The 55,307-nt window shown below is 69.7% G+C and carries 57 protein-coding genes, 1 tRNA gene and 1 pseudogene (2 of these 59 only partly in view); 21 read left to right on the plus strand and 38 right to left on the minus strand.

From position 1 onward, the window contains the following. Window positions 1-850: the 5' portion of a hypothetical protein gene (locus tag AB0P29_RS11910; protein ID WP_363379990.1), read on the minus strand. Its footprint begins 278 nt before the window's first position; only the first 850 of its 1,128 coding nucleotides appear in the window; its start codon is at window positions 848-850; its stop codon lies beyond the left edge, outside the window. Window positions 851-894: 44 nt separating this feature from the next. Here AB0P29_RS11910 and AB0P29_RS11915 point away from each other — a divergent pair, with 44 nt between their 5' ends. After that, window positions 895-2,277, plus strand: a complete 1,383-nt coding sequence (locus tag AB0P29_RS11915; protein ID WP_363379993.1) for an AAA family ATPase — start codon at window positions 895-897, stop codon at window positions 2,275-2,277. A gap of 22 nt (window positions 2,278-2,299) precedes the next feature. Here AB0P29_RS11915 and AB0P29_RS11920 read toward each other — a convergent pair whose 3' ends face one another. Continuing rightward, the gene (locus AB0P29_RS11920; RefSeq protein ID WP_363379996.1) at window positions 2,300-2,953 is read right to left on the minus strand and encodes a biliverdin-producing heme oxygenase; all 654 of its coding nucleotides are present in this window, start codon (window positions 2,951-2,953) and stop codon (window positions 2,300-2,302) included. A gap of 46 nt (window positions 2,954-2,999) precedes the next feature. Continuing rightward, a complete protein-coding gene (locus AB0P29_RS11925; RefSeq protein WP_253035960.1) occupies window positions 3,000-3,311 on the minus strand; it encodes a DUF2470 domain-containing protein in 312 nt (103 codons plus the stop codon). A gap of 93 nt (window positions 3,312-3,404) precedes the next feature. Between AB0P29_RS11925 and AB0P29_RS11930 the strand changes: the two genes are divergently transcribed. Together AB0P29_RS11930 and AB0P29_RS11935 are read left to right on the plus strand one after the other, a co-directional pair. Beyond that, complete coding sequence (locus AB0P29_RS11930) at window positions 3,405-4,658, plus strand: serine hydrolase domain-containing protein (RefSeq protein ID WP_311286383.1); 1,254 nt, start codon at window positions 3,405-3,407, stop codon at window positions 4,656-4,658. Beyond that, window positions 4,655-5,530, plus strand: coding sequence for an EamA family transporter (locus tag AB0P29_RS11935; protein WP_253035958.1), 876 nt, complete (start codon window positions 4,655-4,657; stop codon window positions 5,528-5,530). Before AB0P29_RS11930 ends, AB0P29_RS11935 begins: the two co-directional genes overlap by 4 nt. Window positions 5,531-5,588: 58 nt before the next feature. Here AB0P29_RS11935 and AB0P29_RS11940 read toward each other — a convergent pair whose 3' ends face one another. From AB0P29_RS11940 to AB0P29_RS11965, 6 genes are all read right to left on the minus strand, one after another. Continuing rightward, window positions 5,589-6,284 (minus strand): CbiX/SirB N-terminal domain-containing protein, encoded by a 696-nt coding sequence (locus AB0P29_RS11940; RefSeq protein WP_363380001.1) that lies wholly within the window; start codon window positions 6,282-6,284, stop codon window positions 5,589-5,591. Continuing rightward, window positions 6,281-7,426: a uroporphyrinogen-III synthase gene (locus AB0P29_RS11945; protein WP_363380003.1), complete on the minus strand. Its 1,146-nt coding sequence runs from the start codon at window positions 7,424-7,426 to the stop codon at window positions 6,281-6,283. The genes AB0P29_RS11940 and AB0P29_RS11945 overlap by 4 nt, the downstream gene beginning before the upstream one ends. Further along, window positions 7,423-8,664, minus strand: coding sequence for a uroporphyrinogen-III C-methyltransferase (gene cobA, locus AB0P29_RS11950; RefSeq protein ID WP_363380005.1), 1,242 nt, complete (start codon window positions 8,662-8,664; stop codon window positions 7,423-7,425). The genes AB0P29_RS11945 and cobA overlap by 4 nt, the downstream gene beginning before the upstream one ends. Beyond that, window positions 8,661-9,038 carry a nitrite reductase small subunit NirD gene (gene nirD, locus AB0P29_RS11955; protein WP_311286379.1) on the minus strand — a complete coding sequence of 126 codons (378 nt, stop codon included), beginning with the start codon at window positions 9,036-9,038 and terminating at the stop codon, window positions 8,661-8,663. Before nirD ends, cobA begins: the two co-directional genes overlap by 4 nt. Continuing rightward, window positions 9,035-11,614 carry a nitrite reductase large subunit NirB gene (nirB, locus tag AB0P29_RS11960; RefSeq protein ID WP_363380007.1) on the minus strand — a complete coding sequence of 860 codons (2,580 nt, stop codon included), beginning with the start codon at window positions 11,612-11,614 and terminating at the stop codon, window positions 9,035-9,037. Before nirB ends, nirD begins: the two co-directional genes overlap by 4 nt. 77 nt (window positions 11,615-11,691) lie before the next feature. Further along, window positions 11,692-12,567 (minus strand): formate/nitrite transporter family protein, encoded by an 876-nt coding sequence (locus AB0P29_RS11965; RefSeq protein WP_363380010.1) that lies wholly within the window; start codon window positions 12,565-12,567, stop codon window positions 11,692-11,694. 185 nt (window positions 12,568-12,752) lie between these two features. Between AB0P29_RS11965 and AB0P29_RS11970 the strand changes: the two genes are divergently transcribed. Beyond that, complete coding sequence (locus AB0P29_RS11970; RefSeq protein WP_363380012.1) at window positions 12,753-13,613, plus strand: PfkB family carbohydrate kinase; 861 nt, start codon at window positions 12,753-12,755, stop codon at window positions 13,611-13,613. A gap of 16 nt (window positions 13,614-13,629) precedes the next feature. On the opposite strand, the gene AB0P29_RS11975 is transcribed toward AB0P29_RS11970, so the two are convergent. Continuing rightward, window positions 13,630-13,971: a hypothetical protein gene (locus tag AB0P29_RS11975; RefSeq protein WP_311286375.1), complete on the minus strand. Its 342-nt coding sequence runs from the start codon at window positions 13,969-13,971 to the stop codon at window positions 13,630-13,632. 132 nt (window positions 13,972-14,103) lie between these two features. Here AB0P29_RS11975 and AB0P29_RS11980 point away from each other — a divergent pair, with 132 nt between their 5' ends. From AB0P29_RS11980 to AB0P29_RS11990, 3 genes are all read left to right on the plus strand, one after another. Next, window positions 14,104-14,610, plus strand: a complete 507-nt coding sequence (locus AB0P29_RS11980; RefSeq protein WP_311286374.1) for a MarR family transcriptional regulator — start codon at window positions 14,104-14,106, stop codon at window positions 14,608-14,610. A 79-nt stretch (window positions 14,611-14,689) separates the two neighbouring features. Next, the gene (locus AB0P29_RS11985) at window positions 14,690-15,049 is read left to right on the plus strand and encodes a hypothetical protein (protein WP_311286373.1); all 360 of its coding nucleotides are present in this window, start codon (window positions 14,690-14,692) and stop codon (window positions 15,047-15,049) included. Between the two features lie 120 nt (window positions 15,050-15,169). Continuing rightward, window positions 15,170-15,475: an alpha-L-rhamnosidase N-terminal domain-containing protein gene (locus tag AB0P29_RS11990; protein ID WP_363380016.1), complete on the plus strand. Its 306-nt coding sequence runs from the start codon at window positions 15,170-15,172 to the stop codon at window positions 15,473-15,475. Window positions 15,476-15,636: 161 nt separating this feature from the next. Here AB0P29_RS11990 and AB0P29_RS11995 read toward each other — a convergent pair whose 3' ends face one another. The 16 genes from AB0P29_RS11995 to AB0P29_RS12070 all read right to left on the minus strand — a co-directional run bounded on the left by AB0P29_RS11995 (window position 15,637) and on the right by AB0P29_RS12070 (window position 30,465). Then, a complete protein-coding gene (locus tag AB0P29_RS11995) occupies window positions 15,637-16,605 on the minus strand; it encodes a cytochrome c oxidase assembly protein (protein ID WP_253036125.1) in 969 nt (322 codons plus the stop codon). Between the two features lie 79 nt (window positions 16,606-16,684). Beyond that, window positions 16,685-17,020 carry a DUF6804 family protein gene (locus AB0P29_RS12000; RefSeq protein WP_253036124.1) on the minus strand — a complete coding sequence of 112 codons (336 nt, stop codon included), beginning with the start codon at window positions 17,018-17,020 and terminating at the stop codon, window positions 16,685-16,687. Further along, a complete protein-coding gene (locus tag AB0P29_RS12005; RefSeq protein WP_311286337.1) occupies window positions 17,017-17,553 on the minus strand; it encodes a signal peptidase II in 537 nt (178 codons plus the stop codon). Before AB0P29_RS12005 ends, AB0P29_RS12000 begins: the two co-directional genes overlap by 4 nt. 338 nt (window positions 17,554-17,891) lie before the next feature. Beyond that, window positions 17,892-18,803 carry a cation diffusion facilitator family transporter gene (locus AB0P29_RS12010; protein WP_253036122.1) on the minus strand — a complete coding sequence of 304 codons (912 nt, stop codon included), beginning with the start codon at window positions 18,801-18,803 and terminating at the stop codon, window positions 17,892-17,894. An 873-nt stretch (window positions 18,804-19,676) separates the two neighbouring features. Then, window positions 19,677-21,215, minus strand: a complete 1,539-nt coding sequence (lnt, locus tag AB0P29_RS12015) for an apolipoprotein N-acyltransferase (RefSeq protein WP_363380019.1) — start codon at window positions 21,213-21,215, stop codon at window positions 19,677-19,679. A 56-nt stretch (window positions 21,216-21,271) separates the two neighbouring features. Then, window positions 21,272-21,517, minus strand: a complete 246-nt coding sequence (locus AB0P29_RS12020; protein ID WP_363380021.1) for a hypothetical protein — start codon at window positions 21,515-21,517, stop codon at window positions 21,272-21,274. Window positions 21,518-21,580: 63 nt separating this feature from the next. Then, window positions 21,581-22,609: an NAD(P)/FAD-dependent oxidoreductase gene (locus AB0P29_RS12025; RefSeq protein ID WP_363380023.1), complete on the minus strand. Its 1,029-nt coding sequence runs from the start codon at window positions 22,607-22,609 to the stop codon at window positions 21,581-21,583. A gap of 277 nt (window positions 22,610-22,886) precedes the next feature. Further along, complete coding sequence (locus AB0P29_RS12030) at window positions 22,887-23,270, minus strand: hypothetical protein (RefSeq protein WP_363380025.1); 384 nt, start codon at window positions 23,268-23,270, stop codon at window positions 22,887-22,889. Between the two features lie 533 nt (window positions 23,271-23,803). Next, entirely contained in the window at window positions 23,804-25,237 is a 1,434-nt protein-coding gene (locus AB0P29_RS12035) for a M23 family metallopeptidase (RefSeq protein ID WP_363380027.1), read from the minus strand. Next, window positions 25,234-25,965: a hypothetical protein gene (locus AB0P29_RS12040; protein WP_363380029.1), complete on the minus strand. Its 732-nt coding sequence runs from the start codon at window positions 25,963-25,965 to the stop codon at window positions 25,234-25,236. Before AB0P29_RS12040 ends, AB0P29_RS12035 begins: the two co-directional genes overlap by 4 nt. A gap of 231 nt (window positions 25,966-26,196) precedes the next feature. Further along, entirely contained in the window at window positions 26,197-26,802 is a 606-nt protein-coding gene (locus AB0P29_RS12045; RefSeq protein ID WP_253035829.1) for a DUF305 domain-containing protein, read from the minus strand. Between the two features lie 91 nt (window positions 26,803-26,893). Then, entirely contained in the window at window positions 26,894-27,328 is a 435-nt protein-coding gene (locus AB0P29_RS12050) for a DUF6153 family protein (RefSeq protein WP_363380166.1), read from the minus strand. Between the two features lie 52 nt (window positions 27,329-27,380). Continuing rightward, a complete protein-coding gene (locus AB0P29_RS12055) occupies window positions 27,381-29,390 on the minus strand; it encodes a heavy metal translocating P-type ATPase (protein ID WP_363380169.1) in 2,010 nt (669 codons plus the stop codon). 211 nt (window positions 29,391-29,601) lie between these two features. After that, window positions 29,602-29,775, minus strand: coding sequence for a hypothetical protein (locus tag AB0P29_RS12060; protein ID WP_363380032.1), 174 nt, complete (start codon window positions 29,773-29,775; stop codon window positions 29,602-29,604). A 46-nt stretch (window positions 29,776-29,821) separates the two neighbouring features. Further along, entirely contained in the window at window positions 29,822-30,151 is a 330-nt protein-coding gene (locus AB0P29_RS12065) for a cation transporter (protein WP_253035843.1), read from the minus strand. Window positions 30,152-30,183: 32 nt separating this feature from the next. Continuing rightward, window positions 30,184-30,465 (minus strand): metal-sensitive transcriptional regulator, encoded by a 282-nt coding sequence (locus tag AB0P29_RS12070; RefSeq protein WP_253035831.1) that lies wholly within the window; start codon window positions 30,463-30,465, stop codon window positions 30,184-30,186. Window positions 30,466-30,631: 166 nt separating this feature from the next. Here AB0P29_RS12070 and AB0P29_RS12075 point away from each other — a divergent pair, with 166 nt between their 5' ends. Beyond that, complete coding sequence (locus AB0P29_RS12075; protein WP_363380036.1) at window positions 30,632-30,916, plus strand: metalloregulator ArsR/SmtB family transcription factor; 285 nt, start codon at window positions 30,632-30,634, stop codon at window positions 30,914-30,916. Continuing rightward, on the plus strand, window positions 30,913-32,142 hold the full coding sequence (locus AB0P29_RS12080) for an MFS transporter (protein WP_363380039.1): 1,230 nt from the start codon (window positions 30,913-30,915) through the stop codon (window positions 32,140-32,142). The genes AB0P29_RS12075 and AB0P29_RS12080 overlap by 4 nt, the downstream gene beginning before the upstream one ends. Window positions 32,143-32,331: 189 nt before the next feature. Here the strand turns inward: AB0P29_RS12080 and AB0P29_RS12085 are convergent, their stop codons facing one another. Both AB0P29_RS12085 and AB0P29_RS12090 read right to left on the minus strand, forming a co-directional pair. Then, complete coding sequence (locus AB0P29_RS12085; RefSeq protein ID WP_363380042.1) at window positions 32,332-32,625, minus strand: DUF4913 domain-containing protein; 294 nt, start codon at window positions 32,623-32,625, stop codon at window positions 32,332-32,334. Next, window positions 32,618-33,472 carry a TraG/TraD/VirD4 family protein gene (locus tag AB0P29_RS12090; RefSeq protein WP_363380044.1) on the minus strand — a complete coding sequence of 285 codons (855 nt, stop codon included), beginning with the start codon at window positions 33,470-33,472 and terminating at the stop codon, window positions 32,618-32,620. Before AB0P29_RS12090 ends, AB0P29_RS12085 begins: the two co-directional genes overlap by 8 nt. Window positions 33,473-33,577: 105 nt before the next feature. Between AB0P29_RS12090 and AB0P29_RS12095 the strand changes: the two are divergent. Further along, window positions 33,578-34,230, plus strand: a pseudogene (locus AB0P29_RS12095) (alpha-L-rhamnosidase C-terminal domain-containing protein); the annotation flags it as partial. Here the strand turns inward: AB0P29_RS12095 and AB0P29_RS12100 are convergent. Continuing rightward, entirely contained in the window at window positions 34,151-35,029 is an 879-nt protein-coding gene (locus tag AB0P29_RS12100) for an aldo/keto reductase (RefSeq protein ID WP_363380046.1), read from the minus strand. The pseudogene AB0P29_RS12095 and the gene AB0P29_RS12100 sit on opposite strands and share 80 nt — an antisense overlap. A 121-nt stretch (window positions 35,030-35,150) precedes the next feature. Here AB0P29_RS12100 and AB0P29_RS12105 point away from each other — a divergent pair, with 121 nt between their 5' ends. Next, window positions 35,151-36,197, plus strand: coding sequence for an NAD(P)-dependent alcohol dehydrogenase (locus tag AB0P29_RS12105; RefSeq protein WP_253035835.1), 1,047 nt, complete (start codon window positions 35,151-35,153; stop codon window positions 36,195-36,197). Window positions 36,198-36,544: 347 nt separating this feature from the next. Here the strand turns inward: AB0P29_RS12105 and AB0P29_RS12110 are convergent, their stop codons facing one another. Further along, a complete protein-coding gene (locus AB0P29_RS12110; protein WP_253035836.1) occupies window positions 36,545-37,027 on the minus strand; it encodes a hypothetical protein in 483 nt (160 codons plus the stop codon). A gap of 60 nt (window positions 37,028-37,087) precedes the next feature. Here AB0P29_RS12110 and rraA point away from each other — a divergent pair, with 60 nt between their 5' ends. Both rraA and AB0P29_RS12120 read left to right on the plus strand, forming a co-directional pair. Then, complete coding sequence (gene rraA, locus AB0P29_RS12115) at window positions 37,088-37,555, plus strand: ribonuclease E activity regulator RraA (protein ID WP_253035837.1); 468 nt, start codon at window positions 37,088-37,090, stop codon at window positions 37,553-37,555. Then, window positions 37,527-38,339, plus strand: coding sequence for a FadR/GntR family transcriptional regulator (locus AB0P29_RS12120; RefSeq protein WP_253035838.1), 813 nt, complete (start codon window positions 37,527-37,529; stop codon window positions 38,337-38,339). The genes rraA and AB0P29_RS12120 overlap by 29 nt, the downstream gene beginning before the upstream one ends. A 442-nt stretch (window positions 38,340-38,781) precedes the next feature. Here the strand turns inward: AB0P29_RS12120 and AB0P29_RS12125 are convergent. The 3 genes from AB0P29_RS12125 to AB0P29_RS12135 all read right to left on the minus strand — a co-directional run bounded on the left by AB0P29_RS12125 (window position 38,782) and on the right by AB0P29_RS12135 (window position 40,425). Beyond that, window positions 38,782-38,855, minus strand: a tRNA-Gly gene (locus AB0P29_RS12125). 73 nt (window positions 38,856-38,928) lie between these two features. Continuing rightward, complete coding sequence (locus tag AB0P29_RS12130) at window positions 38,929-39,225, minus strand: hypothetical protein (protein WP_064002639.1); 297 nt, start codon at window positions 39,223-39,225, stop codon at window positions 38,929-38,931. A 27-nt stretch (window positions 39,226-39,252) separates the two neighbouring features. Next, window positions 39,253-40,425, minus strand: coding sequence for an MFS transporter (locus tag AB0P29_RS12135; protein WP_363380051.1), 1,173 nt, complete (start codon window positions 40,423-40,425; stop codon window positions 39,253-39,255). Between the two features lie 69 nt (window positions 40,426-40,494). Between AB0P29_RS12135 and AB0P29_RS12140 the strand changes: the two genes are divergently transcribed. Continuing rightward, entirely contained in the window at window positions 40,495-41,367 is an 873-nt protein-coding gene (locus AB0P29_RS12140) for a LysR family transcriptional regulator (RefSeq protein ID WP_363380053.1), read from the plus strand. Between the two features lie 53 nt (window positions 41,368-41,420). Beyond that, window positions 41,421-42,458 carry a zinc-dependent alcohol dehydrogenase family protein gene (locus tag AB0P29_RS12145; protein WP_253036167.1) on the plus strand — a complete coding sequence of 346 codons (1,038 nt, stop codon included), beginning with the start codon at window positions 41,421-41,423 and terminating at the stop codon, window positions 42,456-42,458. Here the strand turns inward: AB0P29_RS12145 and AB0P29_RS12150 are convergent. After that, entirely contained in the window at window positions 42,439-43,047 is a 609-nt protein-coding gene (locus AB0P29_RS12150) for a TetR/AcrR family transcriptional regulator (RefSeq protein ID WP_363380055.1), read from the minus strand. The genes AB0P29_RS12145 and AB0P29_RS12150 overlap by 20 nt on opposite strands. Window positions 43,048-43,108: 61 nt before the next feature. On the opposite strand from AB0P29_RS12150, the gene AB0P29_RS12155 reads away from it, so the two are divergent. Continuing rightward, the gene (locus tag AB0P29_RS12155; protein WP_363380058.1) at window positions 43,109-45,130 is read left to right on the plus strand and encodes a beta-galactosidase; all 2,022 of its coding nucleotides are present in this window, start codon (window positions 43,109-43,111) and stop codon (window positions 45,128-45,130) included. Between the two features lie 28 nt (window positions 45,131-45,158). Continuing rightward, window positions 45,159-45,764, plus strand: coding sequence for a dCTP deaminase (dcd, locus tag AB0P29_RS12160; protein ID WP_363380061.1), 606 nt, complete (start codon window positions 45,159-45,161; stop codon window positions 45,762-45,764). Between the two features lie 6 nt (window positions 45,765-45,770). On the opposite strand, the gene AB0P29_RS12165 is transcribed toward dcd, so the two are convergent. Next, window positions 45,771-46,295 carry a hypothetical protein gene (locus AB0P29_RS12165; RefSeq protein WP_363380063.1) on the minus strand — a complete coding sequence of 175 codons (525 nt, stop codon included), beginning with the start codon at window positions 46,293-46,295 and terminating at the stop codon, window positions 45,771-45,773. A 144-nt stretch (window positions 46,296-46,439) separates the two neighbouring features. Here AB0P29_RS12165 and AB0P29_RS12170 point away from each other — a divergent pair, with 144 nt between their 5' ends. Beyond that, entirely contained in the window at window positions 46,440-46,952 is a 513-nt protein-coding gene (locus tag AB0P29_RS12170; protein WP_363380065.1) for a MarR family winged helix-turn-helix transcriptional regulator, read from the plus strand. 160 nt (window positions 46,953-47,112) lie between these two features. Next, complete coding sequence (locus AB0P29_RS12175; protein ID WP_363380172.1) at window positions 47,113-48,741, plus strand: BCCT family transporter; 1,629 nt, start codon at window positions 47,113-47,115, stop codon at window positions 48,739-48,741. 126 nt (window positions 48,742-48,867) lie between these two features. On the opposite strand, the gene AB0P29_RS12180 is transcribed toward AB0P29_RS12175, so the two are convergent. Next, entirely contained in the window at window positions 48,868-49,626 is a 759-nt protein-coding gene (locus AB0P29_RS12180) for a glucosamine-6-phosphate deaminase (protein ID WP_363380067.1), read from the minus strand. 87 nt (window positions 49,627-49,713) lie between these two features. After that, a complete protein-coding gene (locus AB0P29_RS12185) occupies window positions 49,714-50,871 on the minus strand; it encodes an ROK family transcriptional regulator (protein ID WP_363380069.1) in 1,158 nt (385 codons plus the stop codon). A gap of 199 nt (window positions 50,872-51,070) precedes the next feature. Between AB0P29_RS12185 and AB0P29_RS12190 the strand changes: the two genes are divergently transcribed. After that, complete coding sequence (locus AB0P29_RS12190) at window positions 51,071-53,419, plus strand: glycoside hydrolase N-terminal domain-containing protein (RefSeq protein ID WP_363380072.1); 2,349 nt, start codon at window positions 51,071-51,073, stop codon at window positions 53,417-53,419. 59 nt (window positions 53,420-53,478) lie between these two features. Further along, window positions 53,479-54,114 carry an NAD(P)-binding domain-containing protein gene (locus tag AB0P29_RS12195; protein WP_363380073.1) on the plus strand — a complete coding sequence of 212 codons (636 nt, stop codon included), beginning with the start codon at window positions 53,479-53,481 and terminating at the stop codon, window positions 54,112-54,114. A gap of 81 nt (window positions 54,115-54,195) precedes the next feature. On the opposite strand, the gene AB0P29_RS12200 is transcribed toward AB0P29_RS12195, so the two are convergent. Then, on the minus strand, window positions 54,196-55,307 hold the 3' portion of the coding sequence (locus tag AB0P29_RS12200; RefSeq protein ID WP_363380075.1) for an MFS transporter. It continues 295 nt past the right edge of the window; 1,112 of the gene's 1,407 nt are visible here — the last part of the coding sequence; its start codon lies off the right edge, out of view; it ends in the stop codon at window positions 54,196-54,198.

Below are 55,307 nucleotides of genomic sequence, written 5' to 3' on the forward strand. Positions count from 1 at the left end.
GCAGTACCTTCTGCGTCGCGCACTCCGCGAGGAACGCGTCGACCTCGCGCTGGACCACGCCGACGAACTCGTCGGTCGGCTCCGCCTGGAACGAGACCGGGATCTCGGCGAGCGGGGTGTCCGACAGCACGGCGACCCCGGGGCTCGTCGTCGCCGCGGTGTCGACGGTGATCGAGTAGAGCCCCGGCGAGAAGGCGAGCATCGGGATCGGCTCGAGCGGGTCGGCCTCCTCCGCCTCGGGCGAGACCTGACGCTTGTCGATCTCGAAGCCGTTCACCTCGAACTGCATCGACCCGCGCACGCCCAGCTCGATCACCGCGAGAGGGCTCTGCGCGAACCGCCAGCGGGGGAGGATGCCGCCCTCGTCGTCGTCGCGCTCGACCTCGAACGTCGTCTCGCCGGCGTGACCGCCCACGCGGTAGGTGACGGTGACGGCCGTCGTGCCGTCGGCATCCGTCTCCTCCGACACCGGCTCGACGTCGGACAGCGGCGTGAGGGTGCTGCCGCGCAGCAGCGCCGCGCTGGCATCGGCCGGCAGACCCGCGGCGGCGAGGTCCTTCGACGTGGCCGAGACGCCGGGCACGAGCAGGGCGTCGGTCGCGCGCCCGTCGGCGAGCAGGTGCAGGTAGTCGAGCACGAACGCGGTCGGGCTGTAGAGCTGGCGGTACAGGACGGCTGACGTCGCGCCGACGGCACCGAGGAAGAGGATGCCGACCACCCCCAGCACCGTCAGGTCGAACGCGAGCTTGCGGCGCCGACGGGGTCCGGCGACGGTGGCCGTGCGGGTGCGGGCCGCGGGGGCGTCGGGCGCGGCGGCATCCGTCACCGCCTCTTCCCCCTCGCGTTCCACACGCTCAGTCTAGGAAAGCCCGGCAAATAGCTAGCATTGTTCCGGTGAGCACGCCGCCCCTGTCTCCCGAACAGGACGCGCTTTTCCGTCTCATCGAGGACACCCGCGAACACGTGTTCGTCACGGGTCGTGCCGGCACCGGCAAGTCGACGCTGCTGCAGCACCTCGCGTGGAACACGAACAAGCAGATCGCCGTCTGCGCACCCACCGGCGTCGCCGCGCTCAACGTCGAGGGTCAGACGATCCACTCGCTGTTCAAACTGCCGATCGGCCTCATCGCCGACAGCGAGATCGAGCAGACCGACGCGACGCGCAAGATCCTCAACGCCATCGACACGCTCATCATCGACGAGGTGTCGATGGTCAACGCCGACGTCATGGACGCGATCGACCGGTCGCTGCGCCAGGCCCGCCGCCGACGCGCCGAGGCGTTCGGCGGGGTGCAGGTCGTCATGTTCGGCGACCCGTACCAGCTCTCCCCGGTGCCGACCCGCGGCGACGAGCTGCGCTACATCCAGGACCACTACCGCTCGTTCTGGTTCTTCGACGCGCAGGTGTGGGCAGGACCCCGAGCGGATGCCGGGGCGATCCGCTCGGACGGGCTGCTCGACCTCGGCCGGGTCGGCGCTCCGCTGCACATCGCCGAGCTGCGCGACATCCACCGCCAGTCCGACGACGCGTTCAAGGCGATGCTCAACGCCGTGCGCCACGGGATCGTGACGGCCGACATCGCGGGGGCCCTCAACGCGGCGGGAGCCCGCAAGCCCCCCGAGCCCGCCGCCGGCGAGGTGCCGATCATCACCCTCGCGACCCGCAACGACATCGTCTCGCGCATCAACCAGCGCCACCTCGACGCGCTGCCCGGTCCTGCCCAGACCGCCCGTGCCGAGATCAGCGGCGACTTCGGGCGCGGCGACGCCTACCCCGCCGACCAGGAGCTGCAGCTGAAGGTCGGGGCGCAGGTGATGTTCCTGCGCAACGACATCGGCGGGTTCGGCGGCGACGGTCCGCGCTGGGTCAACGGGTCGATCGGCACCGTCACGCGGATCGCGGGCGGCACCGTCCGCGTCGAGCTCGACGGCGAGGAGCACGACGTCGAACCGACGGTGTGGGAGAAGTTCCGCTACGCGTACGACCCCGGCACCCGCAAGCTCACCCGCGAGATCGTCGCCGAGTACACGCAGTTCCCGCTGCGTCTCGCGTGGGCGGTCACGATCCACAAGTCGCAGGGCAAGACGTACGACCGCGCGATCGTCGACCTCGGCAACGGGGCCTTCGCGCCAGGGCAGACCTACGTCGCGCTCTCGCGGCTGACCTCGCTCGAGGGGCTCTACCTGTCGCGCCCGCTGCGCCCCGCCGACATCCTCGTCGACCGCGACGTGCGGCGCTTCATGGCCGGGGTGCGGGCGGCGCAGAACGCGGGGTGAGCCGCGGCATCCGCTCGTCAGGTCAGGCGGCCGAGGTGCGTTTCGCGGCCGCGAGGTCGGCGAACAGCTCGGTGTTGAAGCGGTAGGCGAGCAGCACCTCGTCGATCACGCGCTCGCGCTCGGCGGCATCCCACGGCACCGCGTCGAGCTGCTCGCGGTAGACGTCCTTGAACGCGGCGGGATCGGCGATGTCGTCGAAGACGTAGAAGCCGATGCCGTTGGTCTCGAAGCCGAAGCGGCGCGACATGACCCGCGCGATGAACTGACCGCCCGACAGATCGCCGAGGTAGCGCGTGTAGTGATGGGCGACGAAGCCGCCCGGCCAGGTCGCACCGACCTCGGCGATGCGTGCGACGTAGCGGGCGGTCGTCGGCAGCGGCGCGATGCGCTCGCGCCAGTCGGTGCCGATGAGGAACTCCAGATCGGCCTCGAGAGCGGGCAGACGGGTCAGCTTGTCGCTGAGGAACCGGGATGCCACGGGGTCGCCGCTCATGCGGGCGGCCGCTGTCTCGAGCGCCTCGTAGATGAACCAGTGCTGCGCCACGAGGGCGACGTAGTCCTCGCGGGAACCCTCGCCGCGCATGAGGTCCGACATGAAGTCGGCGCCCTCGCTCGACGAGTGGGCGTCGGCGGAGCGGGCGCGGACGGCGGCGGAGAAGGGGACGGGCTCGGACATGGCCCCGAGCGTACAGTAAGGCTCAGCTAACCTGAAGGTCGGATATCTACGAATGCGGGCGGGGCTCCACGCCGAGCCGGGCGCAGGCCGCGTCGTAGAGCGCGACGATCTCGCGCCGGACCTCGGCGCGCTCGGTGATCGCGCCGCCGGGCCAGGGGATGCGGATGACGTCCTCAGCCCCGTCCGCGGTGATCACGTGCCACTCGCCCGCGTCGCCGTCGAAGGTCGTCATCGTCGCCGCGATGACGTCGGGGAGTGGCGAGAACGCGCGCGCGATGAGCACGTTGTCGTCGGTGTGGTCGGCGTTCATGTGGTGGAGCACGGCGCGCTGCACGGAGTCGTCGAAGACGGCGGTCATGCGCACAGCCTAGGAGGGTGCGGTCGTGCGAACGGGAGGTGGCCGACGGGTGTGCTGTAATCATGGGACGGGAAAGACGGGGGTGATCTGCGCGTGGCAGGACGAGTGTCGAGGCGAGTGGTCGCAGCGGTGACGGCGCTCGGTCTCGCGATCGGTCTCGGAGCGTGCTCACCCGGACCCGCGCGGATCGACATCGGCGTCGACCAGGTCGACGGGGCGCTCCCGTCGGATCTGACCGACCAGATGCAGACCTTGACCGAGACGGCGATGACCGCCGTCGGCGCGAGCGGGGCCATCGTCTCGGTGTCGGTGCCCTGGTCGGGCCAGTGGGTCGCCGGTGTCGGCACCTCGGGTGAGGGCGGCCCGAAGGTCGACCCCGCGATGACCTTCAAAGCTGTCAACGTCACCCGCGCGATGACCTGCGACGTCCTGTACGCCCTCGTCGAGAAGGGCACCGTCGCCCTCGACGACAGCATCGCGGAGTACGTCGACTCCTACCCGGCCGAGAGCGACATCACCCTCGGCGAGCTGTGCGACAGCACGAGCGGACTGCACGGGTACCTCGGCGCGATCTTCGAACGGGTCCTCGCGACGCCCGAGCGCACCTGGAACCCGCGCGAGCTCGTCGCCTACGGCCTCGGCCAGCCGCGCGCCTTCGAGCCCGGCGCGCGCTTCGCGGAGTCCGACACCGGGTACGTGCTGCTCGGCATCGTGCTCGAGCGTGCCGCGAACACGCCTCTGAACGAGCTCTTCGACGAGTACGTCTTCCAGCCGCTCGGGATGACCTCCAGCTCCTTGCCCGCCGGGGTCGGCGGCGGCGACCGGCTGAAGGGCTCGTACCTCGCGTCCGGTGAGGACGGCAAGGCCGACTGCAGCGCCCCGACGGACATGACGGACCTCACCTCCAGCGTCGGCGCAGCGGCGGCCGGCGCCGTGTCGAGCGTCGCGGACCTCTCGACCTACGTCCGCGCCCTCGCCGTCGGCGCCCGCCCCTACGACGTCGAACAGCGCCTCGCCGACGCCCGTCCCGTCGCCGACTCGCAGCCCACCTGGTTCACGGCCAAGGGCGGCACGTATCAGGGCGACAGCCTCGTCGGGCAGTACGGCTCCCTCCCGGGCTACATGGTCGCGGCCTTCGCCGACCGTGAGACGGGGATGTCGGTCGTCGTCGTGCTCAACGACTCGCGCGCGTCGTCGAACGTCGCGCGCCTGCTCGCCTGGCAGCTCGCCGCCCTCGCGTCGAAGGCTCCTGCCGCCGACGGTCGCACGGCTCCCGAGCTGGGCCTGCCGTGGACGGTCGAGAGCCTCGGCGAGGAGCTCGCCGGCTACGCCATCTGCGGCGAGTGACCACACGCACCGCCCCGACGACCGCGGTCGTCCTGGTGGTCGTCGGCCTCTGCTGCCAGGAGGTCGGTGCCTCGCTCGCCGTCCTGCTGTTCCCGCAGGTCGGCCCGCTCGGGATGGTGATGCTGCGCCTCGTGTTCTCGGCGCTCATCCTGTGGCTCATCGCCCGTCCGTCGCTGCGCGGGCACAGCCGCGCCGCGTGGACCGCCGTCGTGCAGCTCGGCGTCGCGCTCGCCGTCATGAACGGCTTCTTCTACCTCGCGCTCGAACGGCTCGCGCTCGGCGTGACGGTCACGATCGAGATCCTCGGACCGCTGGCGCTCTCGATCATCGCGAGCCGGCGCGCGTCGGCGTGGCTGTGGGCAGGGCTGGCGCTCGTCGGCGTCGTCGCGCTCGGCGGCGGCGGCTTCGACCGGCTCGATCCCCTCGGGGTCGTCTTCGCCCTGGGCGCCGCCGTCAGCTGGGCGTTCTACATCCTCGCCTCGGCGAAGGTGGGCGCCGCCATCCCCAAGCTCGACGGCCTGGCGCTCGCGATGGCGGTCGGTGCCGTCCTGTCGCTGCCCTTCGGGATCGTGGATGCCGGTGCGTCACTGCTGCGCCTCGACCTCGTCGCGCTCGGCGCCGCCGTCGCGGTGCTGTCGTCGACCATCCCGTACGCGCTCGAACTCATCGCGCTGCGCCGACTGCCCGCGGCGGCGTTCTCGATCCTCATGGCCTTGGCCCCCGCGACGGCGTCGTTCGCCGGGTTCCTGCTGCTCGGCCAGCACCTGAGCCTGCTCGAGGTCGCGGGCATCGCGCTCGTTATCGTCGCGTCGATCGGCGCCGTCCGTGCCGCCGGCCGCCGCGCACGCGACGTCGCCGAGCCCGTCGGCTGAGGCGCCGGGGGTTCGCGGGCGGCGCGGCGGATGCGGCGCGCGCGGCGCGCGGGATGGGTCAGGCGGCGCGGGTGAGCGCGGCGGCGGCGGCGAGGTAGCGCTCGACGACGACCCGGGCGACGAGGTCGTCGGGCGCCAGCGGCGCGGTGACGAGGTCGGCGCCGGATCGGGCGATGACGTCGGCGAAGAAGCCGGGGGCGAGGACGTAGCTCGCGGCCACGACGCGGGGGGCACCGGCATCCCGCGCCGCAGCGACGGCGGCCCCGATGCGGGTTCCCGCGCCCGCGGCGAAGCCGACCGACACCGGGCCGTCGACGCGCTCGCGCAGCAGGTCGGCCATCGCGACGACGTCGACGGATGCTGCGGGGTCGGTCGATCCCGCCGCCGCGAGCACCACCGCGTCGCCGGGAGCCGTCCCCGCCTCGCGCAGTCGCGTCGCGAGCAGGTCGGCGAGCAGCGGATGCGGCCCGAGCGGCGCCGTGGCGGAGGCGCGGCCCCCGGCATCCGTCACCGCGCGAGCGATGTCGACCTTCGTGTGGAACCCCGTCGACAGCAGGAGGGGGACGACGACCGCGGCGCGCGGGGCGGTCGCCCGCACGACGTCGTCGATCTCGGGCTGCTGCACGTCGACGAACGCTTCCTCGACGGCGACGTGCGGAAGGAGCAGCCGCACCTTCTCGACGAGGGCCGAGATGGCGGTGCGTCCGGCGAGCGAACTGGTCCCGTGTGAGCAGGCGATGAGGACGGGCGTCACGGTGATCCTTCCGGGGCGAGGACGTCGAGGCGGTACCCGCGCTTGACGACGGTACGGATGAGGGTCGGGATGCCGAGGGCTTCGCGCGTACGCGCGATCGCCACGTCGACGGCGTGGGCGCTGTCGGCACCCGAGCGTGGCAGGGCGGCGGCGAGTTCGGCCCGCCCGACGACGCCGCCGCGGGCGGCGAAGAGCATCGCGAGGATCGACGCCGACGTGCGCGACAGGGGCAGCACGGCACCGTCGAGGACGGCGGCGCCGCTGCGCAGCTCGAGGCGCCCAACGGGCGTGGCGAGCGACGGCGCGCCCCCGCCGCCGAAGTGGGTGACGACGGCGCGGACGAGCGAGCCGAGCCGGCCGCGCTCGGCGACGAGCGGCGCGGCTCCCACGGCGACGAGGGGGCCTGCAGTGATCGGGCCGACGGCCGCGAGCAGGAGGGTGCCGTCGGCCGAGCGCTGCACGACGTCCTCCAGCACGCCCTCGCGCCGCGCGGTCTCGATCCACTCCGCGGCCCCCGGCGCGGAGGTGAACAGCACGGCGTCGACCTCGCCCTGCGCGGTCTGGACCACCGAGCGCGCGACCGCGGCGGCATCGGGCGGTGGCCCCCAGCGGTAGACCGTCAGGCTCACGACGTCGGCGCCCGCCTCGGTGAACAGCTCGTCGAGGCCGTCCGCGCCCGAGCCGTGGTGCTGCACCGCGACGCGGCGCCCCTCGAGACCCTCGGCGAGCAGGAAGGCGCCGAGCTCCTCGGAGGTCTCGGACTCGGCGACCCAGTCCGCCGCCAACCCGGCCTGCTGGATCGCGCCGCGCGCCTTGGGGCCGCGTGCGACGATCTGCGCCCCCGCGAGCGCCTCGTGCAGCGCGCCCTGCAGGCCCGCCTCGTCGGCGGCCTCCATCCACCCGCGGAACCCGACCCCCGTCGTCGCCACGACGATGTCGGGCGGAGTGTTGATCAGCTCGCGCGTCGCCCCGATGAGCGCCTCGTCGTCGATGTGCGACACGATCGTGAGCGCCGGAGCGTGACGGACGGTCGCCCCGTGCCGCTCCAACGCCGACGCGAGCTCGGCGGATCGACGATCGACGGCGATGACGATCGTCGATCCGCCGAGCGCGGCCGAGAGGGCGGGGCGGGGGGTCGTCACCGGTCGGAATCCCCTCCTCCCGCCGAGACCGCGGCCGCGTCGGGCAGGAGCAGGCCCGCGGCGGCGACCTCGCCCACCACGATGACGGCGGGATTGCTCACGCCGGCGGCCGCGGCATCCGTCACCGCGGCCGACAGGGTCGTACGGGTCGTCCGCTGCGTGGGGGTGTGACCCCGTTCGACGATCGCGACGGGCCGGTGCGCGGGCGCCCCGGCCGCGAGCGCGGCGGCGACGAGCTTCGGCAGGGCCGCGACGCCCATGAGCACGACGGTAGTCACGGTGTCGTCGGCCAGCGCGGCGCGCGTCGCCGCCGACACCGGGCCCTGGCCCATCGTCACGTGCAGTCCCGCGGCGGTGCCGCGATGGGTGACCGGGATGCCGGCGGCCTGGGGCACCGACACGACACTCGTCAGCCCGGGCACCACCTCGACCGGGACGCCCGCCGCGAGGCACGCGGCGACCTCCTCGCCGCCGCGGCCGTAGACGAACGGGTCGCCGCCCTTCAGGCGGACGACGCGCTTGCCGGCGCGCGCGTGGGCGACGAGGATCGCGTTGATCTCCTCCTGCGGCACGGGGTGGTGGCCGGGCGCCTTGCCGACGTCGATCACCTCGACGTCGGGGTCGAGTTCGGCGAGGACGTCGGTCGGTCCGAGCCGGTCGGCGACGACGACGTCGGCCTCGGCGAGCAGCCGGCGACCGCGGACGGTCATGAGGTCGGCGGGACCGGGGCCGCCGCCCACGAGGTCGACGCGACCGGCGGCGGTGCGACGGCGCCGCAGGGGCAGCATCCCGTCGCGCAGCGCCCCCGCGATCGCGTCGCGCAGCCGCGCGGACCGGCGCGGGTCGACGCCGGCGTCGGACGCGACGGCGACGATCACGTCGCCCGACCGGGTCTCGGCGCTCAGGCGGGCCGACCCGTGGGCGCCGTCCGACGCGTTGACGCAGAACACGCGCACGGCGTCGCACCACGCCGCGACGGCGGAGTCGACGGATGCGTCGCCTGTCGCCGCGTGGACGAGCCAGGCATCCGTCACGTCGTCCTGACGGGCGGGGCGCGGGACCCACGTCACGCGGCCGGCGGCGACGTGCGCGCGCAGGGCGTCGCCGAGCGCCGGCGCGACCACCGTCACGAGCGCGCCCTCGTCGAGGAAGCGGCCGACGCGCCGCCCGGCGACGGCGCCGCCGCCCACGAACACGACGCGGCGCCCGGTGAGCGAAAGCCCCAGAAGGGTGGTCATCGCTGCTCCTCCCGGACGTAGACGATGCCGTCCTCGACGGCGGCGGGCCACACCCGAAGCGTCTTCGCATCCTTGCCCTGCGTCTCGAGGCAGACCCCGGTGCGCAGGTCGAAGACCTGCTTGTACATCGGCGACGCCACCGTCGGGACCTCGCCCCGGGTGCCGACGATGCCGCGCGAGATGACGTTGGCGCCGCTGTACGGGTCGAGGTTCTGCACGGCGTGCACCCGGCCCGCGTGGGTGACGAAGAGGGCGATCTGCTCGTCGCCGAGCAGCGCGGCCCGGCCGCGCTCGACCTCGAGGTCGGCGAGCGCGCAGACCGCGGTCCAGCCGGCCGGCACCGCGGCATCCGTCTCGTGCACCATCATCGTCATCGCCGCACCTCCAGGGTCGTCCCCGCGATGAGGACGCGGCCGTCCTCGCGCTCCTCCGCCGTCGCGGGACGCGCCTGCCCGCGCTCGACCGTGTACGCGAGCGAGGGGTCGGGGGTGGTCGGGGCGTTGACGAACGACGCGAAGCGGCGGAGCTTCTCGGGGTCGTCGAGCGTCGCCTTCCACTCGTCCTCGTAGTTGTCGAGGTGGCGGGCCATGGCGGCATCCAGATCCGCGCAGATGCCCAGCGAGTCGTCGAAGATCACGCGGCGCAGCTCGTCGATGCCGCCCTCGAGGTCCTCGAACCAGGGGGCGGTGCGCTGCAGGCGGTCGGCCGTGAACACGTAGTACATGAGGAAGCGGTCGATCGCCTGCAGCAGCCCGGCGTCGTCGAGTCCCTCGGCCAGGAGCACCGCGTGGCGGGGCGTGAAGCCGCCGTTGCCGCCGACGTACATGTTCCAGCCGGCCTCGGTCGCGATGACGCCGACGTCCTTACCGCGGGCCTCGGCGCACTCGCGGGCGCAGCCCGAGACGCCGAGCTTGATCTTGTGCGGCGAGCGCAGCCCGCGGTAGCGCAGCTCGAGCTGCACCGCCATGCCGACCGAGTCCTGCACGCCGTACCGGCACCAGGTCGACCCGACGCAGGACTTCACCGTGCGGAGCGACTTGCCGTAGGCGTGGCCCGACTCGAAGCCCGCGTCGACCAGTCGCTTCCAGATCTCGGGCAGCTGCTCGAGCCTCGCGCCGAACATGTCGATGCGCTGGCCGCCGGTGATCTTCGTGTACAGCCCGAAGTCCTGCGCGACCTGCCCGATGACGACCAGTCCCTCAGGGGTGATCTCGCCGCCCGGGATGCGCGGGACGACCGAGTAGCTGCCGTCCTTCTGCATGTTGGCCATGACGTGGTCGTTGGTGTCCTGGAGGGTCGCGTTCTCGCCGTCGAGCACGTGCCGGCCGGTGAGGGTCGACAGGATGCTGGCGAGCACCGGCTTGCAGATGTCGCAGCCGCGGCCGGTGCCGAACCGGTCGATGACGGCGCTGAAGGTCGACAGTCCCGAGACGCGGACTGCGTCGAAGAGCTGCCGCCGCGACATCGCGAAGTGCTCGCACAGCGCGGTGCTGAGCGCGGCGCCGGTCTTCGCGAGCTCGCTGCCGAGCAGCTTCGTGATCATGCCGACGCACGACCCGCACGCCGCGCCCGCCTTCGTGCAGGCCTTGATGCCCTTCACGTCGGTGCAGCCCTCGTTGTGGACGGCCGAGCGGATGCCGCCGGCCGTGACGCTGTTGCAGGAGCACACGAGCGCCTCATCGGGCAGGTCGCCCGTCGGGGCGGCGACGCCATCGGAGGGCAGGAGGTAGGCGACGGGGTCGCCGCCGAGGGCGCCGCCGACGAGGGGACGGAGCGACCCGTACGCCGACGCGTCGCCGACGAGGATGCCGCCGAGCAGGGTCTTCGCGTCGTCCGAGACGACGAGTTTCTTGTAGACCCCCGCGATCGGGTCGGCGTAGACGACATCGAGGGCGCCGGGTGTTTCGGCGAACGCGTCGCCGAAGCTCGCGACGTCGACGCCCGACAGCTTGAGCTTCGTCGACACGTCGAAGCCCGCGAACGAGGCTTCGAGCCCCAGCAGGCGCGCCGCGGCGACTTCGGCCATGGCGTAGCCGGGGGCGACGAGACCGACGCACTGGCCCTCGAAGCTGGCGACCTCGCCGATCGCGAGGATCGCCGGGTCGGAGGTGTCGCAGCCGGCGTCGATGACGACACCGCCGCGCGGGTCGACGGCGAGCCCGGCCGTGCGGGCCAGTTCGTCGCGCGGGCGGACGCCGACGGTGAAGACGACGACGTCTGTGCGCTCCCACGACCCGTCGCGGAACTCGAGCCCGACGACCTGCCCGCTGCGGTCGGCGTCGAGGCGCGTCGTGATCGCCGATGTGCGCACGCCGATCCCGCGCTGCTCGATGAGCCGGCGCAGGGCGTCGCCGGCAGGCAGGTCGAGCTGCGCCGACATGAGCCGGTCGGACGACTGCACGACGGTGCAGTCGACGTCGAGGCCCTGCAGCGCGCCGGCCGCCTCGAGGCCGAGCAGTCCGCCCCCGATGACCGTGCCGACCAGGCGGCGGCCGAGCTCGGCCGACCGGCGCTGCACGAACCGCTCGAGGGCCTCGACGTCGTCGAGCGTGCGGTAGACGAAGCAGCCGTCGTGGTCGTACCCGTCGACCGCGAGCCGGGCGGCGTACGAACCTGTCGCGAGCACCAGCCGGTCGTAGGCGATGCGCTCGCCGCGGTCGGTGACGACCTCGGCGCGCTCGCGCTCGATCCGCGTGACGGCGACGCCGCGCAGGAACCGCACCCGCTCGTCCGAGAGCGGACCCCCGTCGAGGGCGAGGTCGTCGGCCGACGCCCCGGCGAAGAAGGACGTGAGACCGACCCGGTCGTAGGGATGCCGCTGCTCCTCACCGATCACGGTGATCCGCCACGGCTCGTCGGTGCGGCTGAGCAGGCTCTCGACGAAGCGGTGCGCGACCATCCCGGCACCGACCACGACCACGTGGGGCGGGGTGGGGCCGGTGGAGCTCATGTCGTGACGGTATGCGGGCGAGGTTGCCTGCGTGGTCACGTCGTGTTGCAGTCTCTTTACGATGCCGGCCACGTCGGTCACCGGGTGGGGACGGCGGAGCCTGCGGCGACGGCGCGGGCAGCGGCGGCTTCGCGACGCGACGGGCGCACGCGGCGCGGGGCGGCGGGACGTCCGTACGTCAGATACAGCGGGATGCCGACGAAGAGCAGTCCGCCCACGAGGTTGCCGAGCACCGTCGGGATCTCGTTCCAGATCAGGTAGTCGCCGATCGTGAAGTCACCGCCCAGAAGCAGCCCCGACGGGAAGAGGAACATGTTCACGATGGAGTGCTCGAAGCCCATGAAGAAGAACAGCATGATCGGCATCCACATCGCGACGATCTTGCCGATCACGTCCTTCGACACCATCGCGAGGACGACTCCGGTGGCGACCATGGCGTTGCAGAGCACGGCGCGGACGAAGAGGGTCAGCATCCCGTTGGCACCGTGTTCCGCGTAGCCGACCGTGCGGCCCTCGCCGATGTGGCCGATCGCCTGACCGACCTCGTTCGGCGGGGTCGAGAAGCCGTTCGTGAAGACGATCGCCATGAGCAGCGCGATCGAGAACGCGCCGATGAAGTTGCCGAGGAAGACGAGTCCCCAGTTGCGCAGGATGCCGCCGAGCGTGACGCCCGGGCGCTTGTCGAGCCACGCGAGGGGTGCGAGCACGAACACGCCGGTGAGCAGGTCGTAGCCGAGCAGGTAGAGCATCACGAACCCGATGGGGAAGAGCACGGCGCCCAGCAGCGGCATGCCGGTGGTGACGCTGACCGTGACGGCGAACGCCGCCGCGAGCGTGAGCAGCGCGCCGCCCATGATGGAGCGGATGAGGGTGTCGCGGGTGGAGAGCATGACCTTCGACGCGCCGGCGTCGATCACGGTCTGGACGAGCTCGGTGGGCTTGACGTACGTCATCGCAGATCCCTTTCAGTCGTGGAGCCGGGTATGAGGCTCGACGCTAAAGGGCGGGTGTTTCCCCCGACCGCACCGGGATCGACCGCTTTGGTTACCTCTTCCTCTCTTCGGAGGGAGGCGCGATGTGAGAACGGATGCGTCCGGTCGTCGGCCTCCGGAGCAGAGACCGATGGTTGACTGAGCGCATGACTGTCGTCGTGTGCGGGCCCGCCACCTGGAACCACCTGATCGAACTCGATCGGCTCCCCGAGCCGACACCCCACATGCAGTTCGCCACCGGATCGGTGCGGACGGTCGGCGGAACATCGGCGGGCAAGGCGGTCCACCTCGCGGAGCTCGGCCTGGACGTGAGATTGCACGCGCTTCTCGGAGCGGATGCCGAGGGTGCCGCCGTCGCGAACGGGCTCGCGCGTGCGGGCGTGCGGCTGGCGCGCCACGCGTCCGAGGCCACGGAGCAGCATGTCAATCTGATGACTCGGGCGGGCGAGCGGGTCTCCCTGTACGTCGCGACGCCTTCGGCGGCGGATCCGGCGATCGTCGCGGAGATCGGTGACGATCTGGACTCCGCCGCTGTCGCGGTCGTGGACCTCAGCGCGCTCGGGGCCGAGCTCGTGGCGCGCGGCATCGACGCGCCGGTCTGGACGGACCTCCACGACTACGACGGGAAGGTCGCATTCCATGAGCCGTTCCTGCGCGCCGCGGAGGTCGTGTTCATGAACGACGATGCCGTCGATGACCCGTGGCAACTGCTGGAGTCGTGTCTGCAGCGCGGCCCCCGTCTCGCGGTGTGCACGCGCGGAGCGTCAGGGGCGATCGCGATGGACGCGGCTCGCCGTCGGTACGCGGTCGCCGCAGTAGAGGTCGACGTCGTCGACAGCAACGGGGCCGGCGATGCCTTCTTCGCGGGATTCCTCGCTGCGCATGGTGCGGGTTCGGACGTCGATGCGAGCCTCGAGGCCGGTGCGCGACAGGCTGCGGTCGCCCTCGCGTCGCCTCACCTGCATCCGGCGCTCAGCGAGCCGGACGCGGGCACGCGGGCCGGCTGAAGACCGCTGCCGGAGGTCAGTCGACGTCAGTCTCCTCGTGGCCGACGGAGCGGGCTTCGAGGTAGGCGCAGAGCTCCGCGGCGACGGACAGCTCGACGGCCATCGCGTGCAATTGGTGGCTGTTGAGGATCGTCGTGTCGGGTTGCGGCTCGATGGTCACGCGCCACGACGCTGCCCCGACCTCGGCCGGTTGCATGAAGATCGTGACGGTCGCGTTCTCGAGGGGGACGACCACCAGGCCGGTGTCGGCGCCGCCGGTGCCGTCCTGCACGATGACCTTGATGCGCTCGCCGGCGCCGCGGGCCTCGTGGAACTCGTCGACCCAGCGTTCGAGGGTCTCTTTGCTTCGGAACGGCATGGGCTTCCCCTCTCGCGGTTGCGGGAGAGTAGCGGATCCGGGGACACGTGGCTACTGGCGGCTGTCCGCCCGCTCCCATCACCTATTCTCGACGAAGTCGTCGCATTTCGGCGCGACCGGTAGGGAGTGGATGTGGCGGACGGCGAGGACAAGGCCGGCTACTGGTATAACGAGGCCCCCGGCGAGCGGGATCGTGCGCGTCGTGTCCTGGAGGCCCTGCGCACCTATCGTGCCGCCGAGGCCGCCATGCGTCGCCGCACCAGGGACTCGATGGCGATGGGTGAGAACGAGCTTCTCGCGCTTCGCTACCTTCTGCGTCAGCCCGACCACTCCGCCCGTCCCGCCGAGCTCGTGAAGTATCTCGGGGTCACCTCGGCGTCGATCACGACGATGCTCGACCGGCTCGAGAAGACCGGACGCGTCCAGCGGATCGCGAACCCGACCGATCGGCGCAGCATCTTCGTGCGGGCGACGCCGCACGCGAACGAAGAGGTACGCGAGACCCTCGGGCGCATGCACGGGCTCATGTACGACGTCGCCGTCGGGATGACCCCCGACGAACAGGAGCACGTCGTCGCCTTCCTGCAGAAGATGACGGATGCGGTGGACGACGTCGCGCCCGTGACCGCCGAGGCCTGACCGCGGCATCCGCTGTACCCGCCGCGGAGCGGGAACGCAACCATTCCCGTGATTCCGTTGCGACGCCCATAGTGGGCGTATGAGATGCATCACGTACGCCGGCGAGACCGTGGTCACGACCGATGACGTCGCGGAGGCTCTCGTCACGTTGACGGCCGCCGTCGCAGAGCGCGGCCGGGCCCATGCTGTCACGATCCCGATCGTGTTCGAGAAGAACGGGGAGATCGGCGAGGCATCCCTCGTCATCGGCGTCGGCAACGACGTGCTCTCGGTCGCGACCGACTGGGACCGTCCCGAGCCCGACTTCTCCTTCGCCGCCGCGCAGCTGCGACACCACCCGCATTTCCCTCGCGGCGACGGCGGCTCGGGTGAGACGATCTTGGACGAGGGGCCCGAAGCGTACTGGGACCCCGACCTCGACGGGTTCGGCCGGGCCTGACCTCGTCGGGCTCTGCCCGAACGGAAGGTCGCGAGATGCGCGCATCCCCCTCGACGATGCCGCCTTCCTGACGGCGGAAGCTTCGGAGGGGGTGGCCCTGCGCTTCCACGGTGCGACGGGATGCCCGTCACCGAGTCGGTCCTGAACCCCGGGTGGACCTCGTACGAATGGCGGCTCGCCTACCACTCGTTCGACGTGACGGCGATCGTCCGGGGCGCCACGGGCGACCTCGAGGTCGGCTTGCTGCTCGGCAACGGGTGGTGGCGCGGCCGGCTCGGGTTCGGTGCCGCGAACGGGAACTACGGTGACGGGATCGCCGTCGCCGCGGCGCTCGAGGTCGAGTTCCGCGACGGGCGGCGACAGCGGCTCACGACGTCGCCGGAGCGGCGGGCAACGGCATCCGGGATCACACGCAAACGCCGGTAGTGCTATGCCCAGCCCCACCGATCCGACCACGACTCCTATTGCGGCGAGGCCGACGACGCCGCGGCGGGATATGGTGCGAAGCGATCGCAGTTCGTCGGCTGTGGGGGCGCACCCGCAGTCAACGTCAGGCACACGCAGGGGCTCCTCCGCGTTGCGGCGTCTCATCGGGCGTCCTTCCGGGCGAGGGCAGTGAGGTATTCGTTGTACGCGTCGAGTTCGGCGTGCCCGTGCACGTCGGCGTGCCGGTCGGCTTCAACGGCGCGCCGTGTGTCGTCGCGGAACCACCGATGCACGACGTAGATCAGCATGAAGAGAGTGGGCCCTTCGCCGTACGACCACGCGAGTGCACCTGCCAGCCACTGATCATCGAGGGGGTCGATACCCCATGCGGCGGGCGGAGCGGCGAAGCGGTCGACCAGGAGGGTGGTGCTCATCATGAGAAACACCCCGAAGAACGCGTGGAGCGCCGCCTCGGCAAACAGATCGAGGGCCTTGCCGGGGTACGACATCCGCGACGGCAACGGATCGCTGGAAAGAATCGGAACCGTGAACAAGACCCCGACCGTCAAGAATGCGACATCGAGCAGCTGATGTCCGCCGGGCAAGGTGAGGATCGGGTCGGCCAGTTTGGCGAGGTACAGCCCGTAGAACGCCAACAGGTGCAGGGGGACAGCGACGGCAGGGCTCAGCACCCATCGGGCAGCTCTGCTGCGCAGGCCCGCGTGCGCCAGTCGGAGGATGGTGAGGCCCAGGCCTTGGTGTGGTGTCGCGCGGAGAAGCAACGTTCCGGGGGACCCCAGGATCAGCAGCGGCGGGATGGTGAACATCAAGGTCAACTGCTGGAACATCGACACCGAGAACAATGCGTAACTGTAGTTCTCGATACCCAGACCGGTGACGACGAACAGGAGCACACACCCCAACAGGAACGACCCTGCCCGCATCATCGACCAGCGTCTTCTCCGCCGTCGCAGTTGGACCACTCCCGCCACATACGCGGCCGCCAGCACGATTGCCACCACCGGAAGTACCGGAAGCGGCTGCGGGTGGGGGGTGAGGAACGCGAGGAACGAAGGCGGCGCGTCGGGGATCCAGGCACTCACCGGGTAGCTCCCCACCTTGGCAGCCACAGCTCCGCGATCGTCCTCAATGGGGCGTGCGGCGGCGGTGTTCGGCGGCGCGGCGCCGTGCCGCTGCGTGTGCGGAATGTCACGGTCGGCGTACTTTGATGAGCGAGCCGGCAATGAGGAACGCAACCGCGGCGACCGGTTGCGCCGCTGACCACACGGGCCCTGAGAAGGGGAACGGGAGGATGGGATTCCAGAGCACGACGATCGTCGCGAGCACTGGAATCCACCACCATTGCCGGGCTTGGAACGCGAACCACGCGGCGATCGCCGCGAGAATGGCGACCACGAAACGCACGATCGCGAACCAATCGCTGTCTTGCAGCGTGGGGGCAAGGAAGAGCACCGCCGCTGCGATGAGTGCCGGTGCCAGAGCGTTGCGCTGGTAGGTCGAGGGAATGCGCTGCTTCTTGGTCATCGTGCACGCTCGTCCGGTACCCGTGCGTGGGAGTCACCGTGTTGTGCCGTCGCCCGGCGGTGCCGACGCTGCCGCCACAGGGCGAGGAGCAAAACGCCTCCACCGACCCCGAGTGCGACATCAGCGAGATTTCCGATGAAGAGGTTCCCGTACGCCAAAAAGTCGATGACGTAGCCGCGACCGAACGCGGGGTAGAAGAAGAGCCGGTCGATGAGGTTTCCGATCGCGCCACCGAGGACGAGCCCCATTCCGACGGCCCACCCCGGCGTTCGCGAGCGCCATGCGGCGATAACGAGAAGCGCGGTCGCGACCACGCCGAGCGTGGTCAGCACCCATGTCATGTTCGAACCCAGGGAGAGGAACGCTCCCGCGTTGAAGGCCAGCTGCAAACCGAGGAGATCCCCAATGAGCGGGATGCGCTCATTGGGGCTCAACCCGCTCAATGCGTTGGCTTTGGTGCCTTGGTCAATGAGGACGGTGAGCCCGGCGGTGACGAATGCGAGAGCGACGAGGCGCAACCGGTTAGCGCTCATCGGATCCCTCCCCGGTTCGCAACTCGGCGAGATCGCGACGGCGCCGTTCGCGGCCCATCATGACTACGACGATGAGACAGCCACCGATGAGTGCGACCCCACTGACAAGCCCTACAAGTGGCAAAATTTGGCCGGTTGAGTTGGGTTCGTTGTGTACGTCTCCCGCGGGAGTAGGCGGGGGTGGCGGGCTGGGGGTTAGCTCCGAGCCGCTCGTCGACGTGGGTGCCGGGGGCGCTGTGGTGAGCTCGCGGGCCTCCGCTGCGGCAGCCGGTGCGACGATCGCCGATCCGGCGACTGCCGCGGCGAGCATCATGGCGGTGAACCACCGACAGTGTCTATTACGCATGGGTGCGGTGCTCTCCGAAGTGCGATTGGGGTTCGATCTGGAAGGTCGAGTGCTCGATGCTGACCGGGAAGTGGTCACTCACACACATCTGCAGTGACCGCAGCAGCTGCGCGGATTCCTCGCCGTTGAGCCCGTCATCCACCACCACATGCGCGGTCAGGGTCGGCAGGTCTGTCGACACCTGCGATGCGTGAAGGTCGTGGACGGCGATGACATGAGGTAGCTCAAGCAGGTGCCGGCGCACATCCTGGAGGTTGAGGCCCGGTGGGGTGGACTCAAGCAGCACGCTCCCTGCAGTGCGGAGCAAAATCAGCGTTCGGGGAATGATGAGCAGCGCAATCAGAATTCCCGCGACCGCGTCGGCTTGGTACCACCCGAATGCTGTGATCGCGATCGCGCTGGCGATCACACCGACCGACCCCAGCGCGTCATTGAGAACCTCCAAGAACGCGGCGCGCATGTTCAGGTTTTTCTTGCGCCCGCTCAGCAGCACGAGCAGTGACGCGATATTTGCGACCAGGCCGACGACACCGAAGAAGAGGAGCGCGCCGGAAGATATCTCGGGCGGTTCAAATAGGCGCCGGATTCCTTCGACGAGAGCAAACAAGCCAACGCCCAGCAGCAAGGCCGCCTGAGTCAAGGCCCCCAACACTTCAGCACGACGCAGCCCCCACGTGTGGCGGTCTGTCGGGGCACGATCCATCAGTTGGGCGGCGGTAACCGCCATCCCCAAACCAACGACATCGGTAAGCATGTGCGCTGCGTCGATAAGCAGGGCAAGGCTGCCAGTAATCACTGAGCCCACGACTTCAATCACAAAGACCGAGGCTGTGATCGCGAAAGCGATCAGCAGACGCCGTCGCGGCGTTCCCTCCACTGCCCCATGGCTGTGGTCTGATCCCATGTGTCCGCTCCTCTCGCAGGAAAAGATCGATTCGATAGACGCTCATCACGCGACCGCCCACCGGCGACCGCGCAGATGGGATGCGTGCTGAGTTGTCGTCGTCAAGCAGCACGCGTTATCTCCCGGGGCGTGAACCTCGCGGCCGGTGCCGGCGGGCAGCCGCGAAGAGGCGGGTGCCCGCCGATCAGGTGATAGGGACTGTGCTCAGATCCGGGCGACGCAAAGAAGAGCGAGCGTCGGCCCCTGGACATGTGCGCGGCGCGGGGTGAGCGGCAGTCGTACTCGTCGTGTTGAACCAATGAAGCGGGGTCGACCGAAGAGAGTGAAGACTCGACGCAGCCACGCGATTCCGAGCAGGCAGCAAACCACGCCGAAGATGCAAACGCCTGCTGTCGTCGCAGCCACGTTGTCGGAAGTGGTCGTGAGGGATGTGGTCGCCTCCGTAGAGGACGGGGAGGCGTTGCTGACCGCGGGTACCGGCGTGCCTGCGACACCGTCCACATGGGACATCGCCAGAATCCCGACCATCAGCAAGAGGGCTGCGATGCCGACCGTAATGAGTTTCGTTATCGGTCGGGCGGTGGTGCCTGCTGTCGTCGCGTGCGTTAGCGGCATCCCAACCATGGCGGGGAAACTATACCAACCGGGAGGTGGCAGGAGTGTTCGCCCGGGAGGGTGTCGGTGTGCTCGCCTGGCGGGGACCTGACCCGCGGGCCGCGCGGATGCCGTTGAGGATGATGAAAACCTCTGCGATTTCGTGCACGAGGACGACGCCTGCAAGCCCGAGCACCCCCCTCGATCCGACATAAGGCTGATTATCGGTCTGCTCGCAGGTCGCTGAGGTGACGGTCGCCGCCCTTAGGTCTTACCCCGCTAGGCGGGCGACATCTTGTGTCGTAGCCGAGTTCTTCGATGGGTGATCCAGCCAGCAATCATCAGGACCGCGAGTCCGCCCCATGCTGCCCCTATCGACACGGAAGTGCCCACGATGATTCCAGGTGTCGCCCCGGTCCGCAGTTCGACTTGTTCAACGAGTACGCCAGCTTCACCGGCGTTCAGTGAGGCTTGCGTAGAACCGTCTGGCCGAATGACTTGGCTGGTGCCGACTGTGGATACATTCACAACGGCCCGCCCGGTCTCGATTGCTCGCATGCGCGCGAAAGCGAGCTGCTGCAGGTTCTCATCTGTTCCGCGGAAGTCGGCGTTGTTTGTCTGGAACACGAGCACTTCTGCGCCGCTGGTGATGCTTTCTGCGATGACGTTGTCGTAGATCACGTCGAAGCAGATCGCGAGACCGACGGTAATCCCGGCGACTGATATGACGGGGCTGTCGGTACCGGGGGAATACTCGCGTTGGATGAGCCCGACGAGGTCCGGCGCGAGCATGGTGTAGAACCCTCGATCGGGCACGTATTCACCGAACGGTACGGGATTGCGTTTCGCATGGGTCTGCACCTGTTCCCGGGTAGGGGCAGGGCTGATGGTCGGGTCCCACAGGAACGAAGTATTGAACAGTTTGTTGCCTGAGCTCGTGGCGGCATTGGCTAGCACGGGGGCGCCCAGTTGCGTGCTGATTTGCGTCAGGTTTGACGCGAGATAGTCCTCTTGGAAGGGGTCCGCGTCCAATCCCTCTGGCCACACGACGAGGTCGAGATCGGCTCCGCGGAGCGCAGTGGAAGCTCTGCTCTGAGCGGATGCGATCGCCCCGGGCGCGCGCTCATCGAAATAGCCTGACGGGCCGTTCCCTTGCACAGCACCGAGACGCATGGTGCCAGCCGGTGTCGTGGGGAATGCGGGAGTGAGAATGAGTACGCCGACCGTGAGGAGCGGAGCAACGTACCGCGCGGGAAAGCGCCATGCGCGCGTGCGGACCCATTCGATGAAGACTGCAACAGCAAACACCATCGCAAAGCTCAGTCCGCTCACACCCACCCAGGAGGCGAGGGAGGCGGCTGGTGCTTCCGACTGCGTCATACCCAGCCGCGCCCACGGGAAACCACCGTACGGCCAGGCACCCAGCATCACCTCCCGGCCCGTCCACAGCGATGCAACGACGACGGGCAACAGGATCAGCCGGGCCCTGTCGGAGCGGATCAGCTGGGGTAGCCATCGATACGCGAACGTCAGCGGTATCACCCACACGGCCGTTAGCACGCCCTCAACGATCGTGAGCGCGGCCCATGGGAGAGGGCCGAGGTAACGGGACGTCCAGGACACGAGCAGGGAGAAGAACACCAGCCCGAAGACCAATCCGACGGCGAGCGAGCCCATCACACTGCGACCGATCGCTGCGATCAGCAGGACACCGGTGGCAACGAACGCGGCCGGCCACCACCCCACATCCGGGTAGGCCATATCCATCAGGATGCCGGCGACGGCAGCCGCTGGCAGCGCAGCCCACAGCGGCAGCAACGGGGGGCACGTCCATTGCCGAGGTTCGCGCGGGCCGAAGGCCAAAAGACGCCGGGTCATGACGGTTTGTGTCCCGCAGCGATCGCTCCCACCAAAAGCAGCAGCGCACCCATCGGGTACCCGGCGACGAGATCCACCCAGCCTTCCGGTTGGCCTGGACCAAACGCTTCAAGATGGGTCAGCCAGTGCACGACCAGGACGATGACACCGGCGAGCATGGTGATCTGGCCGAGCCGCAGCCAGCGTTGACGATGCCGGTATCGACGCGCAGGGTCGTCCGTGTCGTCGCGGTTATCAGTCATCTGAGTCTCCTTTTCATGCGACTGCGGCTATATCGCTGCGGTCGCGGGACGTGTGCGGTGTGGTCATGGCCGATCGACGATCTGCCGGGCGATCGTGGCGGCGTCGCGCCACACCCCGGCGAGCGTGTCGGCCCGACGCCAGCTGTAAGCCGGTACACCTGCAACGAACAGGCCCGGCATTGAGGTGCGTGTACGGCGGGTCGTGTCGGAACGCGTTGCTTCCGGTAGCCATTGATCCGCGGGCTCGTAACCGGTCGCGAGTATCAACGATTCGATTCCTCGCAGCCGCTTCCCCGTTGTCAGCTGAACGGAAGTACGGTCGGCCACGTCGGCGACGGCAGCAGCCACCCTGACCCGCGAGCCGTCACGCCCGGAAAGGGTTTCTGCAGAGTCCGGCTCCGGTCCTTTGGGCCAGGGAACCCATGCAGTAGGGACACCTGCGGTGGTCCGTTGGCGGCTGATCGAACGGAGTCGTCGAGGCGAGCGAGTCGACAGGGTCACCGTGTGGGATCCTGCGAGCTCACGGGCGATCTGCACGCCGCTGTGACCCCCGCCCACGACCAGTACCTGGCCGGGAGGGATCTGCCGGGGGTAGTGATAGTCGCTGCTGTGGAGGAGGGCCCCTGGCAACTGCAACCGGGTCGCCCATTCGGGAACCAAGGGACGCGCGGCTGCGCCGGTCGCGCACACGACGTTGCGTGTCTGGACCTCACCAGCCGTGGTGGTGAGGGTGAGCGCCGTGCCTTCCCCGCGGCGCTCCAGTTTCAACGCTCGAACCTCCCAGACTGGGGTGACGCCGAGCTCTCCCTCCACGGTGTGCAGGTAGTCAGCGATCTCATCAGCTCGCGGGTGGCGGTGGGGATCGCCCGGTACTGGCCGGACGGTGAGTCCGCTGTGGCGAGCGGAGCTGAGCAGCTCCATCGAGTGCCACCGCGTCCTCCAACTGCGGTGACCTGGCGGTGCAGCGTCGATCATCACGAAATCCTGCTGAGGGCGGAGACCTCGACTGATCAGTTCAGCGGCGACGGCGAGACCCGTCTGCCCGGCCCCGACGATGATGGCTCGTCGATGGGACAGCCCGACCGAGGTCACCGGCGGCTCCTGCGCTTTCGGGCAGCATGAGGGCCTGTTCCCAGGTGGCGGGGGGCCTGCACGTTCAGCGTCGTAGGGTGTGAGCGGTGTGTTCCCTGGGGTGCGGGGGTCTCGGGGCGGGAACGAAGGCGCCGGTGATGTTGGCCGCGTGGCGCGGCGGCGATCGGCGGGGTTGCCGCCAAGAGAACAGACATAGGGACTCTCCAGAACAAGAAACGGCAGGTCACGGTTCTCCGCCGCGACGGCGGGGAACCCCTGAGAAGGACAGGACCCGGGTTCAGGTTCGGGAGATGGACAGCTGATGGAGCGATGGCGGCATCGGTGGCGCGAGGACGCGTGCGAGCGATGCCTGCGTCGAGCGGGGAGCTATCGTTGCCGATCTGGCGGTACCGCGGTGCAGCAGATACACGCGAAGAAGAGCCACGAGCAGCAAAGTGCACAGCACACCGATGAGGCATGCCGCTGCACCAGTGACTCCGCGCGAGGTGTCGATCGCTGCGTCAACAGACGTGAACCCTTCGGTCACGCTTGGGACGCCGGTGGAAGCGGATTCGAACATAGCGGAGGTGGTTGCGGTGTCAGAGTTCTGCGCGTGCGTTGTCGAAAACACCCCCGCGCACACCAGTAGCGCGAGCACGATTCCGGCGAGGATGCGCACCATCGACCACCGGTTTCCGCCTGGGCGGTGACCTGAAGAGCGCAGTCCTGACAACATGGTGACGAAAACGTAGCAACCGCTGTTATGAGCTCGCCGTGCTCCCTTCGTAGCGACTTCCGGTGCGGTTCTCTGCCTCAGGAGGGCGCGGTGGCGTGTGCGTCGGTGGGGCCCTGGAGCGGTATCCAGAGCTCGATGCGAGCCCACCAGCGGCATGTCCCGGGACGGATTGCGCATGGACTGATCTGCTCTTTCCCGAGTCTTCGCGCGAACCGACTAGAAGAGAGCGAGCAATCTGGTGCATGTGTGCTGACATCGCCGACAGGACCGCTGAGCGTCCTCCAGCGCAACACGCATGATCATGCTGTCCAAACTCACTTCCCGGCCGAGGAGGACGGCGATGCGTGCGCACGCTGAGTCGTCAGTGTCTTTCATCGTCGCCGCGCAGGCAAGGAACGATTCGACGTAAGACGCTCGCTCCGCGACGGTGAGTCGCCCATCGAGGGGGCGCATCCGAATCAGCTGTTGAATACGGGGGGTCATACGGCGATCCCGCGGGCACGGAGGAACGGGACGGGGTCGACGCGAACGCCGCTGAGGTAGACCTCGAAATGGAGGTGGCATCCGGTTGAGGCGCCGGTGCTACCGATGAAAGCGATGACTTGGCCCGCGCGAACGGTTTGGCCGTAACGGACGTTGTAGCCACCGTCGATGATGTGGGCGTACCCGGTGATGGTGCCGTCGCGGTGCTGCACCTTGATGTAGTTGCCCCAAGCGCCGCTGTAGCCGGCGAAGATGACGGTGCCGGCCGCGGCGGCGTAGATAGGGGATCCGCAACTGCTGGCGAAGTCGGTCCCGCGGTGCCCGCGATTCGTGCAGTACCCGTTACGGCAGATCGTCCCTCGGGTCCCGAATCCTGAGCTGATCCAGCCGTGAGCTGGTCGCACCCATCCCGACGATTGGACCTGGCCACCGCTTCCGCCCGTGTTGCCGCTCGCGCCGGAGGCCCCGCTGGTTTTACCGCCTGTTGCTCGTCGCCGCCGTTCCTCCTCGCGACGTCGTTGTTCTTCCTCTCTGGCCTGCCGCGCGGCTGCTTCCCGTGCCTTACGGCGGGCTGCTTCTCGGCGTTTGCGTTCGGCCTCCACACCTGCCTGGTAGCCGGCGAGTGTCGATGCTGTCGTGTCGCGAAGTGCGTCGAGTTGGGCTTCCAGGGTGAGCCGGTGCTCGGTTTGCGCGTCGAGCGCCGCTTGCGCGGCTTGCGCGGCTGCTTGCGCGGTGCGCATCTTCTGTTCCGCTTCGCCCTTGCGGCGATCGCGCTCATTGCGAGCGACGACGGCCTGATTGCTCAGGTTCTGCGCGTTGTCGCGGGCGCCGGCAGCGTCCGCGTATCGGGCTCGGTTGGCGTCAGCGATCTTGTCGATCGCCCCCAAGCGGCCCAGAAGCTCGTCCGCGTCGGCTGCGGTGTCGGAGAAGAACAGTTCCAAGGTCGGGTCGCTTCGCCCGGTGCGGTACTGCTCCGCGGCCAGTGCCCCCAGCTTCGCCGCTGCTTCTGCTGCGCGCGCAGTTTCGGCATCGGCCTCAGCCTGCACCGCGTCGGCGCGTTCGACTGCGTCTTCATATGCCTCTTGAGCGAGCACGTACTCCTGCCCGAGGCGGTCGGCTTCGGCCTGTTTGGTGTCGACGTCGTTCGTGAGAGAGCGGATCAGTGTTTCAATCCGACCGATCTCCGCATTCTTGCTGGCTTGGTTGCGGCGCGCTTTCTCGACGTCGTCCCACGTGGGGTATTTCGCGGCGAACGCGGGTGCCGCTAGTCCCAGACCCGTCGCGCTGAGAACCATTCCCAGTGCAGCAGCACCCACCAGGCTGCGCCGGCTGACACTGGGCCACAGCCGGCGTGCCTCAGCCGGGGTCGGGCCGCAGCCGCAATCGACGTCATCGATGCGGGCGGGTGGGGTTTGATGCGGGCTGTTCATTGCTCGGAGCCTGTCGACGCCGGTGGGGCGGGAGGAGATATCCCCGTCTGGTCGACGGTCAGCACGTCTCCCGCGTTGGTGATCGCGACTGCCTGCACGCTCAAGCTGGTAGTGCCGGCTTCGACCCATTCCGACTCGCCGGCGCCAGTGACCCAGACGGTGCCGGCTGTGTCGACACCAACGATGCGCTGGTGGTCGGGTGAGGTGTTCAGCAGCGCGATGGTGGGAGCGTCCGTCCAACCGGTGAAGGTGGCTCCCGCGTCGGTGCTCACTTGCAGCCCGTCTGGGGTGGACGCGATGAGCCGTTCGGTGGCGTCCACGACGAGGTTGCGTGCGGGGACCTCCGCTCCGGTGGGTTGCCAGCTGACTCCCCCGTCGGTGCTGGTGAGCAGTTCAGGGTTGTCGGTGGCGATCCCATAGACCACGTTCCAGGTGGTGCCGGCGAGTACGTGGAAGTCCTTCTCGCCTGAGAAGACGACGGGAGACCAGGTCATGGCTCGGTCGGTGCTTCGGATGATGCCCAGGTGAGGGGTGCCAAGTTCCGCTGGGGTGTCGGGGCCAGGGTGCCCGGAGGCGAGAAGAGCGTCCCCGGCGGCGGTAAGCCCCATCGCATCAAACCCCGGACCGATCCGGGCACCGGTGTCGCCGTCTGCGGTGGTGGGGTAGATGCCCGCGTGTGTGCCGATGAGGAAACCCTCACCGGCGGGGTCGGCGACGATCCCATGCACGTGTGTGAGAGGTGTCTCCGCCCCAGAGGATTGCCCTGGGTTTGCTGCGCACCCGGTAACGACCAGGACTGCGGCGGCGAAGACGCCGAGCGCGGGAAGTGCGCGGCGGGTGGCGAATGAGCGGGGGGTGCGTGGGCGCATGGGTGCGCCGAGGAAGAAGCGGTGTTGCATGTCGGACCTGCAGGCCACTGACGGCGGTGTGGGGCGCGACCGCACCCCACACCGCGGGGGTCAGAGTGCCGCGAGGATGTTCTCCATCTCTGCGATCTCCGCCGTCTGGGTGTCGACGATGTTCTGCGCCATCTCGATCGCGTCGGGGTTTTGGCCGTTGTCGATCTCGTCCTGCGCCATGTCGATCGCGCCCTCATGGTGGACAGTCATCTGTTCCAGGAACAGTCGGGACGCGTCGTCTCCGCTGGCGCTCTCGAGCGCTTGCATGTCGTCCTCGGTCATCATCCCGCCACCGTGGTCCATGTCGCCCATGCCGTCCATGGACGAGTCCGCGCCCCACTGATCCAGCCACTGTTCAAGCTGATCGATCTCGGGCTGCTGGGCGGCTTTGATCTCTTCGGCCAACGCGGTGACACGCTCATCGACACCGTCCTTCCCGAGGAGCATGTCCGACATCTCCACAGCCTGCGTGTGGTGCGGGATCATCATCTGCGCGAACATCACGTCCGCGTCGTTGAAGTTCGCAGCCTCGGCGGGAGCTGACGAGGAGCTTCCGCCGTGATCCATCCCGGGCATAGACGTCGAGTTGCCACCGCCCGCGCAACCGGCGAGGGTGAGAGCCGTGGCGAGGGTGAGCGCGACCGTGGCCGCTGTACGAATTTTCATCTGGGGTCTCCAAGCATCGATACGTGAAGCCAGCGGCGAGCTGGCGAAAAGGCGGAGGCGAGCAGGTACCTGGTACCCACTCCCCCGCCGTTCACGTACGGCTGACGCAGAGGACAGATAACGACGGGGCCGCGAGAGTAGGTCGACGACCCGGCGCCAAGAGGGCGACGGTCGGTGCCCGGTCACGGACGACGCGCAGCAGCGCCGCGCTGCGAGGGGCCAGCAGCATCACCAGAGCGAGAATCGCCAGTACGCAGGCCATGATCAGCAAGTCCGCATGCCCTCCGCCACAGTCCACACACTCCGTCGACGCTGTGGCGCCGTCGCTCGTGCTGGCCGCTGCCGCGTGGGTCTCGCCCATCGAGGCAGCATGAGACATGGGCGCGGCGTCGTGGCCCTGTCCGGAGCCGAGCGAGTGCATCGCCAATAGACCGACGATCACGGCGGTCGTGACGGCGAGGAGGGTGACCAGTGTGCGGGTGCGGGCGCGCGCATGAGAACGGTCCACGCTGTTAGCGATGTTCATCAGCGACACGTTCCACCTCCCGCGGTCCTAGAGTACGACGTGAATCTACGGATCAGCCGCGCCCGGCGACCGCGTCGGGTGACAGATCCAGTCGGCGGAGCAGTTGCGCGTTGAGGGCCACCACGATTGTTGACAAGGACATCAGGATCGCCCCGACCGACATTGGTAGCACGAACCCGACCGGGGCAAGGATGCCGGCCGCGAGGGGGACGGACAGGAGGTTGTAGCCGGCCGCCCACCACAGGTTCTGCTTCATCTTCCGGTAGCTCGCGCGAGACAGTTCGATCACTGACAGCACGGAACGAGGGTCGTCGCTGGCGAGGATCACCCCGGCGGAGGCAATCGCGACATCCGTGCCGGCACCGATCGCGATACCAACGTCCGCTTGCGCGAGAGCGGGCGCGTCGTTGACTCCGTCACCGACCATCGCGACCTTGCGGCCCTCGCCCTGCAGCCCCTTCACCTTCGAGGCTTTGTCTTCGGGTCGGACGCCCGCGAAGTACCGGTCGATGCCGAGCTCGGTCGCGACCGAGGCTGCGACCGCTTCCGCGTCACCGGTGATCATGACCACCTGCACGTTCCGCTCGTGCAGCGCGGCCACGGCCGCGCGGGACTCGGGTCGGATCTCATCAGCCAACCGGAGCGCCCCGGCTACCTGCCCGTCGATGAGGACGTGGAGAATGATCGCGCCTTCCTCTCGCCACTGATCCGCGACGGGCAGCTCGCTGCCGCCTTCTTGCTCGAGCAGGTACGGGCCACCAACCTTCACTTGCGTCCCGTCGACCCGTGCGCTGACTCCTACCGCTGGGGACGAGGTGAAATCCGCTGCCGCGGGCACGGTGAGCTGCTGGGCTTTCGCGGCGTTCACGATCGCGCGGGCCAGTGGATGCTCCGAGTCCGTCTCGGCCGCGGCGGCCAGGGCGAGCAGCGTGTCGGGGGCGATGCTACCGGCAGGTTCGACTGCGGTGACGGCGGGGGTGCCCTTGGTGAGGGTGCCTGTCTTGTCGAACAGCACGGTGTCGACGGTGCGCATGCTCTCCAGGGCCAGACGATCTTTGATCAGCACCCCGCCGCGGGCGGCGCGCTCTGTGGCGATGGACACCACCAGTGGGATTGCCAGGCCCAGAGCGTGCGGGCAGGCGATCACCAGCACCGTGATGGTGCGGATCACCGCATCATCAGGCAACCCGACGATGGTCCACACAACGGCGGTGATTACCGCGGCGACCAACGCGAACCAGAACAGCCACCCGGCGGCACGGTCGGCGAGGCGCTGCGCCTTCGAGGAGGAATTCTGGGCCTCGGTGACCAGGCGTTGGATGCCGGCGAGAGCAGTGTCCTCTCCGACGGCGCTGATCTCAACACGGATGCCGGAGTCCGTGGCGACGGTTCCGGCCACGACCGCGTCCCCGTCGCCGCGGCGTACAGGCTTGGATTCGCCGGTGATCATCGACTCGTCCATGCTCGCCGAACCCTGCACCACCCGACCGTCAGCCGGAACCCGTCCGCCAGGGCGAACCACGACAACGTCGCCGACCTGCAGGTCAGCGGGCGCGACGGTGACCGTGGTGTCCCCGTCCACCTTCTCCGCCTCGTCCGGGAGGAGCGCGGCAAGGGAGTCCAGTGCGGAGGTGGTCTGTGCGAGCGACCGCATTTCGATCCAGTGCCCGAGGAGCATGATGACGATCAGCAGCGCCAGCTCCCACCAGAAGTCCAGTTTGTGATCCAGCAGCCCGAGACCCGCCCCCCACGACGCGATGAACGCGACGGTGATCGCCAGCCCGATCAGCAGCATCATGCCGGGTTTACGGGCACGCAGTTCGCTGACCGCGCCGGTCAGGAACGGGGAACCACCCCACACGTACATGACGGTGCCGAGAACCGGGGAGATCCAACCCACCCATGCTGTGTCGGGCAGCGGGTAGCCGATCAGCATCGAGAACATGCTCGAGAACGCCACCACCGGGACAGCGAGGATCAGGTTGATCCAGAACAATCGACGGAACCGTGCGACATGGTCCGCGCCGTGCCCGGCGTGCCCACCATGTCCACCGTGCTGCATCCCCGCGTGCGCGCCGCCGTGTCGCTCATGGGTGCTGTCGTCCGCTGATGCGTGGTGGGCGTGCGGCTCATCGATGGCGTCAGGCTCGGCGACGGTTTCGCGCAGTCCCTGCGCGGTGTCATCCCCACCCGTGCCGCTCGCCGTGGGGTGGTGGTGGTCGTGCTGGCTCATGATGAGCGTCCTTCCACTGTTCGCATCGGACAGATGCAGGTCAGACCCGGGCGAAAACGCGGGCCGGTTCGGGGGTAGCGGGCCTCGAGCTCGCCGGGAGGGTGCGGAAGCCGCGCAGGCGCAGACTGTTCGTGACAACGAACACCGAAGACAGGGCCATCGCGGCCGCGGCGACCAGCGGGTTCAGCAGCCCGGCCATCGCGACCGTGCGCACGACGCGCAGGTCATCCCGGTGATGTCGAGTTCGACATCGACCGCGCTCACGACGGGCTGGTGGCCACGGCGTAACCAGCCTCCTCCACCGCCGCCTCCACGGCAGCAGCAGGGATCGGCGTCGAGCTGCGGATCGTCACCCGTGACGCGCCACCCGCGTTCAGGTCCACCGACACACCCTCCACCCCGTCGATCGCGGACAACTCTTCGGTGACGCTCGACACGCAGTGCGAGCACGTCATCCCCGTCACCATGACGTCAGACGTCACAGCCGCCGCGGCCGCATCCGCGGTCTCGGGAGTCGATGCGGTCGCGCAGCATGCACAGTCAGCGCCGGTGTCCTTCAAGCCCAGGTCGTTGCGGTCCTCAGTGTTCATCATCGTCTCCTCGTCGTGAGTGGATAGGTGGGTTAGGAACGGACCAGACGGGCGATCGCCTCGTTGGCTTCGCGGATCTTCTCTTCCGCAACGGCACCACCCTCAGCGCTGGCTTCGGCAACACAGTGTGAGAGATGGTCGCCCAGCAGCGGCAGCGCGACAGACTCGAGGGCCTTCGTGGCCGCGGAAACCTGGGTGAGGATGTCGATGCAGTACTTGTCCTCTTCGACCATCCGCGCGATCCCACGGACCTGACCCTCCGCCCGGCGCAACCGCTTCAGCAGATCGTCCTTATTCGTCGAGTACCCGTTCATCCCGGGTACACTACCCCCCTACCGTATCGAGAGCAACCTCACCACGTGGCCGCCCCTGCCATTCCCAATGTCAGAACGTCGGCCTAATGTGGTCTACTACCTGCGTATGCACGTAGATACGCAGGGTGGTGACCTTTCGCCCGAAAGTGAGTATGTCGAGGTAGCCGTGGAGGTGTTTCGGCTGCTCGCCGAGGCAACTCGCATCCGCATCGTGCTGGCTCTGCGGGACGGGGAGCTGTCAGTAAATGGACTGGCCGAGCATGTCGAGCGGAGCCCTGCTGCGGTCTCACAACACCTCGCGAAGCTTCGGTGGGGCAAGCTCGTCCGGGTCCGCCAGGACGGCAACAAGGCGTTCTACCGCCTCACGGACGAGCACGCGATACGGCTCGTGATCGAAGCAACCCGTAAGGCCGAGCACGCCATCGATGAGCACCCGGGACATCACGCGTGATCCGCGTCCTGCGAAACCCGATCTACCGGGCGCTGTTCCTTGCTCAGGTGTTGGCCCTGTTGGGCACGGGGCTGCTAACGGTCGCACTGGGCCTACTGGCGTTCGACCTGGCAGGCGATTCCGCCGGCGCCGTGCTGGGTACGGCCTTGACGATCAAGATGATCGCCTACGTTGGCATCGCCCCCTTAGCTGCGGCGCTGGTGGATCGACTGCCGAAGAAGGCGGTGCTGATCGGTGCTGATGTGGTCCGGTTTGCGGTCGCAATGTCCCTGCCCCTCGTGACCGAGACATGGCAGATCTATGTGCTCATCTTCGTTCTGCAATCCGCGTCGGCGACTTTCACACCCGCGTTTCAGTCCCTGATCCCGAGCGTGCTTCCAGAGTCACGCGACTACACCCGCGCGCTGTCGCTGTCTCGCCTCGCATACGACCTCGAAGCGCTGCTGAGCCCGATCATCGCCGCAGCACTTCTCACGCTCGTCTCGTACAACAACCTCTTCCTCGGAACCGCTCTCGGCTTCGCGAGCTCGGCAATCCTCGTCCTGATCACCACGCTTCCAGCCAGAGAGCCCGACATGCCAGCCGATACGTTCTGGCAACGTCTCCCCACAGGCCTCCAGGTGTTCGCCCGGACGCCGACCCTCCGGTTCGTGATGCTGACCAACGTCATCGTCGCGGCTGGTACCGCGATCGTCCTGGTGAATTCCGTCGTCTACGCGCGGGCCGTGTTCGAACTCGGCGACACCGCTCTCACTCTCGCCCTGGCCTGCTACGGTGTCGGGTCGCTCATCGTCGCACTCAACGTCCCCTGGATCGTTGACCGGCTCGGTGTGATCCGTCCGATGATCGCCGGCGGCGCCCTGATTGTCGTCGGCCTGATCGCCGCCGCCACCATCACCGGTCTCTTCACCGCAACCGCAGCCGGATGGCCCGCCCTTCTGGTGACGTGGACGATCCTCGGTATGGGTACATCGCTCGTGAACACCCCGTCGTCCCGAATTCTTGCTGATGCGTCAACCCCACAGAACCGCAACCTGGTCTACACCGCGCAATTCGCGCTGTCCCACGCCTGCTTCCTCATCACCTACCCCATCGCAGGCTGGCTGGGCAGCATTAGCCTGCTCGCAGCCGCCGTCCACCTCGCCGTCCTCGGAGCGGGAGCCCTCGCCGCGGCCGTTTGGCAAACACGACGGATGCAGGCCGCACCGACGCTCGAAAAACATTGAGTAGCGGCCCTGTTCGAGTATTCGACTCAATCTGTCGTGAGCTGAGGCCGGCTCGTGGAGCGAGCCACCCGGAGGTGTGCTACGGAGTCAGTCTCACGTCGGGGAACCACCTTTCGGGAGGTTCTGTGTACGGTAACGGTTCGCCGGGCTCGCACGCATCCTTCGACTTCGCGAAGGGGCCGTCAGGGCTCAGAAGCAGGTCATGTGGTGGTCCGCGTGGTCACGCCACCACACGCTCGCACCCGTCGCCGGGTCGAGCCGCAGGTGCTCCCACGAGCGCCATAGACCCTCGAGGCGGGCCACCGCCTCCGGGTAGCGCCACCAGTCCGCAGCCCACCGGTAGCGGGCGTTTCCGGGCGCGACAGGGCGCGTGTACATGTGGCGCAGGTACTCCCGCACGAACTCGTCGACGGAGCCGTACACCAGCTCCGTGGCCGGCTCGTGGGCGTCGTCGTCGCGGAAGTCATCGAGCAGGTCACTCATCGCGCGGCTCGTCCTCTTCGATCACGGCAGCTCGAGCAGGAGCCGAAGCGGCGGGTGCGCTGTGGGAGGGATCGTGCGCGGCGATCGACGCGCGCAACGCGGCCGCATGTGGCCCGTTCATCCACGGGACCGTCTCGACGAGGGTCGCGGGAGCGCCAGAGGCGAACACCACCGCGCGGCCGCGCGGCAGTGCGCCGAGATCCGCGACGTCCAAGGTGCGTTCGCGCTGCACCCCATGAGAGGTTGACCGGGTGCCGCGGCCGACACTGGTGGAGGTCGTGCGCCGGTCGTAGTCACCGATCATCTGCGAGAGCTCGTTCAGGAACTCCGGCTCCTTCACACCGCCGCCGTAGACGGCGACGTTCGAGGCGCTCCACAGCTTGCGCATCCCGTTGCGCCCCCACACCTGCACCCCTTGAGACCAGGACTGCAGGATCGTCATCAGGACGATTCCACGGGACCCGTAGTGGCTGTAAAGGTCGGGGAGGTCGTGCCAGCGGCACACGTTCGCGGCCTCGTCGAGAACACCGAGCATCGGCACCTGCAGGCGCCCGCCGGGCTGCGTGGTCGCGTACTCCTCCGCCGCTTCAACCGTCGCGGCCGCTAGCGCGGTCACCAGCGGGCCGGCGGTGCCGCGACCCTCCTTGGAGAGGCTGTAGAGCGTGTCGTTCGAGCGCACGAACGCGTGCGGTTCGAACTGCGGCCGCGGGTCGAAGCTGCCTTGGGGGGTCACCCATTGCGCGATTGCACGCACCTTCAGGCACGACGCCATTTGAGCGGCGGTCCCGTAGACACTGTCGCGACGGCGAGACTCGCCGTTGACCTGCCCGGAGACGGCATCCGCCATTTGTTCCTACCCGTGACGGCGGAGGATCCGCACCGGCTCATCATCGCCGAGCGTGGTCGTCCAGGTGAAGGCGGTCGTGATCGGCAGGCCCTCGAGCGCTGCGGCGAGAACGCCGTTTGGAGCCAGCGCGGCAACTTCCTGAGTGTGCCGACCGACTGCCCGCAGCGCGACGAGCGACTGGGGTGACGGGAGATATCGCCGCCTATGCGGCATCCGCGTCGTTCCCGTTCGACACGTCCGACTTCCTCGACAGCTGGCTGCGCGATCTGCCGCTCGAGACCGAGCACGCGCCCGACCGCGCCGTGCCCTTCGAGCGGTGGGACTCGATGCTCCCCGACGGGAGTATCAACCCGGGCGAGATGACGAGCTTCAACCACTTCGCGCTGGGGGCGGTCGTCGACTGGATCCACCAGGTGGTGGGCGGTCTGCGTCCTGCCTCACCGGGCTACGGTCGGGTGCGCGTCGAGCCTCGACCGGGTCCAGGAATCGAGTGGGCCGAGATATCCCTCCTGACCCGCGGGGGGCCGGTCACCGTCGCGTGGCGGATCCCGGACGGCGAGCTGACGCTCGAGGTCGGTCTGCCGGACGGCCTGCCCGCCGACGTCGTCCTGCCGGACGGGCGCGTCGTCGAGGTCGCCGCCGGTGGCCACACCTTCAGCGCGCGCCTGACCCGGCGCGTCAGTCGTCGACCCCGGGCGGGGGCTCGCCGAGCGACTCGACCGCGTCGAAGAATGCCTCGGGCACCTCGGCCTCGATGAGGGGGCCGAGGGCGTCGAGGCGGGCGGTCGACGAGATCCCGACGATGGTCGCGTCGACGAGGGGACTGCGCATCGAGAACTGCAGCGCCGCGGCGGCGAGGTCGACACCGTGCTCGTCGGCGAGGCTGCGGACGCGCCCGACATGGGCGGCGAAGTCGGCGGGCATCGGACGGTAACCGAACGAGCCGTCGCCGTTGGCGAGCGTGCCGCCCCCGAACGGCGCCGCGTTGAAGACCGTCATGCCCTGCGCGCGGGCCGCCTCAAAGACGGGCTCGGCGGTGCGCGTCACCAGCGTGTAGCGGTTGTGCGAGAGGACGACGTCGAACGCACCGGTGTCGACGTACTCCCGCACCTGTGACAGCGTGCCCGATGCGATGCCGATCGCGCCGATTACGCCCTGGTCACGGAGCTCGATCAGGGCGGGGACGGCACCGCCCGGGCCCATCGCCTCGGCGAGCGTCAGGCCGTAGGGGTCGTGCAGTTGGTACAGCGGCAGGCGGTCGAGCCCGAGGCGGGTCAGCGACTCGTCGAGCGAACGCTTCACCCGGTCGCCGTCGAAGACGCCCGTGTCGGGGTCGCTGTCGGCCTTCGAGTAGATCCGCGCCGGTCCGGGCAGTCCGCCGGCGCGCCGGATCGCGTCGCCGAGCGCCTGCTCGCTGCGTCCGCCGGCGTAGTTGTTGCTCGTGTCGACGTCGCCGAGGTCCGAGCGGATCAGTGCGTCGGCGAGCTCGGCCGCCCCGGGGCGGTCGCCGAGACGCGAGGCCCCGAGGATGACGGGGGCGGGGGAGAGGGTGTTCATCGGTGCCTCCCGGCTTCGGTGCGCGGTCGCCTCTGACGATACCCACGGTCGCGCGCGTAGCGTGTGACAGGACGGATGCGGCGACGCGCGGCATCCGTCGATCGATCAGCAAGGAGAACCCATGCCCACCGTCGCCGCGTACGCAGCCCCTTCGGCAACCGACCCCCTCATCCGCACGACGATCGAGCGTCGCGAGACGGGACCGCGCGATGTGCTCATCGCCATCCGGTACGCGGGGATCTGCCACTCCGACATCCACACCGTTCGGGGCGACTGGGGTCCGGTGACCTACCCGCAGGTCGTGGGGCACGAGATCGCCGGCGAGGTCGTCGAGGTCGGATCCGAGGTCGACGGTTTCGCGGTCGGCGACCGCGTGGGCGTCGGGTGCATGGTGAACTCGTGCCGCGAGTGCGAGAACTGCCGGGCCGGCATGGAGAACTACTGCCTGAAGGGCAACACGCAGACGTACGCGTCGGTCGACCGCGACGGCACGATCACGCAGGGCGGCTACTCGACCCACGTCGTCGTCGATCAGGACTTCGTGCTCCGCATCCCCGAGGCGCTCCCGTACGAGTCGGTCGCGCCCCTGCTGTGCGCCGGCATCACGACGTACTCCCCGCTCGCGCACTGGAAGGTCGGACCCGGCTCGAAGGTCGCCGTCGTCGGCATGGGTGGGCTCGGGCACCTCGCGGTCAAGATCGCGGCCGCGATGGGTGCCGAGGTGACCGTGCTGTCGCAGACCCTGTCGAAGCAGGAGGACGGCCTGCGCTTCGGTGCGTCGCACTACTTCGCGACGAGCGACGACGCCACCTTCCGGACCCTCGCCAACACGTTCGACCTCATCCTCAACACGGTGAGCGCGCCGCTGAAGCTCGACTCCTACCTGCGGATGCTGCGCTTGGACGGCACCATGGTCAACGTCGGCGCCCCGCCCGAGCCGCTGCCGCTGCGGGTGTTCACGCTGTTCGGCAACCGGCGGTCGTTCGCCGGTTCCAGCATCGGATCCATCGCCGAGACGCAGGAGATGCTCGAGTTCTGCGCCGCCCACGGCATCGTGCCCGAGACCGAGCTGATCGGCGTCGACGAGGTCAACGAGGCGTACGAGCGGGTGCTGCGATCGGACGTCCGCTACCGCTTCGTCATCGACATCGAGACCTTGAAGGACTGAGTCTGAAAACCCGGCGGGATTCTGGTCACCGCGGGGTGTTACCCTCGCGTGGATCGCGACGAACGCGGTCGCCCACTTCCGCATAACCGTGACCATGAAGGTCACGAGCGTTCCGAATCCAAGAACGGCCAGCATCAGAGGACCGCTCCGTGAAGCTGCGGGCTGTTCATGTTCGCTGATTCTCCTAACGACAACATTGGCGCGGGCTCGAGGCCCTTCGGGCGGCGAGTACTCAGCTGCCCGGAAACGGTCGCATACGGCGACCCACAGCACGATACATGAAAGTGGCCGACCAGTGGACCACTTGGCGACTGGCGTGGCGGACAACCCGGGGGGTGTGTTTGTCGTCACTCTTGAGCAGCGAAGTGTTCGGCCGATCTTCCATTTGGAGTGAGCCCAAGAACACCCGTCATCACGAATGAACCAGCGCTGATGAGGGCCATCAGCGAGAAGGGCACCATGATCGGGCCCTCGGCTAGCAGTCCGTCCCACTGCTGGGGGTCGATGATGAGCCACACCATCAACGCGAGGAGGACAGTAACGGGAACCCAAGGGAAGATCTTGTGCCTGAGTGGCATGAAATCCTCAAAGAGCCGCAGCCGACGGGCGTGATCCAAGACTCGCCTCTCCCACGCTTCGCGTTCGCCGCCCTCCGGTAGTGCACCGTAGATAGCGGTCTCTCGCGCGAGCTGTCTGGACCATCGCGGCCCGGGTAGCATCGCCGCGACAAGGGCAATCACGCCGGTCGTCGCGAGAGTCGCGAGGACGCCGGGGATGAAGTCGAGCAGGTTCTTCAGCCGAATGTAGTTCCTGCTCGATTGGCGCGCCATCGGTAGTGGCCGACTGGTCGGCCTCTTGCTACGATGCGGCAAAGAGCTAATGGAGGCCCGATGTCTGTTGTCACTGCTGACCTGTACGACGAGCTGGGTGAGGACATCCAGTCGGTACCCATCCAGTTCCGGTCGTTTGGCTCGCGGACAGCGTTCGACGGGCCGATTCGCACTGTGCGGTGCTTTGAAGACAATGCGCTCCTCAAGGCGACGGTATCCACGCCTGGAGAGGGTGCTGTTCTCGTCGTCGACGGTGGAGGATCGCTGGAGCGAGCCCTGATGGGCGACATGATCGCGGAGATCGCCTCATCCAATGGATGGGCGGGCGCCGTTATCTTCGGGGTGGTCCGTGATCAGAACGCGATCAACGGCATCGAGATCGGTGTGAAGGCTCTCGGCACCAACCCTCGGAAGAGCACCAAGACCGGGGCTGGCGAGGCTGACATTACTCTCGAGTTCGGCGGGGTAACGTTCCGGGTAGGGGCACACCTCTACTCCGATGAAGACGGGATCCTCGTTGAACGATAAGGCGCCGTCCACCGGCATCGCCGGCCTGCGACCGGTCAATCTACAGCGGCCGGAGCCGGCCTCGTCCGAAGTCGCCCGCGCGCTTCTTGACTACATCTTCTCCGGCCACGTCGGCCCCGGCGAGAAGCTGCCCTCTGAGCGTCAGCTTAGTGAAACTTTCGGTGTCGGGCGGTCTGTCGTCCGCGAGGGCATCAAGTCTCTTGGTTTGCTCGGCCTTGTCGAGTTCCGCCACGGCGGCGGTACCTACCTTCGTGGAAGCAATTCCGACCTCCTCCCTCGCGTGATCGAGTGGGGTCTGATGTTGGGCGAACGTCACACCGTCGACCTCGTAGAAGCGCGGCAACACATCGAACGCGTCACCAGCGAGCTCGCCGCTTCCCGCCGCTCCGAAGAGCACCTCACCGAGATCGAAGAAGCACTCACTGCTATGCGGGACGCCGCCTATGTCGACGCCTTTGTTGATGCTGACGTGCGATTCCATCTCGCCGTGGCGAAGGCGTCAGGGAACAGCGTCTTGTCCAACATGCTGACCAACATCTCGTCTCTCCTGCACGTGTGGATCCACCGAGTCGTCGAGGCAGAGTACGCCAAGGTTACGGCCGCCGGCGATGCGAGCTGGCCGGCCGGCTGGTCGTCTTTCCAGGAGCACGTGCCGGTGCTGGATGCAATCCGCGCAGGGGACTCTGACGGTGCCCGGGCGGCGATGACCGCCCACATGGACAATGCCAGTCGGCGCCTCGTGGAGACGCTCGAAGAGGACGAGCGCGGCGCTCGGACCGCCTAGCTCACTCGGTCTCAGCGTTCGGCACGGCGGCGCCCGCCCACGTAGCCACGACCAGAAACCCGGCCAACACCGCGACGACCCCGCTGGCACCTATTGGAGCAGCGACGACGCTGGCAAGGACCGGTACGGCGGACTGCGCGAAGCGGTTGCCGACCAGCCTGAGGGACAACATGGATCCCCGCCCGCCCGCAGGTGCCAGCGACGAGAGCCATGCCGTCGTGATCGGCTGGCAGGCACCGATCCCGCGTCGTCGGAGCTCCGCAGATGGCGGTGGACGTCCTCGCCATGACGCACGATCGTACGAGAACGGAGGGCACGCTTGTTGTGTCGCTGGCGACGTTGACCGCGATCCCTGGATGCGAGGGGTGTGCCGACCGCTGTGCTGCCAAAGACCGGTCCGGACTAGGTCTGGAATGTCCGGACTAGCTTTGAAAGTGACACGTGGAGGGGCTGACGGGAATCGAACCCGCGCTGTCTGCTTGGGAAGCAGAAGTTCTGCCATTGAACTACAGCCCCGTGCGCCCGGAGGCACCCGGCAAGCCTAGCAAGACCGGGAGCCGTTCGACCGAACGCAGACCGGGAGCGCCGGTCAGTCCGTGGCGGCGGGCGGCTGTCCCGGGCCCTGCGGCGGCTGTCCGGGGTGCGGCGGCTGGCCGGGGTGCGGCGGCTGACCGCCCGGGTACCCGCCGCCGGGGTAGGGCGGCCCGGGGCGCGGCGCGAAGACCATGCCGCTCTCCTGCATCGCGCGCAGCATCCCGTTCTTCACCGCGGTCCGCTGGATGAGGTAGCCCACCCAGATCATGAGGGCGATGAAGCCCAGGTAAAGCACGATCATGAGGATCACGAAACCGGCGCCGAGCCCTGCGTACTGTCCGTAGCTGTCCATGCCCGCACCCTATCGGCGGGTGCGACATCAGTCACGCACGGCGAGCGAGCAGACCACGACGAGCACGCCGAGCCCCGCGACGAGTCCCGCCAGGGCGAACCATCCGCCCGCCGTCCACGCGGCGGCGCCCACCGTGCCGATGACGCTCGAGCCCACGTAGTACGCGACGCTGTACAGCGCGACGGCGTGCTGCCGCCCCGACCCGCCCGCCCGCGCCGTCGCTGCGTTGGCGGTCGCGTGCGCGAGGAACATCCCCGCCGTGATGAGCAGGATGCCGGCGACGATCACCGCCACGCCCGATGCGATCGTCACGGCGGCGCCGACGGTCATCAGGGCCCCGCCGGCGACCAGCGGCATCCGCGTTCCCCATCGGTGGACGAGCGCGCCCGACAGGCGCGAGGTGACGGTGCCCGACAGGTACGCCAGGAACACCAGCGACACCGCCGTCGCGCTCAGGAAGTACGGCGCCACCTCGAGGCGGAACCCGATCGCGTTGAACACGGCGACCATCGCACCGACGACCATCGCCCCGATCGCGTACAGCGGCCGGGCCCGCACGTTGACCGCCTGGCGCCCGAGCGTCCGCAGACTGCTGCGCAATGGCACGACCCGGTGCGTCGCGGTCGCCGGCAGCAGCACGGCGAACAGCACCGTGAGCGCCGCCGCCAGCACCCCCATCAGCTCGAGCGACAGCCGCCACCCGACGAGCTCGCCCACCGGCGCCGCGACCAGCCGGCCGGCCAGACCGCCCACGCTCGTCGCCGCCACGTAGGCGCCCGCGGCGACCCCGGCGCGATGCGGACCGGCCGCCTCGTGCAGGTAGGCGACCGCCAGCGCCGGGATGCCGCCGAGCGCCGCCCCGAGCAGGAACCGCCCCGCGAGCAGCCCGGCGAACCCGGGCAGCAGGGGCGACGCGACCGCGATGACCGCGGCGGCCGCCGCTGCGACCTGCAGCATCCGTCGGCGTCCGAAGCGGTCGGCGGCCAGCGCCCACGGCAGGATCGCGAGGGCGAGGCCGAGCGTGGCCGACGACACGACCCATGAGGCGTCGGCGGCGGTCAGGCCGTAGGTCTCGGCGATGCCGGTCAGCAGCCCTTGCGGGGCGTACAGCACGCCGAAGGTCGCGATCCCCGTCGTCCACATCGCCGCACCGAGCCGACGCGGAGCGGCGGTCATGGTGGGGATGTCGAGAGTCGTCACCCACCCCACGGTAGGCATACTTCTCATCCGGATCCAATACCGGTTCTCGACGAGCGATACCATTTGCGCATGAGTCGCCTCGCCGCGCTGCTGCAGCACCTGCCCCTGCTCGACGCGCTCGGCCGAGACGAACACGTCACCCGGGCCGCGCAGGCGCTCGGCGTCCCGCAGCCGAGCGTGAGCCGCGCGCTCCGTCACCTCGAGGCTGAGCTCGGCGTCGCACTCGTCGCCCCCGAGGGCCGCGGCATCCGTCTCACCCCCGCGGCGAAGCGGATGCTGCCCGGCGTCCGCGTCGCCCTCCGCGCCGCGCAGGACGCCATCGACTCGCTCGACGAGGCGCGCGCGACCGTCTCGCTCGCCTTCCAGAACTCGCTCGGCGAGAACCTGGTGCCCCGCCTCGTCCGGCGCCTGCGCGAGGAGCGCCCCGACATCCAGATCCGCCTCTGGCAGGGCGCCCGCGACGCGTGCCTCGCCGAGCTCGCCTCGGGGCGCACCGACCTCGCGATCGTCTCGGGGGCAGCCGCGGCGGGCGAGGCATCCGTGCACCTCTACGACGAGCCGCTCGTCGCCGTCGTTCCCGCCGGGCACCGCCTCGCGACCGCCCGCCGGGTCACGCTCGCCGACGTCGTCGCCGAGACCCACGTGACCCTCAAACCGGGCTACGGCCTGCGCCGCACCCTCGAGCAGCTGGTCGCCGCCGAGGGCGCCGAGCTGCGCATCGCCTTCGAGGGCGACGACCTGCGCACCCTCCACGGCCTCGTCGCGGCGGGCCTCGGCATCGCCGTCGGACCTGAAGTGCCGCATCCGCTCGACGGCTGCGTCCAGCGGCCCATCGACGATCCCCGTGCGATGCGCGACATGGGCGCCGTCTTCCACCCCGGCACCCGACCGCCCGCCGTCGACGACGTGCTGCAGGTGCTCATCGGCGTCGCCCGCGGCTGACCCGCCCGGCCGCGGCGGCAGAATCGAGACGGACGGATGCGACGGAGGCTGCAGTGCGCGCGATGATCATGGACCGGATCGCCGGTCCCCTCACCGTCACCGAGGTGCCCGACCCGGTCGCCCCCGACGGCGGCGCGGTCATCGACGTGCACGCCACGGGGCTGTGCCGCAGCGACTGGCACGCGTGGGTCGGGCACGACGACATCGCCCTGCCGCACGTCCCGGGCCACGAGCTCGCCGGCGTCGTCGCGGCGGTGGGGCGCGGCGTCGAACGCTGGAACGTCGGCGACCGCGTCACGGTGCCGTTCGTGTGCGGATGCGGCCGGTGCGAGTGGTGTCTGGCGGGCGACGCGCAAGTGTGCCCGAACCAGGAGCAGCCCGGCTTCACCCACTGGGGGTCGTTCGCCGAGCGGGTCGCGATCCACGCCGCCGACCGCAACCTCGTCGCCGTGCCCGAGGGGATCTCGCTCGAATCGGCTGCGGCGCTCGGATGCCGCTTCGCCACCGCCTACCGCGCCCTCACCGCGCGTGCCCGCCTGCGTGCGGGGGAGTGGGTCGTCGTCGTCGGCGCCGGCGGGGTCGGCCTCAGCGCCGTCATGATCGCGACAGCGCTCGGCGCGCGCGTCGTCGCGGTCGACCGCTCGGCGGCCGCACTCGAGGTCGCGCGCCGCCTGGGCGCGGAGCACGTCGTCCGCGCCGACGGCTCCGACATCCCCGCCGCGGTCCACGAGGTCACCGGCGGCGGCGCGCACGTGTCGGTCGACGCGGTCGGCAGCGAGCAGACCTGCGCTGACGCCGTCCTCAGCCTGCGCCGCCGCGGCCGGCACGTGCAGGTCGGGCTGCTGCCCTCGGCATCCGGTCTCTCCGCGGTGCCCATGGCCCGGGCCATCGCGTGGGAGCTCGACCTGCTCGGCAGCCACGGCATGGCCGCCGAGGACTACCCCGGGATGCTGCAGCTCATCGCCCGCGGCACGCTGCGCCCGCAGGACCTCATCGAGCGGACGGTGTCGCTCGACGAGGCAGCCCAGCTACTGCCTGTCATGGACACCGCGGCGCCCGCGGGGATGACGATCATCGACCCGCGGCGCTGACCGGAGTCGGCAGGAGCAGCGCGTCGAGCGCGACGCGCATCGCGTCGACCGGGTCGGTGTCGTCGGCGAGCCAGCGCACCTGGATGCCCTCCCACATCCCGATGACAAGGTCGGCGAGCATGACGGCATCCGTCGTCGTCGTCAGTCTGCCGAGCCACCGGTCGTACTCGATCGCCGCGGCGTACTCGGGGATGACGTCGGCGTACCGTGCGCGCAGCCACGCGTGCGCCTCGTGGTCGGCGTGCGTGGCCTCGGCCTGCACGACCGTGAACATCCGCACGAGTTCGCGCCGACCGAGGTTGCGCTCGACGATCGCAAGGACCGTCGGGATGAAGCCGTCGCGCGCGGCGCGCTGCGAGAAGTCGGTGTCGGCGGCATCCTCCTGCGACAGGACCGCGGCCAGCAGCGACACCTTCGTCGGGAAGTGGTGCATGACCGTCGTGAGGCTGAGGTCGAGCTGCTTCGCGATCTGGCGCAGCGACCCGCCGCGGTAGCCGTGCGTGCCGAAGACGGCCGTCGCGCTCGCGATGATCTCGCTGCGCCGCGCGGCGGACTTCGCGTAGGGGCCCCGGGCGGGCGCTTCGGTCATGACGGCAGTGTAGATCGACTGAAACCGTGCAGATGCACGTTTTTGGGACTAGCGTGGTCGCGTGCAGAACTACCGCTGGGTGAAGGACGGCTCGCAGCAGCCCGGGACGATGCGCTACGGCGCCGACTACAACCCGGAACAGTGGCCGCGCGAGGTGTGGGACGACGACGTGCGGCTCATGCGCGAGGCGGGCGTCAACATCGTCTCGCTCGGGATCTTCTCGTGGGGCCTGCTCGAACCGAGCCCCAGCGAGTACGACTTCGCGTGGCTCGACGAGATCATCGACCTGCTGCACGCGAACGGCATCGACGTCGACCTCGCGACGGCGACGGCGTCACCGCCGTCGTGGATGGCGCGCCGGCATCCCGAGATCCTTCCGCAGACCGCGGACGGGACCATCCTCTGGCCCGGCGCCCGCCAGCACTGGCGGCCCACGTCGCCGATCTTCCGCGAGTACGCCCTGCGTCTCGTGCGCGCGCTCGCCGAGCGCTACGGCGATCATCCCGCGGTCGTCGCGTGGCACATCTCGAACGAGCTCGGATGCCACAACCTCTACGACTACTCCGATGATGCCGCCCGCGCGTTCCGCGTCTGGCTCGAAGCGCGCTACGGCACGATCGAGGCGCTCAACGACGCGTGGGGCACGGCCTTCTGGTCGCAGCACTACGAGGAGTGGGACGAGATCCTGCCGCCGCGCTCCGCGCCCACGATCCGCAACCCCGGACAGCAGCTCGACTTCGAGCGGTTCTCGTCGGATGCCGTCCGCGACCACCTGCGGGCCGAGGCCGCGGTGCTCGCCGAGGTGACACCCGGCATCCCGCGGACAACGAACTTCATGGTCGCGCAGAACGTCCGCGACATCGACTACCCGTCGTGGGTGGGCGACGTCGACTTCGTCTCGAACGACCATTACCTGCGCCCGGGCGAGCTCGGTCGCGACGACCTGTCGTTCTGGGCGAACCTCACCGGGAACATCGCCGGCGGTCTGCCGTGGTTCCTCATGGAGCACGCGACGAGCGCCGTGAACTGGCGCGAGGTCAACCCGCCGAAGCGGCCCGGCGAGCTGATGCGCGATGCGCTGACCCACGTCGGGCACGGCGCCGACGCGGTCTGCTACTTCCAGTGGCGGCAGTCGCGCGCCGGCGGCGAGCGGTACCACTCCGGCATGGTGCCGCACGCGGGCGAGCACAGCCGGGTGTTCCGCGACGTCGTGGCCCTCGGCGGGGCGCTGCGCGACCTCGCGCCCGTGCACGGCTCGCGGCGTGAGACCGCGCGCGTCGCGATCGTCTTCGACTACGAGTCGTGGTGGGTCAGCGAGCGCGACGCCCACCCGACCGACGCGCTCGCGTACGACGCCGAGGCGCTCGCCTGGTACCGCGCGCTGCTCGACCTCGGGGTGCGCGCCGACGTGATCCCGGTCGGCGCGTCGTTCGACGGGTACGAGGTGCTCATCGCCCCGATGCTGCACGTGATGCCGGACGACCTGCGTGCCCGCCTGACGTCCTACACGGATGCCGGTGGCCACCTCGTCACGACGTACTTCTCGGGCATCGTCGACCAGAACGACCGCGTCTGGCTCGGGGGATACCCCGGCGCACTGCGCGAGCTGCTCGGCGTGATGGTCGAGGAGTTCGTGCCGCTGCTGCCCGGCGAGCGCGTCGCCCTCGCCTCGGGTGCCGCGGCGAGTGCCTGGACCGAGCGGATCGTGCACATCGGCGACGACGTCGAGGTGCTCGACACCTACGCCGAGGGCGACCTGGCGGGTGCGCCCGCAGTGACCCGCCGGCGGCTGCGCGCGGGTGGGTCGGCAACCTACGTCTCGGCCGACATCGGCCGGGACGGTGTGCGCGCGGTGCTCGCGGGGCTCGGACTCGACGCGCTCGCCGGCGATCCGCGGTCGGCCGACGGCCGGCTCGACGTCATCGAGCGCGGAGACGCCGAGGCGCGGTACGTCTTTATCTCGAACCGCACCGACGACGAGGTCGTGGCGCCGGTGTTCGGCGACGTGCTCGTCGGCGCGGGCGCGGCATCCGGTGTCCTGGTGCCCCCGCGGGGTGTGGTGGTCGTCCGCGTCGCGCGGTGACGCACCGGGCGGCCAGTAGGCTGGCCGCGTGCTGCTCAGCGACCGCGACATCCGACTCGAGATCGACGGCGGCCGCATCGGCCTCGACCCGTGGGACCCGGCGATGGTCCAGCCCTCGAGCGTCGACGTGCGGCTCGACCGGTACTTCCGGCTGTTCGACAACCACAAGTACCCGTTCATCGACCCGGCTGAGGACCAGCCCGAGCTGACGCGGCTGATCGAGGTCGCCCCCAACGAGCCGTTCATCCTGCACCCGGGCGAGTTCGCCCTCGGCGCGACGTTCGAGCAGATCACGCTGCCCGACGACGTCGCCGCACGCCTCGAGGGCAAGAGCTCGCTCGGTCGCCTCGGGCTCATCACCCACTCAACGGCGGGGTTCATCGACCCCGGTTTCTCGGGTCACGTGACGCTCGAACTGGCCAACGTCGCCACGCTCCCGATCAAGCTGTGGCCGGGCATGAAGATCGGGCAGTTCTGCTTCTTCCGCCTGACCTCGCCGGCCGAGAACCCCTACGGCACCGGCTCGTACAAGAACCGGTACCAGGGGCAGCGGGGGCCGACGGCATCCCGTTCGTTCCAGAACTTCCACCGCACCGACGTCGGCACGACCGACGCGGGTGCGAAGGGGAACTGACCGCGCTCAGTCCTGCTGCGCCTGCGCGTAGCCTCGGCTGAAGCCGCGCTCGTACGCCTCGGCGACGGCGGCGCCGCCCCGGTCGCCGCAGCCGCGACCGTGGTGGTCGTGGTGCGCGTGCCGCTCGTGGTGACCGAACCGGCCCGGCTCGCCGTGCGCGAACCCCGGGTGGGGTGCGCCTCCGCCGAAGCCCGGGCCGAAGCGGTGGCCGAAGCCGCGTCCGAAGCCGCGCCCAAAGGGGCCGCGCTCGCGCCGGTGCTCCCGTCCGGGGCGGGACGGCATCGGCTGGGACTCGTCCCAGCCGAGTTCGCGGGCGATCGCGTCGAGGGATCGGACCAGCGTGTCGAGGTCGTCCTGCGGGACGGCGGCGGTGATCCGGTTCTGCACGTCGGCGACGATCTCGTCGCGACGAGCGGATGCCTCGGGTCCGGCCTCGTGCATCCGCCGGTGCACCTCGCGGGAGAGCAGGCGGTGGACGAGCTTCAGTCGGAAGCCGAGGGGCAGGGTGTCGTTGTCGTGGGGGGTGTTCATGGAATGTCCTTCCGAGACGTCGTGTCATCGGCGGACTCTCCGCGATGACCATTGCATGTCAGTGTTCAAGTACATGCAGCATGACATGCAACCGTGATTCATGTCAAATGACATGAATCGACCGTCGGGCGGTATCGTCGAGGGGTGACCGATCCGACCGGCGACCTCGACGCCCTGCTGGCGGCTTTCGCGCAGATGCGACCCCGCGGCGGTCCGCACCGCCACCACGCCGGCGGCCCGCACGCCCACGGGCCGCACGACGGCGGCCTGCCCTGGATGCGCGGCGGCCCGGGCTTCGGTCCGGGGATGCGGCTGGCGGGCGCGCCTGCCCGCATCCGTCTTCTGGACGCCCTCGTCCACGCCGAGCACCCGCTGTCGGTGAGTGAGATCGCCGACGCGATCGGCGTCGACCAGCCGCGCGCCTCGCGCCTCGTGCAGCAGGCGGTCGAGATGGGGCTCGCGGCCCGCGAGGCCGACCCCGACGACGCGCGCCGCACCCGTATCGCGCTGACCCCCGAGGGCCGTCGCCGCGCGGGGGACTTTCGCGGCGAGCGGCGCGAGCGGCTCTCGCGTGCGCTCGCGGACTTCACCGACGCCGAACGCGCCGAACTCGTGCGTCTGCTGGGCAAACTCGCGGCATCCTGGCCCCGCGACTGACCCGCTAACCCGGAGACCGTCGCCGGCGCAAGAAGGTGAGCGGATCAGGGAGTTCTGACACCCTGGAGAGGTGAGCACCGAGCAGACATCCGATTTCGACGCCGCGATCGTCCCCGACAAGACGGGCAACGGCGCGAGCCCCGCCGCCTTCACACGCGCCATCGCGCCATGGGTGTTCTGGCCAGCCGCAGTCCTCATCCTCGGCTTCAGCCTTTTCGCGATCATCCTCCCCGCGCAGGCGGGGGCGTTCTTCGGCGGGGTGCAGACGACGATCGTCAACGCCTTCAACTGGTACTACGTCCTCATCGCGGCCTTTTTCGTGGCGTTCGCCGTCTTCATCGGCTTCAGCCGCTTCGGAGACATCAAGCTCGGGCGTGACGACGACGAGCCGGAGTTCTCCACCGGAGCATGGTTTTCCCTGCTGTTCGCCGCGGGCATGGGGATCGGACTCGTGTTCTACGGCGTGAGCGAGCCGCTCAGCCACTTCGTCACGCCGCGACCGGGCGTGGAAGGAACCCCCGCGCAGCTCGCGAGCAGCGCGCTGACGCAGACCTACCTGCACTGGGGTGTGCAGGCGTGGGCGATGTACGTTGTGGTCGGCGTCGCGCTGGCCTACGCGATCCACCGGCGCAAGCGTCCGATCTCGATCCGCTGGGCGCTCGAGCCTCTGCTCGGCAAGCGGGTCCACGGTGCGGCCGGCAACGTCATCGACGCCGTCGCACTCGTCGGGACGCTCTTCGGCGTTGCGACCTCGCTCGGCCTGGGAGTCACTCAGATCGGCTCCGGGCTCTCTGCGGCGGGGATGCTGGAGCTCAACGAGTTCACCGAGATCATCCTCATCTTCGTCATCTCGCTCTTCGTGCTCATGTCCGTGATCTCAGGGGTGGCGAAGGGCATGAAGTGGCTGTCCAGTCTCAACCTGATCCTCGCGGGGGTTCTCCTCGTCTTCCTGCTCTTCGCCGGCAGCACCGAGTATCTTCTGCGCGAATGGGTTCAGTCGATCGGTGCCTACATCCAGAACTTCGTCGGCCTTTCGTTCACCGTGAGTGCGTTCCAGGGCACAGCCGGTGAGGAGTGGCAGGCGTCATGGACCTCGTTCTACTGGGGCTGGTGGATCTCGTGGGCGCCGTTCGTCGGCATCTTCATCGCGCGCGTCAGCAAGGGGCGCACGGTGCGCCAGTTCGTCGCCGGTGTCCTGCTCGTGCCGACGCTCGTGGGTGTCATCTGGTTCGCCGTCCTCGGCGGCTCGGCGATCCTGAAGGAGACGACCGATCCGGGCTCGATGCTCGGCGCCGACGGCAAGGTTGACCTGCAGGGGGCGCTCTTCCAGCTGTTCTCGTATCTACCCGGCGGCGCGGTTCTCACCATCGGCGCGATCGTCCTCATCGCGGTGTTCTTCGTGACCTCCGCCGACTCGGGAGCGCTCGTCATGGGCATGATCGCCTCCGGCGGCAACCCCGAGCCGAAGCGGTGGGTTCGGGTGTTCTTCGTCGCGCTGACCGCGGTACTCGCGAGCGCCTTGCTTCTCGCCGGTGGTTTGCAGGCGCTGCAGACCGCAGCGATCCTCATCGCCCTGCCGTTCTCGGTCGTGATGCTGCTGATGTGCTGGTCGACGGTGCTCGCCTTCCAGCGCGAGCGGGCGGCGTATGCGCGCGCCGAGCGTCGACGGTTCGTCGCCGACATCGGCGACCACTACGGCCTCGAGGTCGAGGAGCCCAACGAGCGGGGGATCAGCCTGCCTGCGTTCGTGCGCTGGGCGATCCCCGCGCGGCGCGCCCACGACGATTGAGCTCATGGATCCGGATGCGGAACCGCCAGGCGCCGTCGAGGGACTGGGTGGGGGCGTCGCTGCGCAGGCGGGTGCGCGGGGCGACGGATCCGTCGCCGGGGCCGATGCGGGCGACGTCGAACGCGGTCATCGCGCGGCCTCCGCGGGGAGCGATGCGGGGCTCAGCCGCGACGCGGCGGCAGCGTCGAGGACGAGCGTCACGCGGCCGTGGCGCTGCAGGAAGGATGCCGGCAGGCCGGTCGTCTGCGGTCCTTCGACGGCGCGGGCGACGGCCTCGGCCTTCGACTCGCCCCATGCGATGAGGACGATCTCGCGGGCGTCGAGGATGGTGCCGATGCCCTGCGTGAGCGCGTGCGTGGGGACGAGACCGGCGTCGCCGTCGAAGAAGCGGCTGTTGTCGGCGACCGTCCGCGGCGCCAGTTCGACGACGCGGGTGCGGGAGTCGGGGGCGGAACCGGGCTCGTTGAAGCCGATGTGACCGTTGGCGCCGATGCCGAGGATCTGCAGGTCGACGCCGCCGGCGCCCGAGATCGCCGCCTCGTAGCGTGCCGCGGCTTCGGTCGGGTCGGCGGCCGCGCCCTCGGGCACGTGGACGCGCGAGGGGTCGAGCCCGAGCGGTCCGGTGACCTCGCGGGCGATGACGGAGTGGTAGCTCTCGGGGTGGTCGACGGGCAGGCCGACGTACTCGTCGAGGGCGAACGCGGCCGCGCGCGAAAGGTCGAGACCGGCCGCCACGCGTGCGGTGAGCGCGCGGTAGAGGGGCTGCGGGCTGGACCCGGTCGCGACACCGAGGACCGGGAAGGCGAGGTCGGCGACCGAGGCGGCGACGACCGCCGCGGCGACCTCGGCGGCGCCGGCCGCATCGGGGGAGAGCAGGATCCTCACGAGAGCACCTTTCGGGGGGAGAGCGAATCGCGGCGCGCGACCGCGAGGGCGAGGGCGCCGACGACGGGCCCGGTGGTCTCGGTGAGGTCAGGCAAGGTAGACCGCCCCCTTCACGTGGTCGATGATGAGCTGCCCGATGCCGACGAGGGCGGCATCCTCGCCCAGCGCGCCCACGACGACGGCGGGCGGGCGGGGGATGCGGCCCTCGAGGCGCCGGGTGACGCCGCCGACGAGCAGGTCGGTGCGCCGCGGCAGGCGGCCGGCGAGGATGACGACGCGGCAGTCGAGGATGACCGACAGGGCGGCGACCGACATCGCGATGTGGTCGAGCAGGCGCTCGGCGTCCGCGCCGCCCGACGCGCTCTCGTCGTCGAGGACGGCCATGGTGGATGCCTCGGTTCCGCCGGCCCCGCCGAGGGCGAGCACCCGCGTCTCGAGGTCGCCGCCGGTCGGACGCGGCTGCGAGAACGCCTGCGGGTCGGTGATGAGGTAGCCGATCTCGCCCGCCGCGGCGCCCGCGCCGCGCACGAGGCGGTCGCCCGAGACGATCCCGGCGCCCACGCCGATGCCGAACACGAGCGCCGCGAGATCGCCCGTGCCCTGTCCCGCACCGTGCGTCCACTCGCCGATCGTCACGGCGTTGGCATCGTTCTCGACGACGACGGGCAGCCCCGTGCGGGTCTGCAGCGCGTCGCGGACGGCGACGCCGTTCCAGCCGAGCTCGACCGAGTCGCTCACCGTGCCGTCCGCGTCGACGACACCCGGGACCGACAGGCCGATCCCCTGCGCCGGGCTGCCGATCCCGGCCGCGACGCGGATGAGGCGTTCGGCGAGGACGCCGACCCCCTCGAGGCGCGACGACGCCGTCAGGTGGCCGTCGGCATCCTGCAGCTGCTGGGTCTCGGTGTGACGGGTCTCGCCGTCCAGGTCGATGAGGGCGCCGCGGGCGATCGCCGAGGTGACGTCGACGGCGACGACCGTGCGGGCCTCGCCGAGGTGCCGGTAGCGGTGGGTGGGGCGGCCGACGCCGCCGGTGTCGCGTTCGACGCCGAGCAGGCCCTCCTCGACCATGCGCGCGCACAGGCGGTGGACCGTGGCCGAGGCGAGCCCCGTGGCCGCGACGAGCTCGGCGCGCCCCAGGGGTCCGGCGGTGCGGAGGGCGTCGAGGAGCGCGGTGCGGTTGATGCGGGTGACGTCGGCGTTGGTCGCCGTGCCCCTGTTCCCCGCTGCGCGCACGCCGTTCACGGATTCCCTTCCGGGCCTTTTCGTCTTACTCTGAGATAAAAGCAGACGGATGCCGGGGGCGCAAGGTCGCACGCGGCACCGTCTATCGTCGGAACGGTGTCCTCGCGGACGCGCGACCCGCGCGCGAGGCCCGGCGCCCGTCGCGGCCCCGCATCCCCCCGCTGCGGCATCCGGCCGTCACCGGCCGAGAGGAAACCCCATGACCGAGCACGTGCTGTGGTACCGCCGTCCCGCCGAGACCTGGAACGGGGCCCTTCCGCTGGGCAACGGCGCCCTCGGGGCCATGTGCTTCGGCGGCGTCGCCGACGCGCTCCTGCGCCTCAACGACGAGACCGTCTGGTCGGGCAGCCCCGCCAGCGAGCTCGCAGCCCCGCTCGTGACGGCGGACGAGGCCCGTGACGCGCTCGCCGCCGCCCGCGAGGCCGTCGCCGACGGACGCGAGGACGATGCCGACCTGCTCGTGCGCCGCCTGCAGCACCGGCACGCGCAGTCCTTCCTCCCCTTCGCCGACCTGCGGCTGCGGATCGACGGAGCGGATGCCGCCGAGCTCACCGACTACCGCCGCGAACTCGACCTGCGCACCGCGACCCACACGGCCGGCGGCGGACTCGACGGCAATCGCGTGCACCACCGCACGTGGATCAGCGCGCCCCATCGCGTGCTCGTCCACGAGCTCGAGAGCGACGACCCGATCGACGTGCGCGTCGAGATCGAGACGCCGCTGCGCGAGCTCGGCCGGGTCGAGAACGACACGGCGACGACCCTGCTCGTGCAGGTGCCGTCCGACGTGACGCCCCCGCACGACAAGGTGGACGAGCCCGTCGTCTACGAGGAGGGCGCCGCCGCGGTGCGCGGCGCGCTGCACGCTCGCATCCTCACCGACGGCACGCTCGTGCGCGGCGGGCGCGTCCTGCGCGCCACCCGCGTGACCGTCGTCCTCGCGACCGCGACGACCTTCACCGGGATGGGGCGGATGCCGGAGGGCACCGAGCGTGCCGCCGCGCGGCGCGCGACCGAGCTCGTGAACGCCGCCGTGTCGGCCGGTCTCGACGAGGTGCGCACGGCGCAGCTGCGCGACCACGCCCGCCTCTACGACCGGGCCGAGCTGACCCTCGCGGCGGCGTCGGAGTCGGCCGAGCTCGACACCGCCGAGCGTCTGCGCGCGCTCGGCGACGGCGGCTCCGTCGACGTGGCGTGCGACCCCGGCATGGCTGCGCTCCTGTTCCACTACGGCCGCTACCTGCTGCTCTGCTCGTCGCGGCCCGGCGGGCTGCCGGCGACCCTGCAGGGCATCTGGAACCAGGACGTGCGCCCCGAGTGGAGCTCGAACTACACGACGAACATCAACGTCGAGATGAACTACTGGGCCGCGCACACGACGAACCTCAGCGAGACCGAGGAGCCCCTGCTGGGACTGCTCGACGCCCTCGCCGACAGCGGCGCCGAGACCGCGCGGCGGCTCTACGACGCCCCGGGCTGGGTCGCCCACCACAACACGGATGCCTGGGGGTACACCCAGCCCGTCGGTGACGGCGAGCACGACGCCGCATGGGCGTTCTGGCCGATGGCGGGGCTGTGGCTCTGCCTGCACCTCGCCGAGCGCGAGGCGTTCGGTGTCACCGACCGCGCCGAGCGGCTGCAGGCGTTCCGGCTGCTGCGCGGGGCGACGGCCTTCGCCCTCGCCTGGACGACCGTGTCGGACGACGGCGTCCGCGGCACCGCGCTGTCGACCTCGCCCGAGAACGTCTTCCGCACGGCGAGCGGCGCCTCGGCGGCCGTTTCGGAGTCGGCGACGCTCGACGTCGTGCTGCTGCGCGCGCACCTCGACGCGTTCGTCCGCGCCGCGCACCTCGTCGGGCAGGAGGACGACCCGCTCGTCGCCCAGGCGGTCGAGGCCCGTGCCGAGCTGCCCGGGATCCCGGTCGTCGACGGGACGATCGCCGAATGGCCCGGCGGCCGCGAGGCCGTCGACCCGCACCACCGCCACCTGTCGCCGCTCGTGTTCGTCTACCCCGGCACCGAGCCGCTGACCGAGGACCTCGCCGCCGCGGCATCCCGCCTCCTCGACCTGCGCGAGGACGAGTCCACCGGCTGGTCGCTCGCGTGGAAGATCGCCCTCCGCGCCCGCCTCGCCCAGCCCGAGCGCGTCGTTGCGCTCCTCGAGCTCGTCTTCCGCGACATGTCCGTCGACCGCGGCGACCAGTCGGGCGGACTGTACGACAACATGCTCGCCGCGCACCCGCCGTTCCAGATCGACGGCAACCTCGGCTACACGGCGGGTCTCGCCGAGTGCCTGCTGCAGTCGCACGGCGACACGATCGACCTGCTCCCGGCGTTGCCGGGGGCGCTCGGCGCCGGCGCGGTGCGCGGCCTCGTCGCCCGCCCCGGCATCGAGATCGACCTCGCGTGGGACGCCGCGGGTGCCGTCACCTCGGCACGGGCGCGGGCCCGCTCAGCGGGTGCCGAGGGAACGCACGCGTTCCGGCACGGCGACCACCGGATCGAGGCTGTGATCGGCTCGGCGTGGAGCGTCCTCATCGGGAACTGACCGGCATCCTCCGGTCGCCGTCCGGGAATGCGGACGGGGCGGACGCGTTCCCTCGAGACATGACACACGTAGGAATCATCGGTGCAGGACACATCGGCTCGGCCATCGCTCGCGTGCTGGTCGCTCAGGGGCACCAGGTCGCGATCGCCAATTCGCGGGGCCCCGAGACCCTCGCGGACCTCGTCGCCGAGCTCGGCGAGAACGCGCAGGCCATGACCGCAGCGGATGCCGCGGCCTTCGGCGAATGGGCCGTCGTGACGGTGCCGCTCAAGGCGATCGACGACCTGCCCGTCGCGGAGCTCACCGGCAAGATCGTCGTCGACACCAACAACTACTACTGGGAGCGCGACGGGCACATCGCCGAGCTCGACGAGAAGAAGACCACGACCTCGCGGATGCTGCAGGACCGCCTGCCGCAGTCGACCGTCGTCAAGGGCTTCAACCACATCCCCGCCGCCGACATCACCACCGACGGCGCCCCCGCGGGATCACCGAACCGCCGCGCCCTCGCGACCGCGAGCGACTCGCAGGACGGCGTGACCTTCATCACCAAGCTCTACGACGACTTCGGCTTCGACACCGTCAACGTCGGCGGCCTCGACGAGAGCTGGCGCGTCGAGCGCGATCAGCCGGCGTACGTCATCCGGCAGAACGCCGACGAGCTGCGCGAGAACCTCGCCCGCGCCGAGCGCTGAGCCCCGGCATCCGCTTGCGAGCCGACGCGAACGGCACTCCACCCCGGTGGATGGATGCCGAACGCGTCGGCTCGCGACCGTTCAGCGCAGGTGCGCGGGACGGGGCAGCTTCACGAAGAGCATCAGCACGAGTCCCAGCACGAGGACGATCGCGATGCCCAGGATGCCCCAGTAGGTCGCCCCGAAGACGGCGATGAAGAGCGTCCACATGGCCGGGGCGAGGAAGCTCACGACGCGGCCCGTCGTCGCGTAGAGCCCGAACACCTCGCCCTGCATGTGCTCGGGTGTCACCCGGGCGAGGAGCGACCGGGTCGACGCCTGCGCGGGACCGACGAAGGCGCACAGGAGCAGTCCGAGGATCCAGAACGGCAGCTTGCCGGCGTCGTGCAGCAGGAACACCGCGAGGGCCGTCACGACGAGGCCGCCGAGCGAGGTGAGGATGATCGCCCGCGCGCCGTACCGGTCGTCGAGGCGGCCGGCGACGACCGTCGAGATTCCTGCGACGAGGTTCGCGGCGATGCCGAACAGGATCACCTCGTTCGGCGAGAACCCGAAGGCCACGGCGGCGAGGACGCCGCCGAACGCGAAGACGCCGCCGAGCCCGTCGCGGTAGACGGCGCTCGCGAGCAGGAACCACGCGGTCGGGCGGTGCGAGCGGAACAGGTTCGCGATCGAGCGGAAGAACTCGCGGAACCACGCCGCGAAGCCCAGCGGCGGCGCGCCGGCGGGAGCGGGGGGTTCGGGCACGGTGCGGAACAGCGGGATCGCGAACGCGATCGTCCACACCGCGCAGCCGACCGCGATGAGGCGGTAGGCGAGCCCGTTCGACGTGTCGAGGCCGAACCACTCGACCGCGTTCAGGACCACGACCGCGACGAGGGCCAGGATGCCGCCGATGTAGCCGAGCCCCCAGCCGAGACCCGACACCTTGCCGACCGTGCGCGGGGTCGAGACGCTCACGAGCAGTGCGTTGTAGTTGACGCCGGCGATCTCGGAGGCGACGGCGCCGAGCGAGACGAGAATCGCGCCGACCCAGAAGAACGACGGGTCGGCGAAGACGAAGAACAGGCCGAACTGCAGGAGAGCCAGCAGAGCGGTCGCGATCAGCAGCCAGCGCTTCTTGCGGCCCTTCCGATCGGCGACCTGACCCAGGATCGGCGCCAGCAGCAGGATCGCGAGCCCCGCGATCGTCG

The organism is Microbacterium sp. NPDC080220 (assembly GCF_040686395.1).
Lineage (GTDB): Bacteria > Actinomycetota > Actinomycetes > Actinomycetales > Microbacteriaceae > Microbacterium > Microbacterium gawkjiense.

What these genes read in the sequence shown, in the direction of transcription:
- AB0P29_RS11920 (WP_363379996.1), bottom strand. Translation starts at nt 2,953, where the DNA reads ATGTCCGAGCCCGTCCCCTTCTCCGCCGCCGTCCGCGCCCGCTCCGCC.
- AB0P29_RS11925 (WP_253035960.1), bottom strand. Translation starts at nt 3,311, where the DNA reads ATGACCGCCGTCTTCGACGACTCCGTGCAGCGCGCCGTGCTCCACCAC.
- cobA (WP_363380005.1), bottom strand. Translation starts at nt 8,664, where the DNA reads ATGACCACCCTTCTGGGGCTTTCGCTCACCGGGCGCCGCGTCGTGTTC.
- nirD (WP_311286379.1), bottom strand. Translation starts at nt 9,038, where the DNA reads ATGACGATGATGGTGCACGAGACGGATGCCGCGGTGCCGGCCGGCTGG.
- nirB (WP_363380007.1), bottom strand. Translation starts at nt 11,614, where the DNA reads ATGAGCTCCACCGGCCCCACCCCGCCCCACGTGGTCGTGGTCGGTGCC.
- AB0P29_RS11965 (WP_363380010.1), bottom strand. Translation starts at nt 12,567, where the DNA reads ATGACGTACGTCAAGCCCACCGAGCTCGTCCAGACCGTGATCGACGCC.
- AB0P29_RS11970 (WP_363380012.1), top strand. Translation starts at nt 12,753, where the DNA reads ATGACTGTCGTCGTGTGCGGGCCCGCCACCTGGAACCACCTGATCGAA.
- AB0P29_RS11975 (WP_311286375.1), bottom strand. Translation starts at nt 13,971, where the DNA reads ATGCCGTTCCGAAGCAAAGAGACCCTCGAACGCTGGGTCGACGAGTTC.
- AB0P29_RS11985 (WP_311286373.1), top strand. Translation starts at nt 14,690, where the DNA reads ATGAGATGCATCACGTACGCCGGCGAGACCGTGGTCACGACCGATGAC.
- AB0P29_RS11990 (WP_363380016.1), top strand. Translation starts at nt 15,170, where the DNA reads ATGCCCGTCACCGAGTCGGTCCTGAACCCCGGGTGGACCTCGTACGAA.
- AB0P29_RS12000 (WP_253036124.1), bottom strand. Translation starts at nt 17,020, where the DNA reads ATGACCAAGAAGCAGCGCATTCCCTCGACCTACCAGCGCAACGCTCTG.
- AB0P29_RS12005 (WP_311286337.1), bottom strand. Translation starts at nt 17,553, where the DNA reads ATGAGCGCTAACCGGTTGCGCCTCGTCGCTCTCGCATTCGTCACCGCC.
- AB0P29_RS12010 (WP_253036122.1), bottom strand. Translation starts at nt 18,803, where the DNA reads ATGGGATCAGACCACAGCCATGGGGCAGTGGAGGGAACGCCGCGACGG.
- AB0P29_RS12020 (WP_363380021.1), bottom strand. Translation starts at nt 21,517, where the DNA reads ATGACTGATAACCGCGACGACACGGACGACCCTGCGCGTCGATACCGG.
- AB0P29_RS12030 (WP_363380025.1), bottom strand. Translation starts at nt 23,270, where the DNA reads ATGGTGCGCATCCTCGCCGGAATCGTGCTCGCGCTACTGGTGTGCGCG.
- AB0P29_RS12035 (WP_363380027.1), bottom strand. Translation starts at nt 25,237, where the DNA reads ATGAACAGCCCGCATCAAACCCCACCCGCCCGCATCGATGACGTCGAT.
- AB0P29_RS12045 (WP_253035829.1), bottom strand. Translation starts at nt 26,802, where the DNA reads ATGAAAATTCGTACAGCGGCCACGGTCGCGCTCACCCTCGCCACGGCT.
- AB0P29_RS12050 (WP_363380166.1), bottom strand. Translation starts at nt 27,328, where the DNA reads ATGAACATCGCTAACAGCGTGGACCGTTCTCATGCGCGCGCCCGCACC.
- AB0P29_RS12055 (WP_363380169.1), bottom strand. Translation starts at nt 29,390, where the DNA reads ATGCAGCACGGTGGACATGGTGGGCACGCCGGGCACGGCGCGGACCAT.
- AB0P29_RS12065 (WP_253035843.1), bottom strand. Translation starts at nt 30,151, where the DNA reads ATGAACACTGAGGACCGCAACGACCTGGGCTTGAAGGACACCGGCGCT.
- AB0P29_RS12070 (WP_253035831.1), bottom strand. Translation starts at nt 30,465, where the DNA reads ATGAACGGGTACTCGACGAATAAGGACGATCTGCTGAAGCGGTTGCGC.
- AB0P29_RS12085 (WP_363380042.1), bottom strand. Translation starts at nt 32,625, where the DNA reads ATGAGTGACCTGCTCGATGACTTCCGCGACGACGACGCCCACGAGCCG.
- AB0P29_RS12090 (WP_363380044.1), bottom strand. Translation starts at nt 33,472, where the DNA reads ATGGCGGATGCCGTCTCCGGGCAGGTCAACGGCGAGTCTCGCCGTCGC.
- AB0P29_RS12100 (WP_363380046.1), bottom strand. Translation starts at nt 35,029, where the DNA reads ATGAACACCCTCTCCCCCGCCCCCGTCATCCTCGGGGCCTCGCGTCTC.
- AB0P29_RS12105 (WP_253035835.1), top strand. Translation starts at nt 35,151, where the DNA reads ATGCCCACCGTCGCCGCGTACGCAGCCCCTTCGGCAACCGACCCCCTC.
- AB0P29_RS12110 (WP_253035836.1), bottom strand. Translation starts at nt 37,027, where the DNA reads ATGGCGCGCCAATCGAGCAGGAACTACATTCGGCTGAAGAACCTGCTC.
- rraA (WP_253035837.1), top strand. Translation starts at nt 37,088, where the DNA reads ATGTCTGTTGTCACTGCTGACCTGTACGACGAGCTGGGTGAGGACATC.
- AB0P29_RS12120 (WP_253035838.1), top strand. Translation starts at nt 37,527, where the DNA reads ATGAAGACGGGATCCTCGTTGAACGATAAGGCGCCGTCCACCGGCATC.
- AB0P29_RS12130 (WP_064002639.1), bottom strand. Translation starts at nt 39,225, where the DNA reads ATGGACAGCTACGGACAGTACGCAGGGCTCGGCGCCGGTTTCGTGATC.
- AB0P29_RS12140 (WP_363380053.1), top strand. Translation starts at nt 40,495, where the DNA reads ATGAGTCGCCTCGCCGCGCTGCTGCAGCACCTGCCCCTGCTCGACGCG.
- AB0P29_RS12150 (WP_363380055.1), bottom strand. Translation starts at nt 43,047, where the DNA reads ATGACCGAAGCGCCCGCCCGGGGCCCCTACGCGAAGTCCGCCGCGCGG.
- AB0P29_RS12165 (WP_363380063.1), bottom strand. Translation starts at nt 46,295, where the DNA reads ATGAACACCCCCCACGACAACGACACCCTGCCCCTCGGCTTCCGACTG.
- AB0P29_RS12190 (WP_363380072.1), top strand. Translation starts at nt 51,071, where the DNA reads ATGACCGAGCACGTGCTGTGGTACCGCCGTCCCGCCGAGACCTGGAAC.
- AB0P29_RS12195 (WP_363380073.1), top strand. Translation starts at nt 53,479, where the DNA reads ATGACACACGTAGGAATCATCGGTGCAGGACACATCGGCTCGGCCATC.